The sequence below is a fragment of the Clostridium sp. OS1-26 genome (genome assembly GCF_030915445.1).
GTDB lineage: Bacteria > Bacillota > Clostridia > Clostridiales > Clostridiaceae > Clostridium_AM.
The window spans coordinates 2,709,863-2,767,533 of the sequence record NZ_CP133264.1; the positions used below are offsets into that span (position 1 = coordinate 2,709,863).

At 30.1% G+C, this 57,671-nt stretch carries 51 protein-coding genes and 7 pseudogenes (2 of these 58 running past the window's edge); 47 read left to right on the forward strand and 11 right to left on the reverse strand.

Annotation, left to right across the window (positions count from 1 at the left end):
* The 5 genes from RCG18_RS13200 to RCG18_RS13220 all read left to right on the forward strand — a co-directional run.
* On the forward strand, nt 1-454 hold the 3' portion of the coding sequence (locus tag RCG18_RS13200) for a GNAT family N-acetyltransferase (RefSeq protein ID WP_308041723.1). Its footprint begins 53 nt before the window's first position; the window shows 454 of its 507 coding nt (coding positions 54-507); its start codon lies beyond the left edge, outside the window; it ends in the stop codon at nt 452-454.
* Nucleotides 455-496: 42 nt separating this feature from the next.
* Nucleotides 497-1,417: an AEC family transporter gene (locus RCG18_RS13205; RefSeq protein WP_308041724.1), complete on the forward strand. Its 921-nt coding sequence runs from the start codon at nt 497-499 to the stop codon at nt 1,415-1,417.
* Nucleotides 1,418-1,543: 126 nt separating this feature from the next.
* The gene (locus tag RCG18_RS13210) at nt 1,544-3,874 is read left to right on the forward strand and encodes a xanthine dehydrogenase family protein molybdopterin-binding subunit (RefSeq protein ID WP_308041725.1); all 2,331 of its coding nucleotides are present in this window, start codon (nt 1,544-1,546) and stop codon (nt 3,872-3,874) included.
* Complete coding sequence (locus tag RCG18_RS13215; RefSeq protein WP_308041726.1) at nt 3,874-4,713, forward strand: FAD binding domain-containing protein; 840 nt, start codon at nt 3,874-3,876, stop codon at nt 4,711-4,713. The genes RCG18_RS13210 and RCG18_RS13215 overlap by 1 nt, the downstream gene beginning before the upstream one ends.
* Complete coding sequence (locus RCG18_RS13220; RefSeq protein ID WP_308041727.1) at nt 4,710-5,183, forward strand: 2Fe-2S iron-sulfur cluster-binding protein; 474 nt, start codon at nt 4,710-4,712, stop codon at nt 5,181-5,183. Before RCG18_RS13215 ends, RCG18_RS13220 begins: the two co-directional genes overlap by 4 nt.
* A 55-nt stretch (nt 5,184-5,238) precedes the next feature.
* Here RCG18_RS13220 and RCG18_RS13225 read toward each other — a convergent pair whose 3' ends face one another.
* Nucleotides 5,239-5,694, reverse strand: a complete 456-nt coding sequence (locus tag RCG18_RS13225; RefSeq protein WP_308041728.1) for a CBS domain-containing protein — start codon at nt 5,692-5,694, stop codon at nt 5,239-5,241.
* A 240-nt stretch (nt 5,695-5,934) separates the two neighbouring features.
* Here RCG18_RS13225 and RCG18_RS13230 point away from each other — a divergent pair, with 240 nt between their 5' ends.
* From RCG18_RS13230 to RCG18_RS13260, 7 genes and pseudogenes are all read left to right on the forward strand, one after another.
* Entirely contained in the window at nt 5,935-6,372 is a 438-nt protein-coding gene (locus tag RCG18_RS13230) for a MarR family transcriptional regulator (RefSeq protein ID WP_308041729.1), read from the forward strand.
* Between the two features lie 294 nt (nt 6,373-6,666).
* Nucleotides 6,667-7,391: pseudogene (locus RCG18_RS13235) on the forward strand (AraC family transcriptional regulator).
* A 147-nt stretch (nt 7,392-7,538) separates the two neighbouring features.
* Nucleotides 7,539-7,868, forward strand: a complete 330-nt coding sequence (locus tag RCG18_RS13240; protein WP_308041730.1) for a tRNA-binding protein — start codon at nt 7,539-7,541, stop codon at nt 7,866-7,868.
* A gap of 197 nt (nt 7,869-8,065) precedes the next feature.
* Nucleotides 8,066-9,205: an aldo/keto reductase gene (locus RCG18_RS13245; RefSeq protein ID WP_308041731.1), complete on the forward strand. Its 1,140-nt coding sequence runs from the start codon at nt 8,066-8,068 to the stop codon at nt 9,203-9,205.
* A gap of 318 nt (nt 9,206-9,523) precedes the next feature.
* The gene (locus RCG18_RS13250; protein WP_308041732.1) at nt 9,524-10,393 is read left to right on the forward strand and encodes a methionyl aminopeptidase; all 870 of its coding nucleotides are present in this window, start codon (nt 9,524-9,526) and stop codon (nt 10,391-10,393) included.
* A gap of 198 nt (nt 10,394-10,591) precedes the next feature.
* On the forward strand, nt 10,592-11,773 hold the full coding sequence (locus tag RCG18_RS13255) for an MFS transporter (protein WP_308041733.1): 1,182 nt from the start codon (nt 10,592-10,594) through the stop codon (nt 11,771-11,773).
* Between the two features lie 27 nt (nt 11,774-11,800).
* A complete protein-coding gene (locus tag RCG18_RS13260; protein WP_308041734.1) occupies nt 11,801-12,349 on the forward strand; it encodes a TetR/AcrR family transcriptional regulator in 549 nt (182 codons plus the stop codon).
* A 24-nt stretch (nt 12,350-12,373) separates the two neighbouring features.
* On the opposite strand, the gene RCG18_RS13265 is transcribed toward RCG18_RS13260, so the two are convergent.
* Complete coding sequence (locus RCG18_RS13265; protein WP_308041735.1) at nt 12,374-12,976, reverse strand: putative glycolipid-binding domain-containing protein; 603 nt, start codon at nt 12,974-12,976, stop codon at nt 12,374-12,376.
* A 101-nt stretch (nt 12,977-13,077) separates the two neighbouring features.
* Between RCG18_RS13265 and RCG18_RS13270 the strand changes: the two are divergent.
* The 4 genes and pseudogenes from RCG18_RS13270 to RCG18_RS13285 all read left to right on the forward strand — a co-directional run.
* Nucleotides 13,078-13,209: pseudogene (locus RCG18_RS13270) on the forward strand (lactate utilization protein); the annotation flags it as partial.
* A 186-nt stretch (nt 13,210-13,395) separates the two neighbouring features.
* Nucleotides 13,396-13,941, forward strand: a complete 546-nt coding sequence (locus RCG18_RS13275) for a glutathione peroxidase (protein WP_308041736.1) — start codon at nt 13,396-13,398, stop codon at nt 13,939-13,941.
* A 14-nt stretch (nt 13,942-13,955) separates the two neighbouring features.
* Nucleotides 13,956-14,384: a MarR family transcriptional regulator gene (locus RCG18_RS13280; protein ID WP_308041737.1), complete on the forward strand. Its 429-nt coding sequence runs from the start codon at nt 13,956-13,958 to the stop codon at nt 14,382-14,384.
* 215 nt (nt 14,385-14,599) lie between these two features.
* The gene (locus RCG18_RS13285) at nt 14,600-14,881 is read left to right on the forward strand and encodes a hypothetical protein (RefSeq protein ID WP_308041738.1); all 282 of its coding nucleotides are present in this window, start codon (nt 14,600-14,602) and stop codon (nt 14,879-14,881) included.
* Nucleotides 14,882-14,972: 91 nt separating this feature from the next.
* On the opposite strand, the gene RCG18_RS13290 is transcribed toward RCG18_RS13285, so the two are convergent.
* Nucleotides 14,973-16,061: a DUF3658 domain-containing protein gene (locus RCG18_RS13290; RefSeq protein WP_308041739.1), complete on the reverse strand. Its 1,089-nt coding sequence runs from the start codon at nt 16,059-16,061 to the stop codon at nt 14,973-14,975.
* Between the two features lie 254 nt (nt 16,062-16,315).
* Here RCG18_RS13290 and RCG18_RS13295 point away from each other — a divergent pair, with 254 nt between their 5' ends.
* From RCG18_RS13295 to RCG18_RS13335, 9 genes and pseudogenes are all read left to right on the forward strand, one after another.
* Nucleotides 16,316-16,714 carry a GtrA family protein gene (locus RCG18_RS13295; protein ID WP_308041740.1) on the forward strand — a complete coding sequence of 133 codons (399 nt, stop codon included), beginning with the start codon at nt 16,316-16,318 and terminating at the stop codon, nt 16,712-16,714.
* Nucleotides 16,715-16,717: 3 nt separating this feature from the next.
* Nucleotides 16,718-17,074 (forward strand): 6-carboxytetrahydropterin synthase, encoded by a 357-nt coding sequence (locus tag RCG18_RS13300; RefSeq protein WP_308041741.1) that lies wholly within the window; start codon nt 16,718-16,720, stop codon nt 17,072-17,074.
* A 151-nt stretch (nt 17,075-17,225) separates the two neighbouring features.
* A pseudogene (locus tag RCG18_RS13305) lies at nt 17,226-19,156 on the forward strand (6-pyruvoyl-tetrahydropterin synthase-related protein); the annotation flags it as partial.
* A gap of 39 nt (nt 19,157-19,195) precedes the next feature.
* Complete coding sequence (locus tag RCG18_RS13310; RefSeq protein WP_308042138.1) at nt 19,196-19,633, forward strand: hypothetical protein; 438 nt, start codon at nt 19,196-19,198, stop codon at nt 19,631-19,633.
* Nucleotides 19,634-19,725: 92 nt separating this feature from the next.
* On the forward strand, nt 19,726-20,310 hold the full coding sequence (xrtG, locus tag RCG18_RS13315) for an exosortase family protein XrtG (protein ID WP_308041742.1): 585 nt from the start codon (nt 19,726-19,728) through the stop codon (nt 20,308-20,310).
* Complete coding sequence (locus RCG18_RS13320; protein WP_308041743.1) at nt 20,307-21,644, forward strand: TIGR03111 family XrtG-associated glycosyltransferase; 1,338 nt, start codon at nt 20,307-20,309, stop codon at nt 21,642-21,644. Before xrtG ends, RCG18_RS13320 begins: the two co-directional genes overlap by 4 nt.
* Nucleotides 21,637-22,383 carry a glycosyltransferase gene (locus tag RCG18_RS13325; protein WP_308041744.1) on the forward strand — a complete coding sequence of 249 codons (747 nt, stop codon included), beginning with the start codon at nt 21,637-21,639 and terminating at the stop codon, nt 22,381-22,383. The genes RCG18_RS13320 and RCG18_RS13325 overlap by 8 nt, the downstream gene beginning before the upstream one ends.
* Before the next feature lie 290 nt (nt 22,384-22,673).
* Nucleotides 22,674-23,360 carry a hypothetical protein gene (locus RCG18_RS13330; protein WP_308041745.1) on the forward strand — a complete coding sequence of 229 codons (687 nt, stop codon included), beginning with the start codon at nt 22,674-22,676 and terminating at the stop codon, nt 23,358-23,360.
* Nucleotides 23,361-23,526: 166 nt separating this feature from the next.
* On the forward strand, nt 23,527-23,769 hold the full coding sequence (locus RCG18_RS13335) for a hypothetical protein (protein WP_308041746.1): 243 nt from the start codon (nt 23,527-23,529) through the stop codon (nt 23,767-23,769).
* A gap of 157 nt (nt 23,770-23,926) precedes the next feature.
* Here RCG18_RS13335 and RCG18_RS13340 read toward each other — a convergent pair whose 3' ends face one another.
* The gene (locus RCG18_RS13340; protein WP_308041747.1) at nt 23,927-24,532 is read right to left on the reverse strand and encodes a DUF975 family protein; all 606 of its coding nucleotides are present in this window, start codon (nt 24,530-24,532) and stop codon (nt 23,927-23,929) included.
* Between the two features lie 203 nt (nt 24,533-24,735).
* On the opposite strand from RCG18_RS13340, the gene RCG18_RS13345 reads away from it, so the two are divergent.
* The 3 genes and pseudogenes from RCG18_RS13345 to RCG18_RS13355 all read left to right on the forward strand — a co-directional run.
* On the forward strand, nt 24,736-26,982 hold the full coding sequence (locus RCG18_RS13345) for an MASE3 domain-containing protein (protein ID WP_308041748.1): 2,247 nt from the start codon (nt 24,736-24,738) through the stop codon (nt 26,980-26,982).
* Between the two features lie 521 nt (nt 26,983-27,503).
* Nucleotides 27,504-27,713: a hypothetical protein gene (locus tag RCG18_RS13350; RefSeq protein WP_308041749.1), complete on the forward strand. Its 210-nt coding sequence runs from the start codon at nt 27,504-27,506 to the stop codon at nt 27,711-27,713.
* A gap of 80 nt (nt 27,714-27,793) precedes the next feature.
* A pseudogene (locus RCG18_RS13355) lies at nt 27,794-28,063 on the forward strand (ABC transporter permease); the annotation flags it as partial.
* A 97-nt stretch (nt 28,064-28,160) separates the two neighbouring features.
* On the opposite strand, the gene RCG18_RS13360 reads toward RCG18_RS13355, so the two are convergent.
* Nucleotides 28,161-28,796 carry a hypothetical protein gene (locus RCG18_RS13360; RefSeq protein ID WP_308041750.1) on the reverse strand — a complete coding sequence of 212 codons (636 nt, stop codon included), beginning with the start codon at nt 28,794-28,796 and terminating at the stop codon, nt 28,161-28,163.
* Nucleotides 28,797-29,026: 230 nt separating this feature from the next.
* On the opposite strand from RCG18_RS13360, the gene RCG18_RS13365 reads away from it, so the two are divergent.
* Nucleotides 29,027-30,091 carry an HD-GYP domain-containing protein gene (locus RCG18_RS13365; protein ID WP_308041751.1) on the forward strand — a complete coding sequence of 355 codons (1,065 nt, stop codon included), beginning with the start codon at nt 29,027-29,029 and terminating at the stop codon, nt 30,089-30,091.
* 70 nt (nt 30,092-30,161) lie between these two features.
* On the opposite strand, the gene RCG18_RS13370 is transcribed toward RCG18_RS13365, so the two are convergent.
* Entirely contained in the window at nt 30,162-31,139 is a 978-nt protein-coding gene (locus RCG18_RS13370) for an alpha/beta hydrolase (protein WP_308041752.1), read from the reverse strand.
* 27 nt (nt 31,140-31,166) lie between these two features.
* Entirely contained in the window at nt 31,167-32,483 is a 1,317-nt protein-coding gene (locus tag RCG18_RS13375; protein WP_308041753.1) for an extracellular solute-binding protein, read from the reverse strand.
* 450 nt (nt 32,484-32,933) lie between these two features.
* Here RCG18_RS13375 and RCG18_RS29045 point away from each other — a divergent pair.
* From RCG18_RS29045 to RCG18_RS13425, 11 genes and pseudogenes are all read left to right on the forward strand, one after another.
* Nucleotides 32,934-33,389, forward strand: a pseudogene (locus RCG18_RS29045) (DUF2278 family protein); the annotation flags it as partial.
* A gap of 68 nt (nt 33,390-33,457) precedes the next feature.
* Nucleotides 33,458-33,529, forward strand: coding sequence for a hypothetical protein (locus RCG18_RS29050; RefSeq protein WP_374119140.1), 72 nt, complete (start codon nt 33,458-33,460; stop codon nt 33,527-33,529).
* Nucleotides 33,530-33,645: 116 nt separating this feature from the next.
* Nucleotides 33,646-34,758, forward strand: a complete 1,113-nt coding sequence (gene rodA / locus RCG18_RS13385; protein WP_308041755.1) for a rod shape-determining protein RodA — start codon at nt 33,646-33,648, stop codon at nt 34,756-34,758.
* Between the two features lie 90 nt (nt 34,759-34,848).
* Nucleotides 34,849-35,541 carry a response regulator transcription factor gene (locus RCG18_RS13390; RefSeq protein ID WP_308041756.1) on the forward strand — a complete coding sequence of 231 codons (693 nt, stop codon included), beginning with the start codon at nt 34,849-34,851 and terminating at the stop codon, nt 35,539-35,541.
* Nucleotides 35,531-36,910: an ATP-binding protein gene (locus RCG18_RS13395; protein WP_308041757.1), complete on the forward strand. Its 1,380-nt coding sequence runs from the start codon at nt 35,531-35,533 to the stop codon at nt 36,908-36,910. The genes RCG18_RS13390 and RCG18_RS13395 overlap by 11 nt, the downstream gene beginning before the upstream one ends.
* A 113-nt stretch (nt 36,911-37,023) precedes the next feature.
* Nucleotides 37,024-37,599: a phosphatase PAP2 family protein gene (locus RCG18_RS13400; protein ID WP_308041758.1), complete on the forward strand. Its 576-nt coding sequence runs from the start codon at nt 37,024-37,026 to the stop codon at nt 37,597-37,599.
* A gap of 169 nt (nt 37,600-37,768) precedes the next feature.
* The gene (locus tag RCG18_RS13405; protein WP_308041759.1) at nt 37,769-38,773 is read left to right on the forward strand and encodes a Gfo/Idh/MocA family oxidoreductase; all 1,005 of its coding nucleotides are present in this window, start codon (nt 37,769-37,771) and stop codon (nt 38,771-38,773) included.
* A gap of 102 nt (nt 38,774-38,875) precedes the next feature.
* The gene (locus RCG18_RS13410; protein ID WP_308041760.1) at nt 38,876-40,210 is read left to right on the forward strand and encodes a VTT domain-containing protein; all 1,335 of its coding nucleotides are present in this window, start codon (nt 38,876-38,878) and stop codon (nt 40,208-40,210) included.
* 155 nt (nt 40,211-40,365) lie between these two features.
* A pseudogene (locus RCG18_RS13415) lies at nt 40,366-40,578 on the forward strand (GntR family transcriptional regulator); the annotation flags it as partial.
* A gap of 168 nt (nt 40,579-40,746) precedes the next feature.
* Nucleotides 40,747-41,645 (forward strand): annotated as a pseudogene (locus tag RCG18_RS13420) (ABC transporter ATP-binding protein).
* Nucleotides 41,620-43,638, forward strand: coding sequence for a DUF6449 domain-containing protein (locus RCG18_RS13425; RefSeq protein WP_308041761.1), 2,019 nt, complete (start codon nt 41,620-41,622; stop codon nt 43,636-43,638). The pseudogene RCG18_RS13420 and the gene RCG18_RS13425 overlap by 26 nt, the downstream one beginning before the upstream one ends.
* A gap of 72 nt (nt 43,639-43,710) precedes the next feature.
* Here RCG18_RS13425 and RCG18_RS13430 read toward each other — a convergent pair whose 3' ends face one another.
* The gene (locus tag RCG18_RS13430) at nt 43,711-43,950 is read right to left on the reverse strand and encodes a hypothetical protein (RefSeq protein ID WP_308041762.1); all 240 of its coding nucleotides are present in this window, start codon (nt 43,948-43,950) and stop codon (nt 43,711-43,713) included.
* Between the two features lie 318 nt (nt 43,951-44,268).
* On the opposite strand from RCG18_RS13430, the gene RCG18_RS13435 reads away from it, so the two are divergent.
* Together RCG18_RS13435 and RCG18_RS13440 are read left to right on the forward strand one after the other, a co-directional pair.
* Nucleotides 44,269-47,373 carry a PAS domain S-box protein gene (locus RCG18_RS13435; RefSeq protein WP_308041763.1) on the forward strand — a complete coding sequence of 1,035 codons (3,105 nt, stop codon included), beginning with the start codon at nt 44,269-44,271 and terminating at the stop codon, nt 47,371-47,373.
* Entirely contained in the window at nt 47,373-48,329 is a 957-nt protein-coding gene (locus tag RCG18_RS13440; protein ID WP_308041764.1) for a diguanylate cyclase, read from the forward strand. The genes RCG18_RS13435 and RCG18_RS13440 overlap by 1 nt, the downstream gene beginning before the upstream one ends.
* Before the next feature lie 16 nt (nt 48,330-48,345).
* On the opposite strand, the gene RCG18_RS13445 is transcribed toward RCG18_RS13440, so the two are convergent.
* Nucleotides 48,346-49,539 carry a DEAD/DEAH box helicase gene (locus RCG18_RS13445; RefSeq protein ID WP_308041765.1) on the reverse strand — a complete coding sequence of 398 codons (1,194 nt, stop codon included), beginning with the start codon at nt 49,537-49,539 and terminating at the stop codon, nt 48,346-48,348.
* Between the two features lie 206 nt (nt 49,540-49,745).
* A complete protein-coding gene (locus RCG18_RS13450; protein WP_308041766.1) occupies nt 49,746-50,234 on the reverse strand; it encodes a ferritin family protein in 489 nt (162 codons plus the stop codon).
* Nucleotides 50,235-50,511: 277 nt separating this feature from the next.
* Here RCG18_RS13450 and RCG18_RS13455 point away from each other — a divergent pair, with 277 nt between their 5' ends.
* A complete protein-coding gene (locus RCG18_RS13455; protein WP_308041767.1) occupies nt 50,512-52,209 on the forward strand; it encodes a methyl-accepting chemotaxis protein in 1,698 nt (565 codons plus the stop codon).
* Nucleotides 52,210-52,635: 426 nt separating this feature from the next.
* On the opposite strand, the gene RCG18_RS13460 is transcribed toward RCG18_RS13455, so the two are convergent.
* A complete protein-coding gene (locus RCG18_RS13460) occupies nt 52,636-53,130 on the reverse strand; it encodes a hypothetical protein (protein WP_308041768.1) in 495 nt (164 codons plus the stop codon).
* Nucleotides 53,131-53,467: 337 nt separating this feature from the next.
* Between RCG18_RS13460 and RCG18_RS13465 the strand changes: the two genes are divergently transcribed.
* From RCG18_RS13465 to RCG18_RS13480, 4 genes are all read left to right on the forward strand, one after another.
* Nucleotides 53,468-54,649 carry a peptidase S41 gene (locus tag RCG18_RS13465; protein WP_308041769.1) on the forward strand — a complete coding sequence of 394 codons (1,182 nt, stop codon included), beginning with the start codon at nt 53,468-53,470 and terminating at the stop codon, nt 54,647-54,649.
* 114 nt (nt 54,650-54,763) lie between these two features.
* A complete protein-coding gene (locus RCG18_RS13470; protein ID WP_308041770.1) occupies nt 54,764-55,858 on the forward strand; it encodes a GerAB/ArcD/ProY family transporter in 1,095 nt (364 codons plus the stop codon).
* Complete coding sequence (locus tag RCG18_RS13475; RefSeq protein WP_308041771.1) at nt 55,839-56,981, forward strand: Ger(x)C family spore germination protein; 1,143 nt, start codon at nt 55,839-55,841, stop codon at nt 56,979-56,981. The genes RCG18_RS13470 and RCG18_RS13475 overlap by 20 nt, the downstream gene beginning before the upstream one ends.
* A 12-nt stretch (nt 56,982-56,993) precedes the next feature.
* Nucleotides 56,994-57,671: the 5' end (the start) of a spore germination protein gene (locus RCG18_RS13480; protein ID WP_308041772.1), read on the forward strand. It continues 753 nt past the right edge of the window; 678 of the gene's 1,431 nt are visible here — the first part of the coding sequence; it begins with the start codon at nt 56,994-56,996; its stop codon lies beyond the right edge, outside the window.

The following is a 57,671-nucleotide window of genomic DNA, read 5'->3' on the forward strand; positions in this document are numbered from 1 at the left end:
GGAAACTATTGTTGAGATGCATTCTTACGGAAACTATCAGTGGGATGAAAACTACCCTCAAGAAAAAGACTTTCTAAATGACATTCAGAAAGGCGATCTATTTGTGACAGAAAGAGAAGGCGAACTAGTAGGGTTTGTATGTATTAATAAAGTAGAGCCAGTTGAATATAATGGATTAAATTGGTCATTAAATGATGATGCTATGGTTGTTCATAGAATGGCTGTCAACCCAGCTTATAGAAAAAATGGAGTTGGTACAGAACTTATGAAATTTGCTGATGAATTAGCTTTAAAAAATAATATAAAATACTTAAAAACAGACACCTATTCATTAAATTCAAAAATGAACAGACTATTTCAAAAATGTGGGTACAAACTTGTTGGAGAAATGAGTTTTTTAGGAAAAGAAAAACCATTCTATTGTTACGAAAAAGTATTAAATGAATCTAAATAGCTTATAGCTTAATAAGTTTATATTTTGAAAGGCGCTCATAAATTGAATAGTTATTTTAGTGTTATAAATCAAGTTGGAATTTTATCATTGATAATGGGGGTTGGTCTTTTAGCAAAACGAAAGAACTTAATTAATGATGAACTAAGTAGAGGATTATCAGCAATATTGGTTAATATTGCACTACCATCGTTAGTTATAGGAGCTTTTATCGTAAATTTTTCCTATGAGCTATTGGACAATATGATAAGAATTTTTACTATATCTATCCTGTTTCATATTGTTATCATATTATTTAGCAAGATTATCTTAAAAAAATATAGCATGGATAAGCAAAAAATATTGAAATTTATGTTTATATTTCCTAATAGCGGAGCAATGGGAATGCCTCTAGTATACAGCTTGTATGGAAAAATAGGAGTTCTTTATTTATCAATTTTTTTAATCCCTTATCAAATACTCTTTTGGACCTATGGTGAAGGCCTCTTCTCCAATGAAAAAGAAAATATTAATATAAGAAAGTATTTAAATAATCCCAATATAATTGCTGTAGCAATCGGTCTATTTATATTTATCTTTTCTATAAAGATTCCTTTTATAGCGAAAGAAGCACTTGGAGACATAGGCGCCATTACTATGCCTTTATCTATGATGATAATTGGGGAAAAAATCGGTTCTTTAGAGTTTAAAGAAATTATAATGGATAAGGATGTTTATTTCTGTTCATTTATTAGGCTTATAGTTGCTCCAATTTTAATGTTTATCATAATAAGCTTTTTTAATGGAATACCTTTAATCAAAAATATCTGTATAGCAGCAGAGGTAATTCCAACAGCTACAGTTTCAGTGTTATTTTGTGAAAAGTATAATGGAAATGCTAATTTAGCATCAAAGTGTATTTTGGCTACTCATATTCTATCAATAATTACTATACCAGTGATGCTTATGTTTCTTCGATTTAGCTAAACACTAATGTAAATGCTCTCTATAGGAGGGCATTTATTTTTTTATAAGAACAAGGTTAAATTCATAATAACTCATAATAATAAATATATTATAAAAGTAAATAAATATTATTCCAAGGAGTAGTCCATGCATAATTTAAATGTGATTGGAAAAAGTGTGCCAAGGAAAGAGTCCTTAGATAAAGTAACAGGTGCTGCAAGATATACTGATGATTATGATATTCCAGGACTTTTACATGCTAGGATGGTAACAAGTCCTTATGCTCATGCAAAAATAAAGTCTATTGAATATGTAAATGCACTAAAAGCTTCTGGAGTTAGGGCAGTGTTGACGGGTCAATATTTTCCTCAGCTTATAGGATCTACTATTGTTGATAGACCTCCTATTGCTATAGATAAAGTGAGATATAATGGTGAACCTGTGGCGGTAGTGGTAGCTGATAATGAAGCAGAAGCTGAAAAAGCAGCTCAATTGATAAAAGTAGAATACGAAGCTTTACCAGTGGTGAACTCTCCCCGCGAGGCGATCAGAAAAGATGCGCCCTTGGTTCACGAAAAACTTGGTCAATATATGATTATAGATGAAGCTTTTCCAGAGGCCAATACAAACATTGCCAGTCGAACTAAGATAAGAAAAGGTGATATTAAAAAGGGCTGGGCTAAAAGTGAAGTAACAGTTGAGGCAAGCTTTTCTTTTCCACCTTCTGATCATGCTGCTATGGAAACAAGGTCTGTAAGAGCAGAAATATTACCAGATGGGAAAGTTATCATATATTCTGCGTCTCAAGCACCCTTTGTCATAAAAAAGCTCATAAGTTATTTCTTTAAAGTTGATCCTGGCAAGGTTATTGTTAATGTGCCTTTAGTAGGTGGAGCTTATGGAGGTAAAACAGCTGTACAGCTAGAGTTTATTGCCTATTTATGCTCAAAGGCTGCTGGAGGGAGACAAGTTAAACTTACTAATACTAGAGAAGAAGATCTGATTACATCTCCAGTTCATATAGGTCTTGATGCAAAAATTAAGCTGGGATGCACAAAAGCTGGTAAACTCACTGCAGCAGAAATAACCTATTTATTTGATGGAGGTGCATACTCGGATAGAGCAGTAATTATAAGCAGGGCAGCAGGTGTAGACTGTACAGGACCTTACAGTATCGAAAATGTATGGTGCGATTCCTTGTGCTTATATACAAATCATCCCTATGCTTCAGCTTTTAGAGGCTTTGGACATCCAGAGCTCACCTTTCCAATAGAAAGAACAATGGATATACTAGCTAATAAGCTTGGAATGGATCCTTTAGAATTAAGGTTAAGAAATGCAATTATACCAGGAGATACTAGCCCTACTCAAACTTTATTAAATAAGAGTAATCTAGGGAATCTACTAAAGTGTATACAAAGGCTGACTGAACTAATACATTGGGAAGAAGGAAAACTAGTTGAAACTAAGGATGGTAAAGTGAGAGCTAAAGGTATAAGCTGCTTCTGGAAAAATTCAAATACAGCCTTAAATGCAGGAGGAGGAGCTATTCTTACATTTAATCCGGATGGAAGCATTAATCTTATTTGTGGTGCAGTTGAACTAGGGCAGGGAACTAAAACAGCTTTAGCACAGATACTAGCAGAAAAAATGAAAATGGATGTAGATCAAATCCATGTAGTGATGGAAGTTAATACTCAGACAGCCCCAGACCACTGGAAGACAGCTGCAAGCAGGAGTATTTTGCTGGTTGGTAGGGCTGTTTTGAGAGCGGCTGAGGATGCCATTAATCAACTATCTAGAATTGGATCTATTGCTTTAAGATGTTCGCCAGATGAATTAGAGGTTGGTGGAGGAAGAGTATTTTTAAGAGATAATCCTGAAATGGGAATAGAAATAAATAAAATCGCATTTGGTTATACCTATCCTAACGGGAATTCAGTTGGAGGTCAGGTTATTGGAAGAGGAAGCTACGTTTTAAAGCATTTAACAACTTTAGATCCTGAAACTGGCAAATGTAATCCTGGCCCAGAATGGACTGTTGGTGCAGCGGCTGTAGAAGTAGAGTTCGATAAAAAAGAATATACCTACAAAATTATAAAGGCAGCTTGCGTCGTGGATGCAGGTAAAGTTATTAATGCTGAAGCCGCAAAAGGACAGATTTCTGGTGGTATGAACCTAGGATTGAGTTTTGCTAGTAGAGAATCATTTTTATTTACAGATAAAGGTATTATTCAAAATAAGCAGTTAAGAACATATAAAATATTGAGGTTTGGAGAAAATCCGGAGTATCTTGTAGATTTTATAGAAACTCCACAAATAGATGCACCCTATGGTGCAAGAGGAATTGGAGAATATGGTGTAATTGGAATGCCAGCAGCGCTTGCAAATAGCCTATCTAATGCGGCGCAAACACCTCTTAATCAACTGCCGTTAATTCCTGAGTTCATATGGAAAACTAAAGAGGGGGGCAAATAATGATTCCAATTAATTTTGAATATTATAAACCTGATTCATTAGATGAGGCTGTGAAGCTATATGGAAAGCTCAGTGAGAGTAATAAGAACCCTTTATATTATTCAGGTGGTACGGAAATAATCACTATGGCAAGAAGAAATGATATATCTACAAAGGCAGTGATAGACATTAAAGGAATACCTGAGTGTAATGTATTTGAAACAAGAAATAATCAGATGGTAATAGGAGCTGCAGTTACACTTACTCGTATTTCTGAGAATAAATCAATTCCAGTTCTAAGCAAGACAGCAAATTTTCCGGCAGATCATACAGCACGTAATACGATAACTGTAGGCGGAAATATTTGTGGAAGAATTATATACAAGGAGGCAATTTTAGGTCATTTAATTGCAGATAGCAATGTAATTATTTATGGAGAAAAAGGCAAAAGAATAGTTTCAATAAATAAGGCTTTTAATCAGAGGCTTCAACTAGAAAAAGGAGAATTTCTTTTTCAATTGACAACAGACATGAGATATGCCAAATTGCCTTATATATCTGTGAAGAGGACTAAAATGGAAAAAATAGATTATCCTTTAATTAGTATGGCTGCACTTAAAAAAAATAATAATATACAAATGGCATTTAGCGGAGTTTGCGCTTTTCCATTTAGATCTATTAAGATGGAGGAGGATATAAATAATAAAAATATTTCAAGGGAGAAAAGAATAGAACAGGCAATAAGCCATGTACCTGCACCTATATTTGGCAATATTCAGGGGTCTTCTGAATATAAAAAGTTCGTACTCAGAAATTTACTAAATTATACTCTGGAAAAGTTGGAAGGTGAATGGCGATGATATCATATATTGAAGCGGCAAGAATAGAGCTTGACATTAATGGCGAAAAGAGAAGTTTGATTGTAAGGCCAGCAGATACTTTACTTAGAGTGCTTAGAGAACAGTTAGGATTAACTGGAGCAAAAGCTGGATGTGAAAATGGTGATTGTGGTACATGCACTGTGCTTTTAGACGGATTACCTGTTAAATCATGTATTATGCTAGCTGTTGAAGCTGTCGGACATAAAGTAACTACCATTGAAGGCTTAAAGGAAGATCCTATTCAAAAAGCTTTTATAAATAAATGGGGATTCCAGTGTGGGTATTGTACTCCAGGTTTTATAATGAACTGTTACGGACTAATAACCACTCATCCCAATGCAGATGATGAAACTATTGAAGAATGGCTTCAATCAAATATTTGCAGATGTACTGGATATGAAGAGATTAGAGAAGCTGTAAAATCAGTATTGTTATTAAGCAAAAAATGAGAGTTATGCATAATTTAAGTTAATGCCCTTTATAATAGGGCATTTATTTTTTATATTAAAGTATAGATTTAAAGCAATGCCTAATGACATCTCCACGGCTGATTATTCCAATTAATACTCCGTTATGTTCAACTGGCAGCTTTTTTATATGTCTTTTGGCTAAAATAGCAGCAATACTTTCAATATCTTCATCTTGAGAAACTTTAATAACTTTCTTTTGTGCGATGCTAAGAATATTTAAATCTAAAATTTTTTGTACTCTATCCTCAAATTCTTCATCATCACCTTTTATAACGGCAACATAATAGAAAAAATCAGCTACCAAATTTTCATGTTTGCCAATATATCGCATGATATCTCCATCGCTTACATAAGCAATGATTTCATTTTTTTCATTTACCACAGGAAGTCCACTAATGCGGTGATTAATAAATTTTTTAATGACAGCTCGCACTGTGTCACTTTCCCTCACTGTATAGACTTGAGTGATCATAATTTCATGAGCTTTCATAATTATTCTCCTATCAAACATAATTAAAAATAAGATAATGTTATAAGAAATCAATTTGTTTTTGATTCTTTATAACAAGTTGTATAATACAACTATATAGTTTTATTATACAACTTATCATAATAATGTCAATAATATTCTAAATTATCAAACTATTTACGTTGAAGCTATAAATTTTAAAATGCTTATTCTTGTGTTAAAATAAGTGCTATAAGATATATAAAGTGAGGTAATAAAGACATGGATGAACAGTCTTTGGAAACCATTGAAATTGAATTAGCAGTGCTACTTCGCCACCTATCGCTAATTGCAACCTATAAAAAAATCGGTAATCTTGATAGATCTGCCTATCTCTTGTTACATCAAATAATATCTAATGGAGCTACTGGAGTCAAGACTCTAGCTGATGAACTACATTTGGATACTTCTACAATAAGCAGACAAGCGACAGTTTTAGAACAAAAAGGATATGTATATAGGATACCTGATACAGTAGATAGAAGAGCTTACTCACTTCAAATAACGGATTTCGGTGTAAAGGAATTTAACGAATACAAGCAGTTACGATTGGAAAAGGTGGCAGAGCTTTTAAGGAATTGGTCTGATAAAGAATGTAAAGTATTTGCGAAACTTTTAAAGAAATATAATCATTCTCTTATTGATATATTGGATAATTGATCTAAATATAAATTAAGTTGAAGTAGTATAGTAATTTAAATTAAAATCTATTATTATATTAGGCGAGGAAGTGAATAATGTGAAAATATTCGTAATGCATGGAAGTCAAAGGAATGGCAACATAGAAAAAACTATATATTCCATTGAAAACAAAAGCATTGTTTAGCATATTTAGAAACCTTATGAATAGCTATACAGATGATCATAAAGATAAAGAATATTGGAGATATAAAGGTTGGTTACAAGGGAAAAAGCCCTGGCAAGATTGTGAGATTAAGTAAGGTGGTGATTTAATTGAAAGGCATTGATTGTGAACGTAGAACATATAAAGATATATCTACTACTCATGCCCATGTATATGCGCAGCTAATATTACCACTTCATGGAGTTCTTAATATTCAAACTGACTGCCGAGCTTTTGAATTAGATGAACAACACTTGTTCCTTGTTCCTGCAGAATGTATGCATACGTTTAGATCTAAACAAAGTAATGAGTTTTTAGTTTTAGATATATCTAACTATATGTTTAATGATAAACATTTTAATATATCTCAAGAAGGCGTTGAGTGTTTTTTGGATGAAAAGTGGAAAGCTATAAGATTCTTAATACTAAGCGAATTAAATAGCAATGAAAACAAAAATCAAGCGTTAACCAGGTTGTTTCATTATTTTTATCCAATGCTTTTAAAAGAGAAAACACCTTCTTCTATCAAGTATATACATGAACATTTTAATGAAAATATAAATTTAAATACATTAGCAAGTATAGAACACTATAATATTAGTTACTATATAGTGAATGGTTTAAAAAAAACAAAGGAATTTCCCCAATTGAATATATACAAAAACTGAGAATGCAAAGAGCAAAAGAACTTCTTTTAAATACAGATTTAAATATTATAAGTATTGCACATGAAGTAGGATACAATCATCATTCTTCTTTTACAAGAATCTTTAAGACATGCGAAAAAATGTCACCAGCAATATACAGAACAAAAAACCAAAAAACAGATAAATAATAACTTGATTTATGAAAAGTAATTTTTAAAAATATTAGGTAAAATAAAGACATAAAATAAATGAACTTATGATATAGATATCCCAATTCGGTGATTAGCTTATTAATTGAGATATGATATCTATAGATAGTGTGGAGGAGTGATAAAATGCCTAGTATTGATGACTTTAATAAATTAGATATAAGGGTAGGGGAAATTATTAAGGTAGAAGTTTTCGAGAATGCGAGAAAACCTGCATATAAACTTTGGTTAGACTTTGGGCCAGAGATAGGAATTAAGAAGTCTAGCGCACAAATTACTAAATGCTATGAAGTTAATGAACTAATTGGTAAACAGGTTCTAGGAGTTGTTAACTTTCCGCCAAGACAGATTGCAGACTTTATGTCAGAGGTTTTAGTTTTAGGGGTATATGCTGAACAAGGAGTTGTACTGGTTCAGCCAAATCAAAAAGTAAATAAAGGAGATAAATTAGGATAAAATTATAAAAATAATTAAAAGGATGTAAGCTAATTGTTAGGCCTACATCTTTTTTTATTTTTTTGAGGCTTATTAAAAAAGTTCTTGACTTTGTATATACTTAAAGGTGTAATATTATGAATATATTGGAAAATAAAACAATATTAATACTATGAGCTATAAACAGAGTTCACTATTTATCTAATGGAGGGGTTATTATGTTATATAGAAAATTTGGAAAAACTAATGAGATGGTTTCAATCTTGGGATTTGGATGTATGAGACTACCCATTCTTCCAGGAGGAGATCCATCTAAAATTGATAAGGAAAAAGCGATAAAGCTAGTTCGCAGCGCAATTGATGAAGGAGTAAACTATATAGATACTGCTTATCCTTATCATGGGACAGGCATGGATAAAGCCGGAGAAAGTGAGCCTTTTGTAGCAAAAGTATTGAAGGATGGCTATAGAGAAAAAGTGAAAATAGCTACAAAACTTCCTAGTTGGTTGATAAAGTCAAAGGAAGATATGAATAAATACTTAAATGAGCAACTAAAGAGACTTGAAACAGATTCAATAGATTTTTATTTAGTTCATGCTCTTAACAGTAAAGTGTGGGATACATTAAAAGAAGCTGGTATTGACAAGTTTTTAGATGAAGCTATAAAGGACGGGAGAATAAAACATGCAGGTTTTTCTTTCCATGATAAGCTAGAAGTGTTTAAAGAAATAGTGGATTATTATGATTGGTCATTTTGTCAAATACAATATAATTATTTAGATGATAATTATCAAGCTGGAAGTGAAGGGTTAAAGTATGCTGCAGGAAAAGGATTAGGAGTTGCAATTATGGAGCCTCTCAGAGGAGGAAAGCTTGTTAATAATCTTCCAGAGGAAGCTAAAGTAGCTTTCAAAGAAGAGAATCAAAAAAGATCAGCAGCAGAATGGGCTTTAAAATGGGTATGGAATCACCCAGAAGTATCTGTTGTTCTAAGTGGTATGAATACAATGGAACAAGTTATAGAAAATATAAAAGCAGCAAGTGAAACGAAAGCAAATTCGTTGACCAAGAAGGAATTAGATACGATTGATCAGGTTAAGAATATTATTAAAGGAAAGATGAAAGTTAATTGTACAGCTTGTGAATACTGTATGCCATGCTCAGCAGGTGTAAATATCCCTATGTGCTTCGAAATTTATAATAATTACTACATGTTTGGTAAAAAAGAATTTTACAACTGGCTTGAACCTAAGGAAAAAGCATCAAGCTGCGTAGAGTGTGGTAAATGTGAAAGTCATTGTCCTCAAAGTATTTCAATTCGAAAAGAATTAAAAAATGTTAAAGAATTGTTTGAATAGAATCAAAAACTAGTTCTTATAAAGAACTGTTTTGAACGTTACATCAAGAATAATTTTTTATGAATAAGAAAAAGCTAGTAATCAATATAACAGGCAAAGTGGTATCAGTAATGGTATCACTTTTACTTTTTATAAGTATAATGATAGAATGTAAGGTAAAGATAAAAGGTATTATTTGTTAAAACCTAAATTATAAAAGATATCTTATTAGTTAATTGTATTGAAATGGGAAACAAAAATGAATAGCTTGAATATTGATATTAAAGAGCACTTTATCGAAAGAGGTTTATAAATAAATTAGATTAAGGAGAATATAAAATGAATTTAAATAGAAATGATGAATGTTGGTGTGGAAGTGGACTAAAATATAAAAAGTGCCATTTGGATTTTGACGAAAAGCTAGAGAAATTAAAACGACAGGGATATAAAGTACCATCAAGAGATATTATTAAAAATAAGAAGCAAATCGAAGGAATAAGAAAAAGCGCTGAAATTAATAACGGTGTTCTAGATTTAATTAGTAACAATATTAGAGAGGGTATGAGTACAGAGGAAATTAATGAGTTAGCTCACAATTACACAGTGGCTAGAGGGGGAATACCAGCTACCCTTAATTATAATGGTTTTCCAAAGAGCATTTGTACATCAATTAACGATGAAGTGTGCCATGGTATACCAAGTGAGAATGTAATTCTTAAGAGTGGAGATATCATAAATATTGATGCATCTACTATATTTAATGGATACTACTCAGATGCATCTAGAATGTTTACAATTGGCAATGTAAGTGAAGATGCTAGAAAACTAGTCGAGGTAACTAAAGAATGTCTATACAAGGGAATAGAAGCAGTTAGACCTTGGGGATTTCTAGGTGATATAGGAGCGGCTATACAAGAACATGCAGAAACTAATGGATATTCAGTAGTTAGGGATTTTGGAGGACATGGAACTGGACTCAAGTTTCAGGAAGAGCCTTTTGTTTATCACTATGGCAATAGAGGAAAGGGAATGATACTAGTACCAGGCATGGTGATTACTATTGAACCTATGATAAATGCAGGCAGTCATAAAGTATTTATAGATGCTGATGATGACTGGACAGTATTTACAGAAGATGGGTCACTTTCAGCACAATGGGAACATACAATTTTAGTAACTGAAGATGGTATAGAAATAATATCAAAGTAATATAGAGGTACTAGATTGAAAGTTAACTTATCTCTCTATATAAGTTAACTTTCTAGTTAGTTTCTCTATAGGTATATATATGAGCTTAGACATAATAAATTTGTCAGTATGAAAAAAGTTGACAATGTAAAGTACACGATATATACTTATCTATGGAAACTGGAAACACCATAATGGTTTCCGTGGTGAGGTGGTAAGATGAAAAAGAATATATTTTCACGAAAAGAACTATTATTTTTAATTACAATAAGTTTAGCTTTAGGAATTAGACAAATGGCGATGACTATGGTTATGCCATTCATTTCTACTTATAGTAAGACTTTAAGTTATAGTACTCCAACTTTGGCTGGAACGGCATTAGGTATATTTGGATTGACACAAGCTATTTTTCAAATTCCTTTTGGTATATGGAGTGATAAAATAGGAAATAAATCAGTTCTTTTAGTTGGAATTATGCAGGTAATAATAGGTTTAGTAATTGCATTTTTAGCTACAAATATATATATGCTTATATTTTCAAGGGCTTTGCAAGGAAGCGGGGCTGTTATTGCAGTTGGATACTCCTGGATTACCGGCAGTGTAGACAATAAGAAAAGAGCAAGGGCTTTAAGTATTGTAGGAATAGTCATTGGTTTTGCAGCAGCAGCTTCTTTCGCTTTAGGGCCTTTAATTCATAAATATTTATCAGTACGACAAATGTTTTTAGTATGTGCAATCTTAATTTTTTTAGTATGGATTATCATATTATTTTTTCTAAAGGAGACTAATGATTCAGACTCTTGTATGATATCGAAACAAGAACTTAGTATAAAAGATAGTATCAGAATACTGTTAAAAAACAGAGTGTTTTTAGGACTTAATCTAGCAGGATTCTTTAATAATTTTATAATGGTATCAGTATTCTATGCAGTACCCCAATATCTTGAGAAAATTACAGGTATTAATAGTATGTGGAAAATATTTATGCCAGCAGTTATTATTGCTATAATATGTATGAGAAAAGCAGTTAAATTTGTAGAAGCAGGATATAGCTCAAAATTGATTGCAGTATCATTTATTATAAATGCTATAGGCATATGCTTTTACTTTAATAAAAATTCATTTTATTTTATATTGGTAGGTAGTATATTATTTATGATAGGATATATTTCTTTATCGACAATAATACCATCTGTAGCCAATGATATTGCAGAAGATAGTTATAGGGGTACTGCAAATGGGATAATAAACAGTTTTCAATATATAGGTTCTTTTATTGGAGCAGTTATAACTGGCGCCTTATGGAATAACTATGAAAATATCGCGTTGTTTTTGATAATATTAATATCCATTATGGGAATATTTACTGTAAAAAATAAAACTAATAGTCAAAATGAATAAAATAAAGCTTAAGTTGAGGGTAGGAAAATGAGAGATATAATAATGAAAGTTGCTGCAGAAAAAATACAGAAATATGGTTTAAGAAAGTTTACTATGGATGAAATTGCTGGAGAACTTAAGGTAAGTAAAAAAACTATATATAAGTATTTTAAAAGTAAAGATGATATAATAAGTGAATATTTTAAAGAAATAATAGAAAGTGATAAAAACAGTGCTCTTGAATGTATAAAAAAAGACTGTTCTCTAGTGGATAAGTTAAACTCTATAGTCTATTCCTATCATAAATATAAGCTTCCGGTTAACGTATTAGATGAAGCATATAAATTTTATTATGACGAATGGAGTAAAATTCAAGAGTTAAGAGATTTTAAATTAAAGCTTATAGAAGCAGTACTAAAGGAAGGAATAGAAAAGGGGAATGTAAGAGATGATATTCAACTGCATATCATGAGTTTGCTATTGGAAAGTACTAGTAATAAATTTCTAGATTATAAATTTTTAAGCAAAAATGATATGACAATGCAGGAGTGCATGAATGAAGTAATGACAATATTGTTATATGGAATTTTAAAATAAATTAGTTTTATGGCAGAATTAATTTTAGATTTCAATATTATATATTCTTTTAAACAAATCAGGATAATCTATAACAAATCCTTCTGTATCTACCCAAAACTCTGCCATAAACCCGCTATCTATATTTTCATATCTATATTTATAACCATCTATTTTTGCTTCCAAGCAAGTATAACGCTGGCTTACAGGTCTTAAGCTGAAATTATAAACATCAACATAAACTACTTTTATTTCTTTTGATTCTCCTGTTTTTAAGGATAAACGCTTAATAGGAATCGTATTAGTGAAAGGTGTAGCTGAGATATCAATATCTATACAGCCTTTAAGCTCTTCTACGGATTCACCTGTGCTAGTTTCCCAATTTCCTTTGCAATCGGATACTAATATAATATTTTTATAGTTATCATCAAACATATGAATGTCAAATTTGTTAACTTTCCAGTCTAAATCACAATATACTTTATACCAAACACGAACCGGAGCATTTTCTCTCATTGTTAGAATAATTGAATTTGCTGTAATACAATGATTATCTTTCATCAAAAATAGGTGTTCTAATCCTGTCTCATTGCAGTTCTTCCACATCAAATCAATCTTAGCTTTGTTTCCTGTTGTTATTATTTCCATATTACCACTCCTTATACGAACGTTTGTTCTATTAAAGAATACCAAACATAAGTTTGAATGTCAATATAAAAACATAGCAAACATTTCCATGTTATTTGTCCTGTGTTTCTTTAGGTTATTGTGTCAACTATAAAAGCCCTCAACGAATATGTAATGACTTTGTAGTTATTACAGGCCAATTCATAAAAGATAGAATAAAAGTGATTATTGTTGGAGAGCAATTGGGATACTAAAAATTAAGGTCACACAGATATGAATCATCTGGTGTGGCTTTATTTTATTGTCTAAAGTTGAATTTATAAATAATTATTTGGGGAAAATAATTATTGACAAAGTTTTAGATACATGATAAATTAAGAACATAGATTAGTTTTATGCAATTTAATTTTATAAAATTAAATTTAAAGGAGGAATACAATATGTCAATTTATGATTTTAAATTAAAAGGAATAGATGGTGAAGAAATATCTCTTGAGAAATATAAAGGAAAAGTATTAATAATTGCAAACACTGCAAGCAAGTGCGGATTTACACCTCAATATGAAGATTTAGAAAAGATATATGAAAAGTATAACAGTAAAGGCCTTGAAATATTAGGATTCCCTTGCAACCAATTTGCAGAACAAGAGCCTGGGAATAATAATGAAGTTAAGAAGTTTTGTGAAATAAATTATGGAGTAACATTCCCTCTATTTGAAAAAATAGATGTAAGAGGTGCTTCGGCACACCCACTATTTAAATATTTAAGCGAAGCAGTTCCTTTTAAAGGACTAGATTTAAATCATCCAAGTGGAAAAATATTAAATAGCTTCTTAGAAGAAAAGTTTCCTGAATACTTAATAGGTAACTCTATAAAATGGAACTTTACTAAGTTTTTAATTGATAGAGAAGGTAATATAGTTGGTAGATTTGAGCCTACAACAGAACCATTAGATATGATTCCTGAAATAGAAAAGTTATTATAAGGTGATTTTAAATTATGAATTATGAATCACTAAAACTAGATAACCAATTATGTTTTGCCTTATATGCTTGTGCTAAAGAAGTGACTAAAATTTACAAGCCTTTCTTAGATAAGTTTGGCATAACCTATACTCAATATATTACTCTCTTAGCACTTTGGGAAGAGGACAATATAACTGTAAAAGAACTTGGGAAAAAACTTCATTTGGATTCCGGTACTCTTACTCCTTTACTAAAAAAACTTGAGCATATGGAAATACTTAAGAGGATAAGAGATACAGAAGACGAAAGAAATGTGTATGTAAAGCTATCTGAAAAAGGAATGAAGATGAAGGATAAGGCTCTAGAAATACCAGGTAAAGTATTTTGTAGCACTGGAATGTCTATGGAAGAAGTTTTAGATTTGAGGGAAAAACTTAAACTCTTATTGAATAATTTACAATAGTAGATGAGACTATCTCAAAATTGTATTTGAGGTAGTCTATTATTACTTGATTTTTTAACACTTTCGAGCTCTTTGAGTTAAAAAATGTTCCTATATGCATGTACATAACTATAGGTTTATTTTATAAGTATTTGATACTACAATTTTTATTTAAATATTATGGATACTTATAGTATACTTAGTGCTGGAAATATAATAAAAATGGAGGAACAGTAATGGTTAAGAATAAGGAACTAGGATCTATATATCTATTTGTCATTATTTTTGCTTTTATTGCTAATTATTTTTTTACTAACATAACTATAAGTATAGTAACGTCCATTTTGTTACTTATGATATCATTAGTAGGAATAAAAGTTTACGTAAATAATAAAGTAAATAACAGTGTAAAAACTAATAAGTTTCTTTTGACAATAAGCATTATAATGTTAGGCTTAAGCATTGTATGGATAATTTTAAATATATTTATATTTGGATTTCTATATTTAGGTTTTTAATTGTAGATGGCAACACGATAGCTTATTAGAAGTGCACCCCTGGGTTTAATGTATACCTCAGGGGTGCAGTCCTATGGTTTTCTTACAGTCTCTAAAAATAGTTTTTCTTTAAAGCCGCCATTAATATTCTTTTTTGTAATCTTATCTTTTCAAATTCCGTTATATCTATATTTGTATGCTCTAAAATAGCATAAATAACCTCTATTATATCAACCAATTCCTCTGTGCTGTTATTAAAAAAATACTCCATTACCTCTTCCTGAAGTTTTTCATTTAATGCCTCTAGATATTCCTCATTTTCTAGTTTTCTAAATTTCAGTTCTTTTCCATCAGCCTTAATTATTTCTGGTATATTATCTCTTACAAGTTTGTTATAATTTCTAATATATATTCCTTCTGCTTGTTTTATTTCCATCTCTCTCATAATTCCAAAGTTTCCTTTGTAATCTATTTTGCCAAGTCGAATCATTTCAAGTATTCTCCAGAATATAAAGGTATCACTTACATAGATCTCGCTGTGTCCAAGAGATTCTCCAACAACTCTAGCGGATTTTCTGAATTTATCGTTAGTGTATCCTAATATAAATTCATCAAGATAGTATTCAGAAACACTAATAACTCTCCCATTTTCGCAAATTCTGAAAAGTGTATTTTCTTCTTTTAATTTATCCCAAAGCTCTTTTATATTGTTAAAAGTTTCTTCATCAATTTTAGTCTTAAATTTTATAAAGTCTATAAGTTTTTTATGCGCAATTTCTCCCGAGCATCTTGGTTTATATTCGTTTTTAAGACCTTTATTGTATGTAATATTTGATACATTAATAGTGTATAAGTTTTTTATGTTACGCTCTAGAAATGAAATAGAATACATTAATCCGCAAAGCTCACAAGCATTATCACCATACCACATATAAATAGTTTCGTCCTTTATTTCCGAAATCTGCTTAAAAAAGTCCTCGTAATATTGCTTTAAATCTTCGATATACTCAAATTCATCTTTAGGTAATAACTTATTCCACCATATGACTCTATTATGCATTTTTATATCAGTTATAGGTCCATGTGATAAATCATCACAAAAGCTTATAACCTTACTTCCTTCAAGTAAATTTTTTGACAAGGCATATTTAATAGATCCTGCTGTACTCTCTGAAAAACAGATATGAATTATTTTGTTCATTGGTGCTCCCCCTATAAAGTGAAATTTTATCCATGTTAATTATAAGTATATCAATAGCCTGTATATCTTGCCATAACTAAAAGAAAAGGATTAATTAAGTGCATAACAAAAATTGACATATTTTTAAGGCGAAATTTTAGTGACACTAAATATACAGTATGGTATTATAATAAAATAAAAGATATTTACAGAATTTTGTTGTTTGTAAAGAGTGTTTATTGTCATAAAATGTAGTTAGTGATGGGGCTGATATATTGATAAAAAAGCTATTAAAATTAAATATAGGAAAGTATTTTATTATTTCCTGTTTGGCAAGTGTTATAGATTTTGCTATATCTTATTTGCTGTATGATGTGACTAACCTGAACTATCTTCTTGCTTGTAATGTGGGAATAGTATCAGGTTTTATATTTCAGTGTGTAACCTGTATGAAGTATATTTTCGATAGTAAGAATCTGTCGAGTTCACTATTGATTTATGTAGCTACATTTGCTTTAGGTATTGCGATGGCAGATGCGACTATGTGGTTAAGCTTTGATATGTATCGTTTCTCTTTTCTTATATCAAAGTTTTTTTCTATGGCAGTTCCATTTTTTGCAACATACATTATAAGAAGAAAACTTCTTGGAGTGAAAAATAATAAGGAGAAATAAGTTATGAAAACTTACTATAAATTTAAGTTTTATCTCAATGCAAAGCATTCTGTAATTTTTAATGGAAAATCTTCAAATATTCATCCACATACCTGGGAGATTGTGGTTTTATTTGGATCTCAGGAGAGTGATACAGTAAACTTCACTAATTTTGAAAATGAGCTTGAAAATTATTTCTTAAATTATGAAAATAAGTATTTAAATGAACATCAGTTTTTTAAAGAGATTAACCCCACTATGGAGAATATAGGAAAGGTGCTTTATGTAGATATAAAGAGCCTTATAAATGATAAAAATCTGTATTTTAGAAGAATGGAGATTAGTGAAAATCCAACAAGAACATATATAATCGAGGAATAAAAGCTTTATATAGAAGAGAGGTGGGGATGCAGTGCAGGTCGATAAAGAAAAACTCAGTAATGTGGAGCTTGCAGAACAGTTAGTAGAAATGAGGAATCAATTCAATAAACTTAATAAAAAGTTTGATAAATTAGTATTTTTAAGAAATCTTATGATATTAAGCATTGCATCTCTATTTGTATTGGTTTTAATAAATAGAACAGGACATTACCCCTGGGGGTCAGATACCTTTGGCCATCTGTTTAAGGGGAATATTTTATATGATAGTTTTAAAAAGGGTAACTTTTTATTGAACTACAATGAGAGTTGGTATAATGGAGTACAACCTTACAGGTATTGGGCCCCTCTACCTTATTACATTTTGGCAATTATTAATTTACTTACTAATAATATTATTACTACCTTTAATGTTTTTGTAGCTTTTGTGTTTATACTGGGAGGGCTTGGATGGCTATGCTTTGGATATTACACGAAGAGGCAGAACCTTGCATTGGTACTTGCTATCCTTTGGTTCTTTGTGCCTTATAATTTAAGAATTATTTTTTCTGAAGGGAACATACCTTATGTTATTGTTAATTCGTTAATTCCCTTCGTATTTTTTTTCTATTATAAAGCATTGAAAGAGAATAAAATCAAAGACTACCTAGCATTGGCATTTCTCATGGGCATAATAACTTTAGCACATGCGATGCTAGCGGCAATGACGGGAATATCTTTGCTTATACTTGCAGCAGTGGATTCAATTATAAATAAAAGAATATTTACAAATATAGTAGTGCTTACTTATGCTTTCTTCGGAATAATGTTATCCTCCTTTTGGTTGTATCCAGCTTTAAAGGGAGGAATAATGGCCATAGATAAAGGGGCTAATTCAGAAGTGATGAGGTCACTTAGTTATCCACTTACTATTTCTCTTAATCCATTTTTGAGATTTTCTGATATTGAAACCTATTATTTTGGATTAGCATTTGCCATTGTGGCAGTTTTTGGACTTCTAATGTCTACGAAAAATGAAAGGGCCTCCTTCATTGCATCACTGATTATACTTATTGGAACTACAAAAGCTGTACTACCAATTTTGGAAAAGATTCCTATGAATCAGCTCTTGTGGATGAGGAGATTTACCGCTATTTCCATGGCAATGATCCTTATGGGAATTATATTCTGGAAAAGTTTAAGGAAAAGTGTTTTAGTAATGCTTATTTCCATATTAGTAATAGATTCGGCCTGCTCCTTTTACACATTAGGCTTTAATAGACAGTTTCCATTAGATATAGCAAAAACTATGGATGCTGCATCAAAAATAGCTTCTCAAAGAGTAGGGGTCTTGGACAACTCAACTTATGGTTCTTTTCCAAGCTACTATATTGGATATAACAGTGTTCAAGGGGTAAGAGATCAGGTGTATGGATGGGCATGGCAAGGAGCAACAACTTCTAAAAATATTGTTATGTTAAACACTGCCCTTGAAAATGGCTACTATGGATTAATGTTTGACAGATCATTAGAACTGGGAGCTGATACTCTTGTTGTAAAGAAAAGCTTAATAACCGATTTTAATAAGCTTCAAAATGATGCGGATGCTGTAGGGTATAAAAAGTATGAAGAAGATAGTGGAAATATTATTTATAAATATCCTGTGATGAGCAGGTTTGGTACAACTGTAAATTATGATGGAATAGCAATTGGCTCATATGCCTCTAATATAGCGTACATTTTTCCAAAGTTTCAGATAGGAGATAAAGAATTTTTAGATGACTACAGCTTCGATGAGCTAAAAAGCAAAAGGCTATATTTTTATCAGGCTTTAAGTATAAGGATAAAAAAACAGCAGAGAATTTAGTTTTAAAACTATCGAGAAGTGGAATAAAGGTAGTAATTGATGCTACAGGGCTTGAAGAAAGTTTTTTAGGGGTAAATGGAGAACCAATTACGATTAAGAATAACTATGGTGAAATTTATTATAAAAAAGAAAGCCTTAAAACGAAAAACTTTCCTGAGGAATATAGCGAGTGGAAAACTTATTTTCTAAAAGGAATAGAAAATAATGAAAGTTATGAGGTTTTAAATTCAAGGCTGTTCAACTATGTTGGGAAAAAGGATAACGATAATTTAACTTTTATGGGACTTAATATACCTTATTACAGTTTTTTAACTAAAGATGGAGGCACAGTGAAAATTTTAGAAGATGCCTTGAATTTAAAAGCAGATGAACTTCCTAAAAGAGAAGTTCACAAAATAGATGTTAAAAGAGAAAACAATGTATTAAGTATAGTGAGTGATATTCCTAATGTGATTGTTCCGATAGCAGCTCTAGATAGCTTTGCAAAATTAAATGGGAGCTATGAAGTTTTGGACAATCTAATTTACTTAAAGACACCAAAACTTGAAATGAAGATAATATATCCTTATTTAAATACTGGTATAACCTTATCTATAGTATCTTTAACTTTGATAGCAGCCTTATCAATACTTATTAAGATTGATAGGGATAGAAATATGAAAAGAAAAATGCGTAGAAGAGAAAGAAGAAAAGTTGCAGCGGAAAGTACAGAATGATTATCTTTAAAAGCTTTAGAAGCATTAAAAAAACCATGTTTTACAAATATTGGCGTGAAAAAGGATTTGAAGGATAACTGTAGGGAGGGATTATGCAGAAAGTTAGTTTATTATTGATAGTAGTTTTACTATGGATTTTAGCTTTAATTTTGTTTAAAAATACAAAAATGAATTTCTTTAAGTTTTTAGCTGGAAGCATAGGAGCATTTACAATTAGTATGGTATTTTTCCTTCCATACCTAGAAAAAAACTTAAACATTTTAATATCAAATACATTGAACATCATAGGAAGCAGTACAAAGTATTTTCAAGTTTTTAAAGAAAATTCAATAGTTTCTATGGATACAAAAAGTGGAATAGTATCTATGCTAATAAATTATGAATGTTCAGGTGTAATTGAGATGCTTGTATTCACTTCTTTAGCATTGTTTTTTCCTTTTGGGGGGAATATTAGAAAGCTTTTATTAACTATTGTAGGTAATGCGTATATATTTATTGCAAATATAATAAGAGTATTATTTATTGTTTTGATAACAAAAGTCTTTGGAGCTTCAGCATTTTACATGGCTCATACGTTGTTTGCAAGGCTCCTATTCTTTGGACTTATGATTATACTTTACTATTTTGTATTTACATCTACGCAGCTTAAGTATCAAAAGGTTGGGGATATAAGGTGAAAAATAATTTAATAAGAGAATTTGTATTTTGGGGAATATGGCTTGTAATTCCTTTAGTTGTAGATATAATATCCGGTCTTATAAGTGGTTTTGTTGTTTTTGTCGGTTATTTTAAAAGAAAAAAAGAGGATATAGAATATCTTCCTCATGTAACTTTATTAATACCTTTGTATAATTCAGAAAAAACTCTAGCAAGCTGCCTTAAATCAATTGTAGAGCAGAATTATCCGCTTAAAAATATAATGGTTTTGCTCATAAATAATGGACAAAAGGATAAGGCATATGAAGTCTTTTGTTCCTTTCAAGAACAAAATCCCGGATTAAGATTATGGTGGATAGACTCATCACAGGGAAAGGCAAAGGCATTAAATAAAGGGCTTTATATGGCAGAAGGTAAGTATATTATAAATATAGATTCTGATGGAACTTTAGACAAAAATGCCATAAAAAGGGTTGTAGAAAAGTTTGAAAATAATACTGAGATATATGCAATGACAGGAGTTGTGCTAATAGACAATAATTTGATTGAAAAAACAAAAAAACTTTCACTTAGACTTGTTCAACGTTGTGAGCTTTTTGAATATACGGAAGCTTTTTTAGTGGGAAGAGGATTTCAATCCTACAGTAATACCATGTTTACGTTAGCAGGTGCTTTTTCTTGCTATAGAAAGGATGTTGTTTTAAAAACTCAGCTTTATAACAATGAAACCCTTGGAGAAGACACTCACATGACATCTCAAATAAGAGAATTTTTAAAAGGAAAGATTGCATTATGTGAAGATGCTTTCTTTTATGTTGACCCAATTGATAACTTAGACAAGCTGTATATACAAAGACAAAGATGGCAGAGGGGGCAGGTGGAGGTTTCTTCTCTTTTTAAGGATATTAGTAGTAATAGAGGTTTTAGAAATGTTTTGAAATACACAATGATTAAGGATCATACCTTTGTATTTCCAAGATTCATATGGATATTTGCCATGATATATCTGATATTCCTTGATTATCCACTAAAGCTTATTGTAGGCGCAAATATAATAATGTATATGGTTTATGTTTTTAACTCCTTTATATATTTTCTAGTTACTAAGCTATATTTAAATGAACTAAAGCAGGTCATAAATTACATGAATAAACATTGGTATACTATATTCCTATTACCTATGTACAGGTTTATAGTGTTCTTTATGAGAGTAGCTGGAATAATTAACTCTGTTGAAAAATACGCTGCATGGAATAGTAGAACATTTACAGAGGAGAAGAAAGTTGTGACAGAAAAACTAGGCAAAAGATTAAAACTATATTATAAAATAAAGGATTGGATAAATAATGAATAAAGATACGCTGTATGTAGTTTTGCCTTGTTATAATGAAGAAGATAATATAGAAAAATTAATTAAAGCATGGAATATGGAAGAAAGAAAACTGTGTGAAAAGGAACTCTTATTAAAATTTGTAGTTGTTGATGATGGAAGTAGTGATGACACTTTAAATATCGTTGAAAGATTAAAGAAGTCCTATGATAATATTACCATACTAAAACATAAAGAAAATAGAGGTTTAGGAGAAGCAATAAATACTGGAATAAGTTATGCTGTATCACAAGAGGAAAAAGGATATCTTTGTATTATGGATAGTGATATGACCCATGAACCCTATTATATTTTTTCTATGGTAGACAAGCTAAAAAAGGAAAAACTTCATTGCGTAATAGCCTCAAGATATAGAAAGGGTTCAAAAATTGAAGGATTATCATTTTATAGAAAACTTTTATCCTGTGGAGCGAGGATAATTTATACATTAACGCTGAGAATACTTAATGTTAGAGACTATACCTGCGGATATAGGCTGTATACTTTAGAGTCACTTAGGACTTTGTCAGAGAAGCATAGAGGAAAACTTGTGGCTGAAAAGGGCTTTGCATGTATGATAGAACTTCTTGTAAAGATTAACAATGAAGGTTTTGAAATAGCAGAAGTACCTTTTGTATTGAAATATCAGCTAAAAGGTGGAGCAAGTAAAATGAATGTTTGGAGAACTGTATGCAGAAGTTTAATTCTGCTTGCAAGACTATAGGGTTACTTGACCGAAAGTTAACTTATACGCCGGTATATGTTTCCAAGCTTCAGCACGTTAAAAACTTTTAGCCATTCTAAAGCTTGTGTTTCAAGACAACCTAAGAACTTTCGAGAACTCGCTGCGCTCAAACAACTCTAAAGTTCTAAGATTCTCTTAAAACCCTTCACTAAGACTGGCACAAAGTTTTTAAATCTATCTTTAGCTTTGGAAACATATCCCTCTGTATAAGTTAACTTTCTAGTTAGGAACCCTATAGTAAGCAGAAATCTTTAGGAGGTGCGGTTTTATTGAAAAATATAGTTAGAATTGTATTTGTACTGCTGTTAGTTATGTTTACGCTATCTGCGAGGGTGCTAGCGGCTGATTCTACTAATATTGTAATTGATGGTAACTTTCAGGATTGGATCGGTAAGCCTTATGTAGAAGATTCTAAACATGATATAAAAAGTCCCTGGTTAGATTTTTTAGGGGTAGGGTATTATGCGGATGACAAATATCTATATTTGCATGTTATAAGGCAATCAGCAAAGAAATCAGAACCTTGGCATTTTAATGTAGTTATGCTGAATGGAACAAAAGGGCCAACACAGCCGCAGTATCCTTTTGGTTCAACGAAGCCTGTATATGCACCTCAGTTTGATATAACCACCTACTATACAAGTAATAGCAGCCACAATGGCATTGTGGTAAAAGTAAGTTTTAATGGACAACAATTAGAAAGCACTTTTTCTTCGGATAATAGTGCTAAGGAAATAGAATTTAGAGTTCCTCTAGCTTCTGTAGGACTTGATGGAGTAAATAAGGAAGTGAAGTTTGTTCTTAAGTCTGATGAAAAAGGTGTGGTTGACTGGGCGCCAGAAAGTCCTATAACTATAACAACAGGTCCAACTTTATGGCAGATATCATCTGTGTTCTTTTTTGTAATAGTTTCTGTTGCTGCTTATAGAGTTTATAAAAATAAAGTTTCTGTATAAGAGAGAATGTCTACAATGTAGGCATTCTTTTAACTTACTCTTTAATTATCAGATTTAACGACAATAATGACAATAAACATATATTAATGTTATAATTTCGTAGAGAAAATTTATTAAATGAAAAATAACATTTAATTTTGCTTAATATAGAGAAGAGAGTGATAAAATGGATATTAATGAAGCTAAAAAAATACTTAGTGAAAAATCAATAGACCCATTATTACTAGTGATAGCAAATAAGGGTTACAAATGGATTGTAGCAGACAACTTTACTGAAGAAGATGCTGCTAAATTTGAACAATATATATTAAACAACACCACTGCTGAGGAACTTGAAGAAATTAGAAGTAAAAAGAAGTCCTTAAAGGACTTTATTATATGGAAATATGTAAATCATCTAGACAGATAATATATAGGGTTACAAGGCCGAAAGTTAATTTATAGATAAAAAACTTTGATGCTTGACTTAACCATAGGTATTCATAAAGGTACATCTGATAGAATAGAAGAGGTACCCCTATAATAACGCTAATAAGTCAAGCATCCAGGGTGTATATCTATAATACTTAAAATGAACCATGTGCATTTTTAAGATTGTCGTAAAAATTAGCAAAGGATATATTCATATAAGGAACCAGCCATAAAAAGCCTATTCCTAAAGTCAATATACACAATATTCCCCAGCCTAAAAAGCTCAATTGAAGCATGAAGAACTTTCCTCTATACCCTTTCATCATTTCTTTGCTGCGGTTTAGTGCTTCTGTTGCGGTGAGCCCAGGATTATCGTTTAGGATATAAAAAGCTTGGGAATACCCCAGATATGCTATAATTCCTGGAATAATCAATAGTAATGACCATAAAAATACAAATAGTGATATAAGAATTTGTAGTACAAAGGCTGCGCTAAAACGCTTGAAACCGTCAAATATATTTTCTATGAAAACCTGTTCTCCACGTTTAAATTTTATTGAATAAATAGCTTGACCAAGCGCAAAAGGACCTGCTATTAGTAGACTGATTACCCAACCTATATCAGGTATTGCTCCAGGTAAACTTACAATTATAGTAATTATAAAGTAGGCTAAAATTGCAGGGCCCCATCTTTCTACCAATTGTTTTCGAGCTGATTCTCTTATTTCAGCATTGCTTTTAATTATACTTAGTTGATCCATTATGCTAACCTCCATTTTTAACGTTACAGAATATTATATTAATCACAGCTATAATTGATGAATGTTTTATTATATAGATTTTAAAAGACATTTACTTAATATTTGATTGTATTTCCTTAATAAGAAAAGTGTGCTATGATTTTTATAGGAATAATTTGTAATTTTACGAGGCTTAGTGCATTAAGGAGGGGAAATGGGGTAAAATGATTAATACAAATACTAAAGATAACCACCAAATGATTTCTAAGTACATTTTTATATTGCTGACGAGCTTAGCTGCATCATTTATAGCTTCGCAGACGCTATGGAAAAGAGATATGTATTTATTCCACACTATACTTGAATTGACATGTGTATTTATATCGCTAGCAACATTTTTGCTTATTTGGAATACTTATGAAAAGACTTTAAACTTAAATCATTTTATAGGATTTGGCTTTCTTTCAGTTGCAATTTTTAATTTGTTTCATACCTACTATTTCTTGAATGCTCAAACACCTAATCAAGTTTGCTCTGATTTAACTGCAAGATATTGGATGATAGGAAGATTGGTTGAAGCAATTGTCCTAGCAACAGTATCATTAAAAATTAAAATAACTAAGATTGATAAATGGATTGGGTTTATATTCACTGTTTTGCTTTCTTTTGGTACATCTATAATCATAATGTATTTTCCAGGTGTTTTACCTGTTATGATGTCAAAGGAAGGGGCAACTCCTAGCAAAATTGCACTCGAATATGTTATAATTGTTTTAACAATTGTTAGCGTTTACAATTTAAAAGATAATCTAAGCAATAAGAACATTATTTCATATAGAAATATATTCATGGCACTTCTTATAATCATTCCTTCTGAATTAGTTTTTGCATCATTTAAAGTAATGACAGCATTCTATAGCACCTATGGGCACGTTTTAAAAATATTATTTTATTATTATTTTTATAGGGCAGTTTTTGTCAGTACTATAACATATCCTTATGAGAGATTGGAAGAGAATAAGAATAAGCTAAAACATTTAAGCGAAAATTTAAGTGATTTGCTTGATGCATTGCCCATAGCTATACTAATGTATGATGATACTGGTAGGCTTGAGTATGTAAATAAAAAATTTGAGGAGATTTTTGTTTGTAACAGAGATAAATTATATGGCTGTTTTTCAGAAGAAATTCAAAGTATGTTTTCAAATAAAAAACATTATGGAAAGACAGTTTATGAAAAGACATTAGAAAATCAAAAGGGTATAAATAGAATTATAAAAACCTACAAAATTTCAAATGGTGATCATATTAAGCTCGCGGTTACTTCACATAAGACACATAATGGAGTTTTAGTACTACTTAATGATATAAAAAAAGAACAGGAGCTTGAAAACTTACAATTTCAAACCCAAACAATATTAAATTCCATAGAAAAGTTAATAATGATGGTAGATAGAGATAATAAAATAATTATGTGTAATAAAGAATATGAAAAGGTAGTTGGATTACCTGCAAAGAATATAATCGGCATGGATGTTAATGAGCATATATCAACGCTTAAAATACATATAGATAAAGAATACGGACAAGAAGATATTAACAATATAAAATATAAAAATTATGAAATAGAAATTACTACTACTAATAAGGTGAAAAAACGATTACTTTATAATTTATCTAAAATATATAATATAGATGGCGAATTAATAGGTTTAATAGTAGTTGCTTCTGACATAACAGAATTAAAAGAACAACAGGAAAAGATGATGCAGCAGGAAAAACTCGCACTTTTAGGGCAAATGGGGGCAGGAATTGTACATGAAACTAGAAATTATTTGACAACCATAAAAGGAAGTTGTCAAATAATAGATACATTAACAGAAGAAGATAAAATAAAGAAATATACTAAAAAAATGAATAAAGGAATTGATGAAGTAAATAGAATAATTGGTGAGTTTTTATCCTTATCAAAACCAAGAGAGACTGAATTGGAAGAAGTGTCAATGTATGATATAGTTTATTCTATAAAAAGCTTAATTATTACATCCTCTCTTATAAGCGGTATAAATATAGATTTTAAACTATCGAAAGAAGAAAGATATCTTCTTTGTGATGAAGCACAAGTAAAGCAGGTCGTACTAAATATTTGCAAAAATGCAGTTGAAGCAATGGCTGAAGTTAAAGATGCTGAACTAAAAATTGAAGCTGGATATAATGAAAAGACAAATGAAATGTTTATTAAAATAACTGATAATGGACATGGTATGTCTAAAGAAACCTTAGAGAAAATAGGCACACCTTTCTATACAACTAAAAGTAATGGCACAGGTTTAGGATTAAATTTTTGTTATAAAATTATTAAGGAGCATAGAGGCAGAATAGAAGTAGAAAGTGAATTAGAAAAAGGAACAAAATTTACAGTTGTACTGCCTTGCATAGAAGATGATGAGGAGTGTGATAAGGTAATATAAAATAAATTAAATATTCTGAATATATATTGAATTTTAGAAAAATAAGTGATATAATATACTCAAGAAGAAGGATAACCCTACTTCTAGTAGATTCTAATTCATCAAAAAGTAGTAACTCAGGTATTTAGTAGTCTTTATGTAGATTGTACAAAGCGTCTAGTAGTATCAGACTATAGGACGTACGTAGTACAAATAGGAAGTATTTGGCTAATGTAATCTATACGATGATACTCATGCGATAGCGTTGTATAATGAGTTTGTTGTACAGGCATCTAAAGACATCGATATAGAATATGTTTAGTACAAATAAGAATTAGCTTTATAATAATATGTTAAAAATCAGTTAATATCTAAAGGTTGTAATACCCTCGACATATAGTTATTAGTCGGGAACTCTAAAGAGAAAGGGTGATGAAAATTCAAATAGAACCAAATAGTTTTTCCGATGAGTTAGGATCTACTTAACCACCAGTTAGTGTCATTTAACTAATTGGTGGTTTTTACTTTTTGTTATTTCGTATATGGTGGTTTATATCGAAGAATATGATGAAGCAGCAGCGGACTTGCAAAATATCGAAAAACTAAGAGAAAAGACTGAAAGTGCAATTCAAGACTTAAGCAATTTAAAGGCGCAGGTATCTCTTGGAAAATATGATGCAGATAAAGTGAAGGTAGGCCAAGAGGCAGTGATAAAAGCCCCAGGTAAATCTTCAAAAAGCTTCTCAAAGTGATTACATAGATTTAAATGATGTAAGGCAGGTTAAGGAAAGAATTCCATCGGTAAAATATTCATCGCCTGTTATGCAAAAGCAAGGCGATAGGTGCTGCTACGCTAAATATACTTCTTCAATTTTTAACGGAATCCGTTATTATATCTGTTATTGGCGGAATAATCGGAATGGTTTTAGGTATTTTAGGGGCTTACTTAATAGGACTCTTTGCAGGTATAACTCCAGTAGTTTCACCATTAGTAATAGTAGGCGTTATAATGTTTTCATCAGCAGTAGGCATATTTTTCGGAATATACCCTGCCAAAAAAGCAGCAGATCTTGATCCTATAGATGCTTTAAGATACGAATAGCTAAGGTGCAGGCAATTTTTGCTTGCACCTTAGCTACATTTCTTCAATAATTCTTTTAGTACATAAAAGAATTATTAGCTTCAGGGAAAGTTATCCTTTATTTTACAAGCTCTATATTTAAAGCGGCAGTGTGAGGTGGAAGACTCATTGTCATTACTGGTCCATAAACTACTCTAACTTTAACACCTTTCTTCAAATCTAAAAGGCTGCCATTATTGAAAGTTGTTTTATCGCTTATATTAAATATTATTTTATCAAAATTAGAGCTCTTACTGTCAGATACCACAGATATTGATTTACCATATTTATTATCTATTACTTCGTCTATTTGTCCTTCATATATACAATCCTCTTTTAACAGGTTTATAGCAATTGCAGTAGCTTGACCAGGTATACTTCTTGTAACAGCACCAGAAAAAAATACGTTTACTCTGTCTCCTATTTTTAAAGTTTCCTTCTCTACATTAAGTTTTGTATCATTATTTATATGAAAAATTAATGAGTTAAGGGGAGAATTACTCTCTCCAAGCTTTGATATCATTACATCTAATCCATCCTTTGTTTTCTTTACATCGGTTATTTTACCATTATACATGGATGCATCTGCCACTGTAATATAGCTTAAATCACCTCCTGTAGTTTTTCTGTTTTCAGTGTTTGTCCCAGAATAAACTGTATTGGATGTCATTACAGAAGTTACTATAACCCCTGCTAATATTAAATCTTTTAGCATTTTTATTGCCTCCTTTATCGTCTTTTCATTATATTAGACGATAAATAAAGAAAGTTGTTCCATAATGAATATAAAAAATTATATAATCTTTTTAAAATTTTAGAGGAAATTAATGTATTTTGTAGAATTAATGATTAAAGATGAATTTTTTATGAATTTATATTAATAGTTCTTAATATTTACTAAAATGTATAATAAATTAACTTCAGTGTATGAGAGGTATACAAAATATGAAATTAAAAAAGGTTTCTATGAGAATTCATGAACTGAAATCTGGAATGATAGTAGCGGAAGAAATAAAGTCTGGAAATATAGTGCTAGTTTCCGAAGGAGTGGAACTCACTGATGATTTAATAAAGAGATTAAAAGATAGATATTTTGAATATAAAATAATGGTTTATAGTGAAGATGATTATGAAGATGAGAATATTACAATAAATAGAATTAAAACTGTAGAAGAAGTTAAAAGAAGTTTTGACGAATTCTCAAATAATGTAGAAGAAATATTTGAGAGCATGGATGGAAGAATAAAAGTTGATATAACTGAAATTAGGAATTTCACAAACAAGGTCGAGGAAGAATTAAATTCACCTAGTGCTGTAATAAAGAATATAGTGCTTTATGGAAGCGATAATGATTGCATATTCAAACATTCTGTTAACGTAGCGGCTCTAAGCTCTATACTTGGTAAGTGGATAGGCTTTGATGAAAAAGAAATAAAATTTTTAACCTATGCAGCCATTTTACATGATTTTGGGAAGACAAAAATTGATAAGAATATATTGTATAAGCCGGGATTTTTAACAACAAAAGAAAAAGCCATTATAAGAGAGCATCCTGTCATTAGTTATAATTTTGTAAAAGAAATACCATACTTACATAATTCAGTAGCTTATGGCATACTTATGCACCATGAAAGATTGGACGGTTCTGGTTATCCTTTAGGGGTAAAAGGAGATAAAATACATTCCTTTGCTAAAATAATTGCCATCGCAGATACTTTTGATGCAGTTAACTCAAATAGGGTATATAAAAAGAGAGAAGATCCTTTTGCAGCTCTAGAAACAATTCAAAAAGAGAGCTTAGGAAGATTGGATTATGAATATTGTAAGATATTTATAGAACATATAATAAACTATTATGTAGGGGAAAATGTACTATTAGATACAGATAAAGTGTGCAAAATAATACAAATACATGTAAATGACTTATCAAGACCACTTCTATTAGATGAAGGAGAATTTATAGACTTGAGAAAAGAAAAAGATTTGCATATAAAAAATTTGGTTTTATAGGGATTAAAGGTTGAAAGTTAACGTATCCCTTTGTATAAGTTAACTTTCGGCCTAGTACCTTTATAAGAAACTAAGAAATAATTTTATTTTGAATAAGAAATTGCTTTACTTTTGCAGTATACTCAGCTTTATTGGTGAAGTAGGACATAGCATGTTCAGCATCTGGTGAAATATATATAGTCTTAGGGCCTGTTTTTTCTAGATATAATTCTAAGGACATTGATGCTGGTATAAAGGTGTCATTGCTACCATGAATAAACATTACAGGGGTTTTGATGTTTTTTATTGCTTTTATAGGAGACACTGCGTATAATGAAAATCCAGATTTATTAAGTGCCACAATGTTTGCATAGAAAAGGATAAATCCAGAAGCAAGTTCCAAATGAGGTTTTTCATCTCCAGCCAGTTTCATACTTAATAGTTCCGAAATATCAGAGTATGGACAATCTACTACGTAGAAGCTTACATTTTTTTTCGCCTGATCTAAGTTTGCCTGCAGCAATGCAGTAACGGCACCAAGAGACTCACCATGTACACCTAATATAGCATTAGGGGTTACCCATCTTACCCAGTTAACTATGTTATCAAGGTCAGTTTTTTCAAAGAAACCTAAAGATATATCATTACCTCCACTTTTGCCATGATATCTTGAATCATATACAACTACATTAAAGCCCATATCAAGGTACATGTCAGCATATTTCATCGACTCCCAGCGACTTGCAGTAATTCCATGAACTATAATAACAGTGTTATTCGTAGGCTTAGAATTAAATATATATGTGCCAGAAAGCTTATATCCAAAACTGGATTTTATAGATATATCATAAGATTCAAGGGTTTCAAACCGTTTAAAGTTAAAGCTATTTTTGTAGTACCCAATATCTGTATTGGCTCTATTAATAGATATCCTACATATTTTTTGATAATACATATTACCCAAATAAAAGCCTATTACATTAACAATAAGTAATAGTACTATTGATACTAATAATATTAATTTATACTTCTTTTGGGGGGTGGGTATTTTTACTTCTAAGTTGTTCACTAAAACCATCTCCAGAAAATAACTATGTTATTTTAACTTTAATCCATTATCAAGTTCTCTAGTATAGCTATCTACAGAAAGAAGACCGGTCATAAATACCGATGAATCTTCAATTACGGCCTTTGATGCATTAACATTTATATTATTTTGAAGTAAGCCAATAGTAATATTTTTATTAATAGATAAATCTTCCGTAAATTGCTGTAAGGATACAGGAGTATTACTAGGTAGTTTCCAGTTTTGCTTGCTAGGAATATAAATGACGGAAGGATTACCTTGCTTTTCATATAAATACTTATTATAATACTTGGACATTTCTATTGCTAACTTCACTGCTTCTTTTGGATGCTCTGAGGTTGACGAAATAAACAAACCTGAATTCTTTCGTAATCCACCTACTAGATTATTAGAGACAATTGACTTTGATTTTCCTATATAAGGATAATAAAGTAATCTGCACTTTCCATTAAGTTTTTGATTAGATATCTTAAAATCTGAGGAACTTGTACAATACATAGCAGCCTTGCCTGAATAAAAAAGGTTAGCAGCATCTGCATCTGTAAGGGATTTAGGATTGTCTCCAAAGGCTCCCATGTTTATTAAGTCCTTTACACTGGAGGCAGCTTCTTTAAAAGACTCATCAGAAAACTTTTCTTTACCATTTATAATCTTTTGAGTAACTTGCGGATCAATGGTGCAGGCAAAACCTTCAATCACATTATATACAGTTCTTCCATCTTTCCCACCAAGGGCTATAGGCATAAGTCCTTTAGCTTTAAATGTAGAGACTGCAATTTTAAATTCCTCAAAATTAGTGGGAGGTTTAATATTGTTTTGCTCAAATAAAGCAGTGTTTATTTCAATCACTTGATAGTATACTTCCTCGAAGGGTACTGCATATATATGACCGTCGGAACCATCGGCCTTTGCTGAAGGAATAACCATATTCCAAAATTTTAATTCATCTAAGTATTTATCTACAGGTTGCACTACATTTGCAGATAAAAGTTCATTAGAAAACCCATCTCCATTTGAGAAAAAAACATCAGGTTTATCATTTGAGGATAAAAGTACTTTAATTTTTGTTTGATAGCTCTGTATATCACCTTTTATGAAACTAAAACTTACATCATAGTCTGGAAATTGGGTTTTTATATCTGCCGCAAAAGTTTTAAATACTTCTAACTTGGCGTTATCTTCCGAGGACATTGCACATCTAAGTTTTATTTTTTCTTCGTCCTTGGGTAAATTCACTTGTGGCGAGGGTTTAGCACAGGCTATGAGCATAGAAAGAAATAGAAATATGGTAATCAGCAGGGAATATTTAAAATTTACCGTTTTCATTAACGTTAACACCTCCAAGTTATTATAGAATTTAAACTCTATAATCTGGATTTAGGCATCTTCCCAAAAATAACAAGATCAATATAATACTGACTGGTTATTTTTAGGAAAATGCCTTAGCTCATAAACAAAATTATAAATCTAATTTATGGAAATGTAAATTGTTCCTTTTGCCTTAAAAATGTAACAATATTAGAAAATATCGTATAATAATATACATAACTGGAGAGAAAATTAATAAGATAACATATGAAATGATATGGGGGTGTATACGTGGCTGTTCCTATATACGTTGTGTGTAAAGCAAAAGCGAAAACTATTACGAGCATTGGTTGTGAGATTCCGAAAAAAGAGGGAAGACTGAGGTTAGAAGGAGATGTTCAATGTCGTTATGAAAAATTAGGAGGGGTATTTCATTATTATTTTAAGATGCATGCTGAAACATTATATATGGAAAAGGAGAAATTTTCTTTCAATAGTGGTAATATTGAGGTTCAGGTTAATGTTAGATCTCATGAAGGAAGAAAAACCCCAAAATTAGAATACTTGTTTAAAGAAGATATAAAAGTGAAGGATGAGAAAAAGTTCTCATTAAAAGAACTATCAAGATTAGACTACGGAATAAAGATATTTAATTATGACCAGGAAGAAAATAAAGAAAATACAATAGCCTTAGATTATATAAGAAGTAACTTATTTAATATGGATGAATTCAAAGCTGTCCCTACTACTATTGATTTGAACCACGAACTGCATGAACATATTACTCAAGCTAAAAGGAAGGATGCAGATGTTTATATTTTTGGAGATTTATATTCATTCGAAACAAAAGAAGGAGAAACAAGAGAAGAACGATTTATGAATTTAAAGAAAAGGGGTCCAAGAGGCATTCATGATGTGCATATGAATCAGGGAAGTTCTCAAAAAAAGAATGGATATCTAATAACGGTGAATATCAAGATGGAGGAGTCCTTATTCATTTTAAATCAAGAGAAGAAGATAGATGGGTAGGTATTTTCTTGAGATTTGAAGGTCAGTATAAATAGGGTAAAATAAGCAGATTAAATTTAGATTAAAAATTCCAATAATCATTGATTAAGATTATATAGTAATGCATAATTATTTTAAATAAAGTTTTCGACTTTTTACGGGGGATTTTTACATGAATAAATTTTTAATTAATAAGAAACTTTTAAAACAATTAGATTTTACTATGCTTATTACTGGTGCCTTAATTACTATATTTGGAATTATAAATATATATAGTGTAACCCATTTAAAACAAGGTTTCTATTATGGTAAACTTCAAATTATGTGGTTACTTCTTGGAATAATTGTTGTGTACTTGATATTAATTCCTGATTATAATCTTATAGGAATATATTCAAAGCCCATCTTTTGGGCTGGTGAAATAGTGCTGCTATTTAACGACGTAACAAGTAGAGCAGTAAAAGGAGCTGCATCCTGGATAAGAATAGGAAACAGAGCAATTGAGCCAGGAGAATTTGTAAAATTTGGACTAATTTTATTGCTTGCAAAAAGCTTGGATGAAATGGATGGAGATATTAACAATCCTAAGAATTTTTTTAAGCTATCCATATATGCATTAGTTCCAATGATATTAATAATTATTCAACCTAATATAGGCATGACACTGATTTGTTTTTTTATTACCCTAGGTATATTTTTTATTTCTGGTCTAAATTTAAAAGTTATTATAGGTGGATTTCTAAGCTTAATTCCATTTAGTTTACTTGTATGGTTCGGAGGATTTTTAAAGACATATCAAAAAGAAAGAATACTTGTTTTTTTAAATCCAGAAGCATATCAGCTAGATGCAGGGTTCCAAATAACGCAGTCTATAATAGGTATTGGAGCTGGAGGGGTACTTGGAGCTGGCTTTTTAAAAGGAATTCAGGTAGCAGGAGGGTTTATTCCAGAAGCTCATACAGATTTTATCTTTGCTGTAGTAGGAGAAGAATGGGGACTAATAGGTGCAATTTTACTTTTGGTTTTATATGGTATATTAATTTATAGAATGATTAAACTAGCTAAAGAGTCTAAAGACATTATGGGACGACTTATATGTGTAGGCACAGCATCTTCATTTTTATTTTCAATCTTACAAAACATAGGAATGACAATTGGTATCATGCCAGTAGCTGGTATTACATTGCCTTTCATGAGTTATGGAGGTAGCTCTATACTAGCTAATTTTATGGCACTAGGATTGGTGTTGAATGTATCTATGAGAAAAAATAAAATTAATTTCTAGACAAGTTTACCTATAGGTAATATATATTAGGCAAATGATTAAATTTTGCAACTCAACAATATATCTATAGGAGACTTAAAGGGAGGGCATATGAACAACTATAAAATTTTAGTAATTGAGGATGAGGAAAGTATTTCTAGCTTTATTCAATTAGAATTAAACCATGAGGGTTATATAGCCGATGTTGCATTTGATGGTATAGAGGGGTTGAATAAAGTTAAGAAAAATACCTACGACTTAATAGTGCTAGATATTATGCTTCCAGGGATAAATGGTATTGAAGTTTGCAGGAAAGTTAGACAGTTCTCAGATATACCAATTATTATGCTTACTGCAAAAGACGATTTATCAGATAAGATAACAGGACTTGATATGGGTGCAGATGATTATATGACTAAACCTTTTATAATAGATGAACTATTTGCCAGAATTAGAGCAAATTTAAGAAGAAAAAATGATGAGAACAGTAAATCTATATTAAAAGCAAAAGATTTAATTATGGATTTAGATAAGCATCAAGTTACAAGAAGCGGTAGACATATAGAACTTCGAAAAAAAGAATATGACTTGCTGGAATATCTTCTAATAAACAAAGAAATTGTAATAAACAGAGATCAAATATTGGAAAAGGTATGGGGATATGAGTATTTTGGTGATACAAATGTTGTTGATGTAAACATTAGATATTTACGAAGTAAAGTTGATGACCCTTTTGAAGATAAGCTAATCCAAACTGTAAGAGGAGTTGGTTATACAATAAGGGAGCATAGTAATGAAAAATAAAATTTTAAGATTAAAAAAAATATCATTAAAAATAACCTTAGTATATGCAGTAGTATTTTCTATAGTGCTTATAGCACTTAATGGGTCTGTTTTATATGGAGTCAAGTATTTTCTTGTTAAACAGTCTATTAGACAAGTTAACGATACCAGCAATGGGGTTATTGATAAAATTGAAGAGTTAGAAAAGAATAGCCTAGACTTACAAGGTAAAGATTTGTTACAAGGGATAAGCCCTAAAGAAAACACATACGTAAAGATAATTGATGATAAAGGAAATACAGTTAACGTATCGCCTGGATGGAATATAAGTATGCCAAAGCAAAATTCCTCGGGAAAGGCATTAAAATTAGAAAAAGGCGAAAGACATTTGGTTTATAAAAATAATTCTATAGATACAAAAAATAGGGGAACAGTTCAACTACTAGTTGTCAAAGATATGGAGCATGAATACCATTTTTTGAAACTTCTTTTTATTATGATGGCTATATCAGATGCCATCGGTATAGTTGTAGCATTGTTTTCAGGAATGTTTGTAAGTAAAAGAATATTAAGGCCTATAGATAAAATTACAAAAACAGCTCAGAGTATAAGCATACAGGGATTAAATAAAAGAATTGAGGTTAACACTGCCGAAGATGAGTTAGCGAGACTTGCAAAAACCTTTAATGAAATGATTGAAAGGCTTGAGCAGTCTTTTGAAAGTCAGAATAATTTTGTATCTGACGCCTCTCATGAACTTAGGACACCTATTTCGGTAATACAAGGGTATATTAATTTATTAGATAGATGGGGAAAAGAAGATAAGGAAGTTCTTCAAAAAGCGATTGATATTATAAAAAATGAAACAGCAAATATGACAAACCTTATTGAAAAATTGCTTTTTCTGGCCAGAGGAGATAATAATTCTGTAAAGCTTGAAAAAGAGGAGTTTGACTTAAAAAACCTGATTGATGAACTAGTTAAAGAAAGCAACATTATTGCTCAAAATCACAATATATTAGGTGAGAAAAATGATTCAGTAACAATTTGTGCTGACTTTAGATTAATAAAACAAGCGTTGAGAGCAGTAATTGATAATAGTATAAAGTATACACAGGAAGATGGAAAAATAATAATAAATTCTAGTGCAAAAGCAGATAGCGTTAAAATCACTATTGAAGATTCTGGAATAGGTATACCAGAAGAAGAAATACCTAATCTATTTAATAGATTTTATAGAGTAGATAAAGCTCGTTCTAAAAAAACAGGGGGAAGTGGTCTAGGTTTAGCTATTGTGAAACAGATAATAGATATACATAACGGAACTATATCTATTAACAGTAAATTGGGAAAGGGAACAAAAATAACTATTACTCTGCCTCTAAAATAATCTAATTTAATTTTAATTTACGTTTAATCTAGTTTTAATGTTACATTGAGAAAATATATCTGTTGAATGAACTAGATTAGAAAATTACTTGAGATAAGAAGAGGTGGAACAGAATGAACATGTATATATTTAATCTTATAAATGGATTAGCTTACAAAAATATAGTCTTAGATAAAATTATGATTATATTTTCAAAATATGTCCCTATAGCTTTTATGGCAGTGCTAGCAGGAGTGTATATAATGGGAATAATAAAAAAAGATATAAGAATCAGATGTATTGCAGTAGATATCTTTGCACTAACAGCAATAAATCTTCTGATAAGCTTTTCTATAGGGCTTCTATACTATGTAAATAGACCATTTGTTCATACTAAAGTAAACTTATTATATTCACATGTGGCAGATGCATCTTTTCCAAGTGATCATGCAATAGGCACTATGAGTATAGCACTAGGTATAAACAATTGGTTTAAAGTATATGGACGTATTTTAATTGCTTTATCATGTATGGTAAGTTTTTCTAGAGTTTATGTGGGACATCATTTTCCTATAGATGTAGTTGGAGGTATTGCAATTTCTGCGTTTGTAAATTATTTTTACAAAATACTTATTAAAGATAAAATTGCTATACTTTACGGAACAATAGAAGGAAAATTACTTAAGCTTTTATATCCTAATATGGCTTAAGAAATATAGGTTTAAAAAGGTATCTCAAGTGTAGGTGAGATACCTTTTTATATTTGACTATTGCTTTAAAGTTTTATTTTGGTAGAAAAATAACTGTTACATTGCAGTAAATTAGGTCTGGTGGTAAAATAATAGAAATGTTGAGAAGGCATAGAAAGGATGAATATAGATGGAAAAGAGAGCGATAAGATTTGGAGTCATAGGCACAAATAATATTACAGATTTATTTTTAAAAGGTGCAGCAAATGTTAAGGATTTTGTATTAAATGCAGTTTATTCAAGAACTGAAGAAAAAGCAAAAGTTTTTGCCGAAAAGTATGGTGTACAGCATACTTTTACAAGTTTAAAAGAAATGGCAAAAAGCGATTTAATCGATGCTGTTTATATTGCATCGCCTAATGCTTTTCATAGAGAGTATACTCTATTATTTTTAAATCACAAAAAGCATGTATTATGTGAAAAAGCTTTTGCATCAAATTCAAGAGAAACTTTTGAGATGATAGAAACAGCTAGAAAGAATAATGTGGTTTTGATGGAAGCTATAAAAACAATATATCTTCCTAATTTTAAGGTGGTTAAGGACAATTTACATAGAATAGGCAAGGTAAGAAGATATTTTGCAAATTTTTGTCAATACTCATCAAGATATGATAAATATAAAGAGGGGATAGTGCTAAATGCTTTTAAACCTGAACTGTCTAATGGAGCTTTAATGGATATAGGAGTTTATTGTATACATCCTATGGTAAATCTATTTGGTAAACCAAAAGAAATAAAAGCAAACGCTGTAATGCTAGGGTCTGGTGTTGATGGAGAAGGAAGTATACTGTTTAAATATGATGATATGGATTCGGTAGTATTTTACTCGAAAATTAATAATTCATATTTACCATCAGAAATTCAAGGGGAAGATGGCAGTATAATAATTGAAGGTATAAATAACTTTCAAAGAGTAAAAATAGTACTTAGGAACGGAGAGGAAGAGGACTTAACAGAGCTTCATATTGAGGAAGATATGTGCTATGAAACACAGGAGTTTATAAATTTAATACATCGAGGAAACATAGACGCTACTATTAATTATCTTCAAGCTTCACAATCAGTGATGGAAATAATGTATGAAGCAAGAAGGCAGATAGGATTAATTTTTCCAGCAGATAAACAGGATTCTTAGCTTAAGCTTTATTAAACTTGAGCATAATATCATTAGTCACATGAATTTATTTAGAATTGCTGCAATTTGCTAAAGATAAATCATATCTTAGGAGGGTCTAAATTGCATAACATAAGTTTATTATTTGACCAGTATGGTTATATAGTGCTATTTGCTGCTTTAATGTTAGAGCTTATTGCTTTTCCATTGCCTGGAGAAATTTTAATGAGTTATTGCGGTTTTCTTATTTTTCAAGGAAAGTTAAATTGGGGTTTAAGTATAATAATAGCCTCTGCTGGAGCTATATTAGGTATAACTATATCATATTTTGTTGGAGAAACACTAGGAATTAGGTTTTTTCGTAAATATGGAAGATACGTGCACTTAGGACCAGAAAAGTTAGATAAGACATCAATATGGTTTGAACAATATGGAAACAGGTTATTAGTTGTTGCTTATTTTATACCTGGAGTAAGACATATAACGGGTTACTTTTCTGGCATAACTAAAATTTCTTTCTCAAGATTTGCAATAAGTGCATATAGTGGAGCCTTCCTTTGGACTAGTACATTTATTTCCTTAGGTAAAGTTTTAGGTGCAAATTGGAGAACTTTCCATGGAACTGTCAAAAAATATTCAATTATAGGTGGTATAATTTTAGTTGTTATTATTGCCAGTATATATCTATATAAGAATTACAGATCTAGAATTATAAATTATATTGTTGAAATGCTTAACTATACTGTAAAAGTATTTCATTCACTAGGTAGAATTAAGATTTTTGTAGCTAGCATAGCTGTAGTATTTTTAGTGCTTAACTTTCTTGTTATTGGATTAATTCAAGATTTTTTAGCTAATGAATTTAAAGATTTTGATGCTATAGCTACACTTTTAGTTAAATCAATCTTTGGAAAAGAATGGTATAAAATAATGAAAACACTTTCTTTAGTTTCATCTTCTATAGTAATTATTTTATTGAGTTTATTGATTTTTTCATGGATTTTAATAAAAGGCAAGAATAAGCTTCTGGAATGTAAGTTTCTTATTAGTGTAGTTTTAGGTGGAGAGATTATTGAAGAGATTCTAAGACGTATTTTTCATCGTGTAGGACCGATAGAAGGTACTTTAATGGGAAAAATCAATTATACTTTTCCAAGCGAGCATGCTTTCCTAGCTATAGTAATATATGGCTTTGCAGTATATATGATTGCTAGGCATATGAAATCTAATTGGATTAAACAAATTATTGTAATTATAGCTTTGATTGCTTGTTCCTTTGTAGGCATAAGCTCAATATTTCTTAAGATTCAATATCCTAGTGATGTTGTAGCCGGCTATGTTTTTGGGGGAGTATGGCTGGCATTAAATATTATACTATTAGAAGTATTTCGTATTTTACCTAAAGTAAAAATAAATGCTGAGTCTGCTTTAAGTGATACAGATAGCTCGAAAAAATGAAAATATTAAGCTGAATAGATGAAGGTAAGTTAGTTGTAATTTGAAAGAGCGAATAAGTAGCGCTCTTTTTATTTGTATTTACAAAATATATAGTTTAGTGTACACTATAACTGTATTAATATTATTAATACAGTTATAACGGAAGGAGGGAGCACATGTTTGAACTAGATATAAGAAGTAGACTACCCATATATGAGCAGTTGGTGGAAAAATTTAAAGAACTTATAATAAGCGAGGTATTAAAAACAGATGAGCAGCTTCCCTCAGTGAGGGCTCTTTCAAATGAAATTACTATAAATCCTAATACTATTCAAAAGGCGTATAGAGAGTTGGAAAGACAGGGATACATTTATTCTATACCAGGAAAAGGAAGCTTTGTAGCACCTATGATGCCAAATAAAAATGATGAAAAAATAGCTAAATTAAAAGAAGAATTAATAAAAATTTTATCGGAAGCTATGTATTTGGGGATGAAAAAAGAAGAGGTTATGAGGATAGTTTCTGAGATTGATGACATGATTAGGGGGGAGAAAATAATGATTGAAGCAAAAAACGTAAGTAAGCATTTTGAGTATTTAGATGCTCTAAGAAATGTAGACATTCATGTAAATAAAGGCTCTATTTACGGGTTAGTGGGCTCAAATGGAGCTGGAAAAACAACTCTTATTAAAACTTTAGTTGGTGTATATAGGCAAGACAAAGGGGAAGTACTTATTGATGGAAAAGAAGTGTTTGAAAATACGGAGTTAAAATCAAGGATTGTATTTATACCAGATGCTCTATACTTCTTTTCCCAATATAGCATAAAAAATATGGCCAAATTTTATAAAAGGATATATGAAAGCTGGAATAATGAAAGATATGAAAAGTTAAAAGAGGCTTTTAATATTGATGAAAATAAGAAAGTTCACAGGCTTTCTAAAGGAATGCAAAGACAGGTTGCCTTTTGGCTTGCACTATCAGCTATGCCGGACGTACTTATTTTAGATGAGCCTTTGGATGGATTAGACCCTGTTATGAGACAAAAGGTAAAAAATTTAATAATACAAGATGTAGCAGAAAGACAGATGACGGTGCTTATATCCTCTCATAATCTAAGAGAGCTGGAAGATTTATGTGATCATATTGGAATACTGCATAAAGGTTCTTTAATACTTGAAAAAGAATTAGATGACTTAAAATCAGATATTCATAAGATTCAGGTGGCCTTTAAAGGAGAGGTATCAGATGAAATACTGCAGAATGTTAGTGTACTTTATGAGGAGCAAAGAGGCAGTATAAGGCTTATTATTGTTAGGGGCAAAAAGAAAAGATATTAAATCAGATCAACAAATATAACCCTGTAATTTTAGACATCTTGCCTTTAACATTAGAGGAAATTTTCATCTATGAAATGGGGGACGTAGGATATGAAATCAAAAACATCATTTTTTAGTAAGGGAATATTTTTGGATGATTTAAGAAAAGTTGGATGGATTGGTGCTGCATATTTACTAGTCTTATTTTTTGTTGTACCTCTTCAAATACTAATGGTGTATAGTACAGATAAACTACATAAAGATTTATTTGAATATTTATTTCATTTTAAAAGCCCAGAAATTCAAGGGCTACTTATAGTAACAGTTCCAGTTTTTCTTGCTATTTTTCTATTTAGGTATATTCAAGTGAAAGAATCCTCAGATATGATTCATAGTCTGCCAATAAAAAGAAGTACTTTGTATATAAGCCATGTAATCATGGGAGCTATGTTATTAATAGTACCTGTACTAATTATTGCAGTAATATGTATAATTATGAAAAGTACGCTAAACTTAGGTCAATATTATAGAATCTATGATGTTATACAGTGGTGTGGGGTCACCATTTTAATGGATATGGTATTTTTCTTCAGTTGTGTATTTGTAGGAATGATTGTAGGAATTTCTGTAATGCAGGGAGCATTAACTTATATTTTTTTATTTTTACCAGTGGGATTAATGGTTTTATTGACCTTTAGTCTTAATGTTTTCATATATGGATTTATGTATAACTTAGATAATGGGATGAACAAGCTTTCACCTATAGTAAGGGTTCTTGATGGATTTAATGAGATTAACAAAGCTATGAGTGCAGCAGAGATAACAGTTTACATTCTTATATGTATTATTCTGATTTTTTCTGCTATGTTTGTATACAACAAAAGAAAGTTAGAAGCTGCAACACAACCTATTGCTTTTAAAACTTTGCAATATGTTTTTAAATATGGAGTAACATTTTGCATGATGCTAGCTGGAAGATTATATTTTCTAGAAACGCAAAAAAATTTAAGTTGGATTTATTTCGGGTTTTTTGTTGGCTCCTTAATAGGTTATTTTGCAGCAGAAATGATATTAAAAAAATCTATATGGGTATTTAAAAATATAAAAGGTTATATTATTTATGCTATTGCTATGGTAATTATAATAGCTGGAATTAATTTTGATATTGTTGGCTATGAAAAAAAGCTTCCAGTTTTAAATAATGTTAACAAAATATATTTTAGCGAAGGCTATTATAATGAGAAATTTCAAAAATACGATATGGATACCTATTATGATAAAAACAATTTGAAGTATATTTATGATTTTCACAAAAAGCTTATAGAAGATAAAAATAGAAATAAGTATAAAGATGATAAAGACTTGAGAAGCATTTTTTTTATGTACGAATTAAAGGATGGAAGCAAAATTCAAAGAGGTTACAAAATAGATTATGATGAGTATAAAAAGTATTTGAAACCTATATATCAATGCTCAGAATCTAAGAAAAATAGATATGATATTTTAAAGGCTGATGATTCTGACATAGAAAAAATCACCATTCATCCTTCTTTTAGTGTTAACAAGCAGTCGGTAATAGTAAAACCAGAAGATATAAAAGAGGCATTAGATGTATTAAAGCAGGATATTAATAATGAGACTTATGAAGATATGTATAATAAAAAAGCAGCGTGGGCAGATATAAGCTTTATGGTTGCATCAGATAAACTAGATAAGTATCCAAAATTAAAAGATAAAGAGCTTCATGGAGATGATAAACAAATTCACACTACATGGAAAAAATCCTATAAATTATTTGAAGAATGGTTGAAAAAGAAAGGTTATATTGAAAATGCAAGAGTTCTACCAGCGGATATACAGTATGCTGTAGTAGAAAGGATTATCAGCACTCAACAGTTAGAAGAAAAACGTAAAAATGGTCAATATATAAATAACAACAATGTAAAAAGACTAGAAATTAAAGACAAAAACCAAATAGAAGCTTGTTTAAGAAATTATGATTATCCTCACAATAATAGTAATGCAAAATATGTTATAGGATTTTATAACAATGAAAAGAAAAATGTAGAGTATGGAAGTTTTGATGAAAATACTACTCCAGACTTTGTAAAAGATTATTTCAATAAATAAGGAAATCAGCTTACACCTTGGGCAGATTGCTATCCCTATGTGTAAGCTGATTTTTTACTGTATTTGTGTATATTACTTATTGACTTTTTTGTCATAAACTTTCTCGAGCAAAGTTGTAACTCCAACAAATATAATAATGCATAATCCTAAATCCATCATAACATCTGGATTAAAAACTCCATTTTTAAAAGAATAACTAAAATTAGTAAGCCTGTAGATTATACGAGTAATTAATAAAGTTAAAACAACTCCTGCTGCATTAATCTTTAGTGCCTTAGCTTTCATTTCATCACCTCTAAATTTTATGTACATATCATTATAATCCTGTAATGATTAAAGAAGCAAGAAAATTACAAGAAAGTTATCAAAAAATTTAAGATTTTAAATTGAAACTTGAATTATTGTAAACATATATCTGTCATTATAGTCAAAAGTTTAAAAATAATTATTTTAATATCTAATAGATAGGTATACTATAATATTTTTTAATAACAAATATTCATATATATAATAAAATTGTTGATTTATATCAAAATTGGAGTTATTGTTTAATATATATAGATAATTTGTGATATTAGAATTATTTAAAACTTGCAAGAACCTATTGGAAGATATCGATGAGGTGATAATATGAAAAAAAGCGATATTTTTAATGAACAAGGTAAACGTAAGTGTGAATGTACTTTCGGTAAGATATTTAGATTAAATCCCAATCTAATAGCTATCTCTGCATATGAAGATGGAAGAATTTTAGAGTGCAATGAGGCATTTTTAGATAGCTTTGGATATAAAAAAACAGATATTATAGGGAGAACAGCCTTAGAATTAGGCATATGGATTAACAAAGAAGATAGATTAAGATATATTGATGCTCTTAGAGAAAGCGAAAGTATAAAAGATTTAGAAATAAATATTAGAGTTAAATCAGGTGAAATAAGAAGTTATTCGGTTGTATCACAAATTATTGAGACAGATGGAGTGAAGTGCATACTCGATTTTTTTAAAGATATTACAGAAAAAAATGCTGCTGAAAAGGAGCTTTTAAAAAGTGAAAGAGAGTTTAGAGGGATATTTGAACAAGCAGCTGTTGGTATTTGCTACTTATCATTAGAAGGCAGGTTTATCAAAACCAACAATAAGTTTTGCCAGATAGTAGGATATACAAAAGAAGAACTCACAGATATGAACTTTAAACAAATTACTCATCCAGAGGATTTAGAAAAGGACTTAAAACTTTATTACAAAACATTAAATAACGAGTTGGATACTTATACTATAGAAAAAAGATATGTAAGAAAAGATTTTTCAATAGTGTGGGTAAGCTTAACGGTATCATTATCTCTTGATGAAAATTTAAAGCCTCAATATCGTATTGGAGCTGTTATAGATATTACAGAAAAAAAATTACAAGATGAAGCAATAAAAAAGCTGAATGAGGAATTGGAAAAGAGAGTAGAAGAAAGAACAAAAGAGCTTCAAAATACTCTTGATAAATTACAGAAAAGAGATACACAAAGAAGGATTGCGGAAAACCATCTTAGAGAGGCGTATACATTTAACAGAAAAGTTATCGAATGTTCTCCTATAGGTATAATGACTTATAACTCAGAAGGACAATGTGTGTCAGTAAATGATGAAGTTGTAAGAATATCCGGCGGTACCAGGGAGGAACTGCTTAAACAAAATTTTAAGTATAATGAGACTTGGAAAAAATATAATCTTTATGATGCTGCTATGAAAGCCTTAAGTACTGGAAAAGAAGAAAGAATAACTGTTAATATGGTCACTACCTTTGGAAATAAAGTATGGCTTGAATGTAGCTTTGTTCAATTTAGTATGAAAGAAGAACCTCATTTGCTATTTTTATCTAATGATATAAGCAATCAAAAGATTATGGAAAATGAAATTGCATTATTTTTCGATACAGCATTAGATATGCTATGTATATATGATTTTGACGGATATTTTAGGAGGATCAGCCCTACATGGAGCAAAACTCTAGGATGGAGTGAAGAAGAGCTATATTCAAAACCATTTATAGAATTTGTTCATAAAGAAGATAAGACTAAAACAATTGATGTTTTGAAAGAGTTAAATGCTGGAGGACAAGTAGTAAGATTTGAAAATCGATATCTGTGTAAGGATGGAACGTATAAGTGGCTTGCTTGGAATTCTTATGGATACTTAGAAAGAAGAATTATAATAGCAACAGCAAGAGATATTACAGAAAGCAAGCATACAGAAGAGATACTTAGAAACGCAAAAGAAATAGCAGAAAAAGCGGATAAGGCAAAAAGTGAATTTTTAGCAAATATGAGTCATGAAATTAGAACACCATTAAATGCTATTATTGGTTTTAGTGAAATCCTTTATTCAGAAGAAAATGATGAAAAACATAAAAATTATCTGGAATCCATAAACATTGCTGGAAATAGCCTATTGAACATTATAAATGATATTTTAGATCTATCTAAAATTGAAGCTGGAATGATGAAGCTTCAGTTGATTCCTATTAATCCAAGGAGAATACTTGAGGAAATTGAGAGGATATTTCGTATGAAGATCTCTCAAAAGGAACTACAGTTTTGCATTGAGATTGATAGTAAAATTCCAGACTCACTTCTTCTTGATGAAACAAGAATAAGGCAGGTACTTTTAAATTTAGTTGGAAATGCTGTTAAGTTTACCGAGAAAGGATATATTCGGTTATCTATGAAAAAGCATTTTTCTAGTCCAGTTTATCAGGACAAAATTAATTTAGCTATTTCTGTCGAAGATACTGGCATAGGAATACAAGAAAGTGATTTAGAAAGTATATTTGAGTCCTTTAAGCAACAACATGGACAAAATAACAGGAAATATGGAGGCACAGGACTTGGCCTTTCAATAAGTAAAAGATTAGCAGAAATGATGAATGGAAGATTAATGGTTGAAAGTGTTGTTGGCAAAGGAAGTATATTTACAATAATAATTCAGGATGTAAATGTATCAAATCTAAAGCCTATCAGTGAAAATAACAATGAAAGTCAAATTACAAAAATATTGTTTGAAAATAAAAAAGTTCTTATTGTCGATGATGTAGATTCAAATAGAATTCTTCTAAAAGAAATACTTGAAAAAGTGGGATTACAAGGTGTAATGGCACAAAATGGATTTGAGGCTTTAGATATATTATCTAAGGAAAAACCAGATTTAATTATTATGGATATTATGATGCCTGAGATGGATGGTATAGAAACCACAAAAAAAATTAAAAGTTCAAAAGATACTGCATCTATACCGATTATTGGATTAACTGCTACTGTAAAGTTTGAGGATGATAGAAGTATCGATAGTGTACAGTTTGATGGTGCTATATATAAACCAGTTACTATTTCAAGGTTACTAGAGGAAATTAAAAAATTTATTCCAAGCATTAAAGAAAAAAGTACAGACAGTGAACAATTGGTTATTAAAAATGAGAGCACACTGACTCCGTTATTAGCAAAACAATTAATGGATAGTATTTATCCATATGTTTCAAAGCTTAAAATAGCAGTAAGAGGAACTGTTGCAGAAGAGCTTTCTGAGCTACTAATTACATTGGGAGAAAAGCATAGTATAAAGTATTTATATGAAAAAGGTGTAGAATTAAGGAAGGCTGTTGAATACTTTGATATAATAAAAATTAATGAATGTGTTGTACACCTTGGATACTGGATGAATAAATTAATATATGCTGGAGGTGATATGTAATGGAAAGTCTAGATAATGCACTTGTAATGATTATAGATGATAATCCTGAAAATCTTAAATATCTTGCAAGCATAGTTAAAAAGAGTGGTTACGAATATGTAATGTCTTTAAACGGAAAGCAAGCCTTTGAATTTTTAAAAAGTGAAAAACCAGATATCATATTATTAGATATAATGATGCCGGAGATGGATGGATACGAGGTATGTCAAAAGCTAAAGAGTGATGAAAACACAAAAGATATACCAGTTATTTTTGTAACTGCAAAGACAGAAATAGATGAAATTGTTAAAGGCTTTGAGGTAGGTGGAGTTGATTATGTAACAAAACCCTTTAATTCCATTATTTTAGAATCCAGAATACGGACACATATTGAACTTAAACGATCAAAGGATAAATTAAAGAAATATATTGCTAAACTTGAAGAGACTAATACAATACTGGAAGAAGAAAAGGAACGCTCAGACTATCTTGCCAATAGAGATTATCTTACTGGAATTTTTAACAGACGCTATATGGTTGAGAGAATGAAGGAAGAACATGCTAGATTTTTAAGATATAAAGAAATATTTGCTATAGGAATATTTGATATAGATAATTTCAAGAAAATCAATGATACTTATGGACACGAATGTGGTGATTTTATACTAGTGTCCTTAACAAAGTCAATAAGTGAATCTATAAGAAAAATGGACTGCTTTGCAAGGTGGGGAGGAGAAGAATTTATTGTTATGCTTCCTAAAACCGATTTAGCAGGTGCAACAGTTTTATTTGAAAAGATTAGAGAAAAGGTGGAGAACACGACATACAGTTATAATGATTTTAATTTAAATATAACTTTTACCTGTGGAATTGCAGAAATTTCTGATGAAGAAACTATAGATAACTGTATAGTTCGTGCAGATAAGGCATTGTATAAAGGGAAAATTAGCGGAAAGAATCAAATAGTAAAGGGATAGGTATATAATTATATACCTATCTTTTTCTGCTAAAGTTGGAGCTCTTATTTGATCTAAAGGATGGGTTACTTGCTTTTGGGTCCATAATTATTCCTCTATGTATCTCTTTTGGTTCAATTGTTATCTTAAAGTTATTTTCATATTTTTTAATTATTGATTTTTCTCTCACCGTAACTAATGAAATGGCAGTTCCTGTTTTTCCTGCTCTTCCAGTTCTTCCTACTCTATGGAGATATTCTTTGGAGTCTTCAGGTAAATCTAAATTAAATATATGAGTTACATCTTTTACATCTAATCCTCTTGCTGCTAGGTCTGAAGCTACAAGAATTTGAATTTTTCCATTTCTAAAGCCTTCTAAAGCTTTCTTTCTTTCTTCTTTTGAGGCATTACCAAATATTCCATAGGCTTTAATATGGTGGTGTTGAAGTTTTAACGTAGTGAGCTGAGTTTCTTCGTTTTTGTTTATAAATACAATAGCCCTTTCAGGATTTGTAGAAGCTATAAGTTTTCTCAATAACTCAATTTTATCTCTTTGCTCTACAGTAAAATACATGTGATAAATATTTGGGTTAACTAAAGACTCTTCTTCAATTTTTATAACTTTAGGTTCTTTCATTAAATCTTTTGCTATTTTAAGTGTTTCATCATTTATAGTTGCCGAAAATATCATAAGTTGTCTGTCTCTCATTGTAGTTTTAATAACATCTTTTACTGAAGCTAAACTGTTTTGAGATAGCAGTCTGTCACCTTCATCAATAACAATAGTTTTTATAGTATGAGCACTTATTTTTCTCATTTTAATAAGCTCAAGTATTCTCCCTGTGGAACCTACAATTATGTGGGGTTTTTCTTTTAATTTTTCCACTTGTCTCTTTATGTTAACTTCTCCTATTATAGCAACAGAAGTTACCGGAACATTGGAGTTCTCAGATAATAACTTTATTTGGTTATTTATCTGCATAACTAATTCATGTGTCGGAGCCAATATAATAGCTTGCATTTCTCTTTTTGTATTATCTATCTTTTCAAATATAGGCAACAGATAAGCAAGAGTTTTTCCACTTCCAGTCTGCGATTGACCTATTACATCAATATTTTCAAGTGCATCAGGTATTATTTTTTCTTGTATGTCAGTAGGTTCAGTTATTCCTTCTTTTTTTAGTCCTTCTATCAAATTTTCATTTAATCCTAATTTATCAAAAGAGGTCATGCTATTTATCTCCTTCAGATTTAAATTTTGCCTTGTTAAAAACTCCTATAATTTTATACTTACTATCCTTGTTTGTCAAATGAATTTAAGTTGGTCAGATGAGGTTTGAAACCCCATCTGATTCAAGTTTTTACTTCATCTAAGGTTCTTAGATATTAAAAAACAAGGTTCTAATGCTAAATTCAGAGCACTAGAACCTTATATAATTAACCGTTATCTATTTCATTAAGTAATTTTGTGAAATATTCTATATGAGCTTTTTCTTCATCTATTAATTTAAATAATACTTCTTTAACTTCACCTTCTGCAATTCCTTGATACATTTTTGTATAAACTTCTACAGTAAGCTTTTCAGACTTAACGGCGTATTCTATAGCAGATTTTAAATCTTTGAAAGCATCTTCAGAAGGTTCTTTTTTATCAAATACCTTGTCTTCTATTAAAGCTCTTAGATAAGATGTTACCTCAGCATCAAAGAGATAATCATAATCTACATCTTTTTTGCTTGATAAATCATTATACAGCTTTGTAAATTGCTCTTTGTGAAGGAATTCTTGTCCTGCAGCTGCTAGTAAAAAATCCCTTATTTTTCCAGTTGTGTATTTAGCTCCGTTGGTATAGAAGCTTCTTCCTTCTTCCTCCATTAGTATAGCAATTTTTAATATTTCTAAACCATTAAAAGTATTTGATGACATTATACCCCATCCCTTCTTATAAATATGTAATCTTCAAGAATATTATAAATATTAAGTGTATGATGTAAATAATATAACATACAAGCTTTAGATAATACAAGTATAAATTTAGAGCTTATTTAAAAATATTAATTATTATTTAATAAAATGTATTTAACTCTATAGTAAGTTATGGTAAAATGTAATAAATATTAATAAATATTTGATTTAGCAATTAAGCCTTTAAGTGATAATAATTAATTTAATACAAAAGTAAGAATTTAGGAGGAAAGTATTGGTGATTAGTAGGATTAAGAATTTGAAAATAGTAAAAAGTGTATTTATGATGGCAGTTTTAGCAGTGATTTTTACATCTCTTATAGGAATAGCTGGATATATGAGCATCAATAAAATGGATAATATTACACAGTCTATGTATGATGAACGCGTTCAGCCTCTAGGAATTGGTGCAGGTATAAGAGGCGAGTTTGCTAATATGAGAATAGAGGTGCACAAAGCAATTATTAAATATGATGTAAAATATAATGAATCAATTGCAAAACATAACGATAAAATACAAAAGTATTTAGAAGACTATTCTAAAATAAATTTAGACGAAAAGGATAAGAAGCTTTTAGGTGAATTCAAAAGTAACTATGAAATATATCTAAGTGTTTGGAAAAAGTCTAATGAATATATGAGCACGGGAACAAAGATGCGAGATGAGGATTATACTCAAATGGCAAATGCAGCAGCTAAAGGTGAAAATGCACTTTTAGAGCTGAAAGAATACTACATACAGCAATCAAGTGAATTAAATATTTTAAGCAATAATATACATAAATCAACAACTAGAATATTTGTAGTATTGTTATTAGTATCAATAGTAATTTTTAGCCTTATATCCTACATTGTTATTAGAATAATTCAAAATTCAGCAAAGGAAATGAATGAAAGTATTAAAACTTTAGCAACGGGAGATTTTACTGTAAAACTAGAAACAGATAGTAAAAATGAGTTTGGGGTAATGAAAACAACATTATCAAAAATGGTTAAAGATGTATCTGAAATGATTAAAACCGTTAAAGACAATTCTAAAAGTATAAATTCTCAGGCAGAAGGATTATCCAGTATAGCTGTTGAAATGTCTGCATCCTCTGAAAATGTCACTAATGCTATACAAGATGTTGCTCAAGGAACAAATTCACAAAGTGAAGATTTAGTTGAGATGACAAATGTATTAAATAGTTTTGGAGAGCAAATTAATGAAATAGTTAACTCTATAGAAGAGGTTGGGGCCACTTCAAGCAGTATTGGTGAGATGGCTAAATATAGTAATAATGATATGAAGAGTTTAATGCAATCAATAACAAGTGTAAGTAATTCTTTTAAAGATTTAATAAACAAGGTTAATAATCTAGGAAATAATATAGAAAAGATAAATGAAATAACAAATTTAATAAACAATATTGCTGGACAAACCAATTTATTAGCTTTAAATGCTTCAATAGAAGCAGCAAGAGCAGGAGAGCAGGGAAGGGGCTTTGCAGTGGTAGCTGATGAAATTAGAAAACTTGCTGAACAAAGTAAAGCATCTTCTCAAAAAATATATATGTTGATTAATAATACTAAAAAGGATAAAGAAGCCATGGTGGAAACTACTGAAATAATGAACAGTGAGTTAAATAATCAGATGAATGTAATAGATAACACAATAAATTCTTTTAAGAAAATAGTAAATACCTTAAATGAGGTTAATCCTAGAATCAAAGCCATCAACACGTTTGCATTAGATATAAATTCAGAGAAGAATTCAATATTGCAAAAGATAGAACAAGCATCTGCTGTTTCAGAGGAAGTTTCTGCATCTTCTGAACAAATAGTGGCTTCGGCACAAGAACTAAACGCTTCTACAGAAGAGGTTGCATCAACTTCCGAAAGATTGAGTAATATGACAAAGAAAATGACAGAACAAGTTAGCAAATTTAAATTGTAACCAATAAAAAAGCTATCAATGGTTTTAGACATTGATAGCTTTTAATTAGATATTATTAATCTAGACATTCGATTAGACACTCTTCAATAACATCTTCTGTAATTATAAACATTTCTAAAAAGTTCATTTTAATACCTCCTAATAATACGACTTAATAGAATTGTCGCAATAAATACTATAATGGTAGTATTATTAGTACGAAAACCAACGAAATTTTAAAAATTAGGGACTAAATTAGAAGATGGAGTTTGAAGATTCTCAGAATTGCCAGCCAAGATATTCGATCATTTTTCTAATTTTATATAACTCTAATATTTGAAACAAATTTGATTTTGCAAATGTACCTTGCAACTATTCTATAAAACAAATTAATTTTACCGTAGATATATAATTATAACATATTCTAAAAAAAATACAAGTCAATTACTAATTTCTTTCGCGGGAAATCATTTCCTTTATGATATTTAGATATGATTCAGACACATCAGGAAATACTGTCAGCATAGTATCTATAACGTAATCGATATTGCTATCATCTACTTTTTTAGCTCTGTTATCATTGTCTAAAATCATACCTTCGCTATCTAGGTTGCCATATATAACAGCTACAATTGGAGATTGCATAACCGTATCATTTTCTATACACCTCTCTGAGTAGTATAATGCTCCATCCATAACTATAAGTTGTCCATACACATATTCTTTTTGGGACGTACTGTTATTATGGTCATTATCAAAAGCATATTGTGTATGCTCTACGTGCTTAATATCAAGTCTATAACTATCTTCTTTTCTTGTTAAAACACACCTTACTTCTAGCTCAAGCAGTCTTTTTTTCATATGTTTAGAGAAGTTTTCGCCAAATTCATTAATAAACATCTTCATTGATATTGTTTTTTTCATTTTATAATTTTTTTTCATTATAAATAATCTCCTTTGTAATGTGATATTTTAAAAACTACAAATATTACCGTTGAATAAAAAGCCACCTTTGGAAAGGTGGCAGAACGATTACTGCTTATATATTAAAGTTTAATATATTACATTATGTAATAATTATGTTTTATAAACAATTCTTATATTATATCATTAAATTTTGCGAAAATCAAGAAAATTATTACGATTCCCTTGATAAAGCTTCGAAAACAATTAATATTTAGTTTACAACTATAAAGCCTATATGAAATAATCTTATATCTAGAGTTATTTTATGTTAATATTAGAATAAATATTAACTATAATAGCGAGGGAAAAGCACATGGTTTTAAGTAGAAATGACAAATGGATAGAAGATATTGATTTGCTAGCTTTAGAACTTCCTAATAGGCATAAAAATTTATTTTTCAATAAATCAAAGGAAGAGTTTTTAAAAGAAATAAAAGAATTAAAGAAAAAAATTAAAAATTTAGATGAGTACGAAATCAGAGTGAATTTAGCTAAAATAGTTGCGGATATAAATGATGCTCATACCGGCATTATGCTACCTGTTAATTTTCTTTGCCCTATAGAACTATATTGGTTTAAAGATGGAATATATACAATATCAACCATTGAAAAATATAAACATATAGAAAATTGTAAGATAGTTAAAGTTAATGGTATGGACATAAAAGAAGTTATCAAAGTTTTAAGTTCTATTGTTTCCTATGAAAATGAGGCATTGTGTAAAGCTCAACTTCCTAAATATTTTCCTGCTATTGAGCTTTTATATGGATTAGAAATTATTGATACAGTTGATAGCTTGGAGTTGACTATTGAGGATAGAAATAAAAAAATAAAAAACATAGAAATTGAGTCCTTACCAATAAGAGAAGTAAGTAAGACGATTAAAGAAAGCAAAAAGTCTATGTTAAAGGATAATAGCTTACCTCTTTATAGAAAGAACTTTGATAAATATTATTGGTATGAATACATGGAAGAGTTTAAGGTTGTTTATTTTAAATATAATGCCTGCAAAGAGATGGAAGATAAAAGTGTTTTTAATTTTGGTAAAGAGCTAATAAAATTTATTAATGAAAATCAAGTTGATAAACTTGTTATAGACTTACGTAACAATTCTGGAGGTAACTCTACCTTACTAGAGCCATTTATTGAGGATCTAAAAGCTTGCGATAAAATAAATAAAAAGGGTAATCTCTTTGTAATAGTAGGCCGTGAAACTTTTTCTTCCGCTTTATTAAATGTATTCTCACTACAGGAATATACTAATGCTATATTTTTAGGAGAGGCTACAGGGGGCAAACCTAATTGCTATGGAGAGGTAGAGAGATTTACACTAAAAAATTCTGGCTTAACAGTGTGCTATTCTACTAAATACTATAAGATTATTGAAGACGATAATTTACCAAGCTTTTATCCAGAGGTAAGTTTAGATTTAACTATAGAAGATTATATTAAGAATGAAGATCCTTTCTTAGATTATGTTTTAAAGTTCAAATAAAAAGGCAAGGAAAGTGGACGTTATACGTCTAGCTGACCTTGTCTAAAATTTTGTATAAATATAATGTAATTAAGTGGATATCATATTAGTATATAACCTGCAGGAGGAAAATACATGAATAAAAGCTTTACAAACAGGCAGATTTCTTTCATATTATACTGTACAATTGTTGGATATGGAGTTATTGACCTACCTAAGCTTGCAGCAGAGAACGGTGGAACAGGCAGTTGGTTTTCACTGCTTATTTTAACAATTTTCTTTATTATAATTACTTATATAATTACATATCTTCAATATATTTATGAAGGCAAAACAATTTATGAATATAGTCAGCAGCTGGTAGGTAAATTAATTACATATATATTTTCAATTATATACATAGTATATTTTTTTATAAACTTCTCTATGATAACAAGAATATATGCTGAAGCTATAAAACTGATTATTCTTAATAAGACCCCTGTAATGGTTATATGTTTTGTATTTTATATGGTTGTATTTTATGCCTTAAGAAAGGGAATCAATGTTATTGCAAGAGTTTGTGAGATATATGGAGTTTTAAATATACTTGGATTTATGGTTATCAATTCATTTTTGATTACAAATGGAAAGCTTGTTAATGTACGTCCACTATTTGTTATGCAAGATTTAATGATATATTTAAAGGGAATGTTCAAAATTATTTTTGTATTTTTAGGAATGGAGATGCTTATGCTTTTGCCTGTCAGCAGAACAGCTAATAAAAAGATATTTAAATATACTACACTAATCATAGCTATTACAGGAATTGTGTATATTTATATATTTGAATCTACAATATCGGTAGTGGGAGTAGATGCAGTTATACATTATAGGACAGCTTTACTTGATATTGTAAGAGGTGTTGACATATATTATCTTGAATTTTTTAGAAGACTTGATGGAATATATATAATTTATTGGTCAATGAACATATTTTGCGCTACATGCCTATGGGGATATGGAACAATTACTTTTACAAGTAAAATACTTAAAAATATAAAATATAACTATATTTTAGTAGGTATAACTCTTATAGCATTTATAGCAGCTCAAATACCAAAAACAAAGGAGGGGGTAGAAGAGATTATTAAATATAATGCTTATTTGGGATCTATAACAGCTATAATAATACCAATTATTTTATTTGTAATTACAAAGGTGAAAAAATATGATAAAAAGATACAATAAGGTAATAATTACATTACTGTTACCATTATATTTAACAGGATGTTGGGATTATAAGGACATTAATAAAAGGAGTATTGACCTTTCTATAGGAGTAGACAATGTAGAAGATCAAATAGAGTTTACTGGCGAAATTGCAAAGCTTACGTCTAGTAATACCCAAGGAAGGAGTATGTTACAGATTGTAGATGTATATAAGTATAGAACTCTAGGAAAGCACTTTGAAGAGTCAAACGCTGACTATAATATTAAAGTTCCTTTTCCAAATTTTTCAGGAGCAGCAAGGGTAATTGCCTTTAGTAAAAAGTATGTTGAAAAAAAAGGCATAGAATCTTATATAAATAGAGCTTATTTTACTATATGGCTTAGAAATTCTGTGCCCGTAGTAATATGCAAAGAGTCAGCAAATGAATTGTTTACAGGTAAAATTGAAAACGATATATCTATAGGCTATGGAATAGAAGATACAATTAGATATTTAAATGAAACTGGAGCAACGTTATATAAAACAGTACAAGACATACAAACAGATATTCAATTCGGAAACATAGGATTTTTACTTCCCTATATTACTAAGGAGGATAATAAAAATATTAAATATTTAGGTTTTGCAGCAATGAAAGATTCAAAGTTAATTGACATTATAGATTATAAAAAAAGTACAGGATTTTTATATCTAGTAGCAAAAAAAACAACTGTGGAACGTGTTATTCCGCATCCTAAAAATGAAAAGAATTTAGTTTCTGTTAAGTCTGTTCTTGGAAAAAGATCTATAAGAACAAAGTATGAAGATAACAAAATCAATATATATATAGATTTAAAATTAAATGCACAAATTCAATATGAATATAGCATAGAACCTTTAAGTAAAGTTGAAATAAACAAAATAGAAGACACAGTTTCCAATATGGCAAAAGAAGAGGTTATGTATGCAATCAATCGTTCACAAAATGAAATGCATTGCGACGTATTCGGATTTGCCAAATATTTTAGGGCTAAATATCCAATAGAATACAAAAGGATGAATTGGAAAGAGGAATATCAAAAAGCAAATTTTCATGTCAATGTAAAAACAACTATAAAAAATACAACTATATTAGATCCAAATGGCAAAAAACCAGACTAAAGGAAGGTTAATATGATTGAGCAAGGCAATTATAGCAATAAGATTGAAGAGTTAACGAAAAATATCACTGGATTAATTGCAAGAAAATTAGTTGTTAAAAGTAAAGAGATTTATATATTATATATTCCTCAGATAACAAACAGAGATGGCTTATCTGAAAATATTATAAAGCCATTATTACAATATGATGGGTCACAAACACTGACAGCAGAATTAATAATAAGCTCAATTATCTATATAGATAATGTTTTTTCAGAAGAGGATGAAAATAAAATAATAAATTATATTGTAGCAGGAAAGTCCATTATTCTTATATCTGGAGAATGTAGATATATAGTGGCAAATACATTAAAAATAGAAAAGAGAAATATTCAATCTCCAGAAATAGAATCAGGAATTAGATCACCTAAAGATGCCTTTAATGAGAATTTAGACTCAAATTTGTCCCTGATACGTTATAGAATAAAAGATCCATCCTTAAAAATAGATTATTACATTATTGGAAGAAGAACAAAAACTCCTGTTGCAGTAATTTATTTAGAGGATGTTGCAAATTCTGCATATGTTTCGGAAATTAAAAAAAGATTATCAGAAATAGATATTGACGGTGTTTTAGAGTCAGGATATATACAAAGGTTTTTATCAGATAAAAGTGGCTTGTTGTTTCCGCAAATAGGAATTAGTGAAAGA

Excerpts from the sequence above, each read along its gene's own strand:
- RCG18_RS13210 (WP_308041725.1), top strand. The coding sequence starts at position 1,544 with ATGCATAATTTAAATGTGATTGGAAAAAGTGTGCCAAGGAAAGAGTCC.
- RCG18_RS13215 (WP_308041726.1), top strand. The coding sequence starts at position 3,874 with ATGATTCCAATTAATTTTGAATATTATAAACCTGATTCATTAGATGAG.
- RCG18_RS13220 (WP_308041727.1), top strand. The coding sequence starts at position 4,710 with ATGATATCATATATTGAAGCGGCAAGAATAGAGCTTGACATTAATGGC.
- RCG18_RS13225 (WP_308041728.1), bottom strand. The coding sequence starts at position 5,694 with ATGAAAGCTCATGAAATTATGATCACTCAAGTCTATACAGTGAGGGAA.
- RCG18_RS13230 (WP_308041729.1), top strand. The coding sequence starts at position 5,935 with ATGGATGAACAGTCTTTGGAAACCATTGAAATTGAATTAGCAGTGCTA.
- RCG18_RS13240 (WP_308041730.1), top strand. The coding sequence starts at position 7,539 with ATGCCTAGTATTGATGACTTTAATAAATTAGATATAAGGGTAGGGGAA.
- RCG18_RS13245 (WP_308041731.1), top strand. The coding sequence starts at position 8,066 with ATGTTATATAGAAAATTTGGAAAAACTAATGAGATGGTTTCAATCTTG.
- RCG18_RS13250 (WP_308041732.1), top strand. The coding sequence starts at position 9,524 with ATGAATTTAAATAGAAATGATGAATGTTGGTGTGGAAGTGGACTAAAA.
- RCG18_RS13255 (WP_308041733.1), top strand. The coding sequence starts at position 10,592 with ATGAAAAAGAATATATTTTCACGAAAAGAACTATTATTTTTAATTACA.
- RCG18_RS13260 (WP_308041734.1), top strand. The coding sequence starts at position 11,801 with ATGAGAGATATAATAATGAAAGTTGCTGCAGAAAAAATACAGAAATAT.
- RCG18_RS13265 (WP_308041735.1), bottom strand. The coding sequence starts at position 12,976 with ATGGAAATAATAACAACAGGAAACAAAGCTAAGATTGATTTGATGTGG.
- RCG18_RS13275 (WP_308041736.1), top strand. The coding sequence starts at position 13,396 with ATGTCAATTTATGATTTTAAATTAAAAGGAATAGATGGTGAAGAAATA.
- RCG18_RS13280 (WP_308041737.1), top strand. The coding sequence starts at position 13,956 with ATGAATTATGAATCACTAAAACTAGATAACCAATTATGTTTTGCCTTA.
- RCG18_RS13285 (WP_308041738.1), top strand. The coding sequence starts at position 14,600 with ATGGTTAAGAATAAGGAACTAGGATCTATATATCTATTTGTCATTATT.
- RCG18_RS13290 (WP_308041739.1), bottom strand. The coding sequence starts at position 16,061 with ATGAACAAAATAATTCATATCTGTTTTTCAGAGAGTACAGCAGGATCT.
- RCG18_RS13300 (WP_308041741.1), top strand. The coding sequence starts at position 16,718 with ATGAAAACTTACTATAAATTTAAGTTTTATCTCAATGCAAAGCATTCT.
- RCG18_RS13310 (WP_308042138.1), top strand. The coding sequence starts at position 19,196 with ATGGGACTTAATATACCTTATTACAGTTTTTTAACTAAAGATGGAGGC.
- xrtG (WP_308041742.1), top strand. The coding sequence starts at position 19,726 with ATGCAGAAAGTTAGTTTATTATTGATAGTAGTTTTACTATGGATTTTA.
- RCG18_RS13325 (WP_308041744.1), top strand. The coding sequence starts at position 21,637 with ATGAATAAAGATACGCTGTATGTAGTTTTGCCTTGTTATAATGAAGAA.
- RCG18_RS13335 (WP_308041746.1), top strand. The coding sequence starts at position 23,527 with ATGGATATTAATGAAGCTAAAAAAATACTTAGTGAAAAATCAATAGAC.
- RCG18_RS13340 (WP_308041747.1), bottom strand. The coding sequence starts at position 24,532 with ATGGATCAACTAAGTATAATTAAAAGCAATGCTGAAATAAGAGAATCA.
- RCG18_RS13345 (WP_308041748.1), top strand. The coding sequence starts at position 24,736 with ATGATTAATACAAATACTAAAGATAACCACCAAATGATTTCTAAGTAC.
- RCG18_RS13350 (WP_308041749.1), top strand. The coding sequence starts at position 27,504 with ATGGTGGTTTATATCGAAGAATATGATGAAGCAGCAGCGGACTTGCAA.
- RCG18_RS13360 (WP_308041750.1), bottom strand. The coding sequence starts at position 28,796 with ATGCTAAAAGATTTAATATTAGCAGGGGTTATAGTAACTTCTGTAATG.
- RCG18_RS13365 (WP_308041751.1), top strand. The coding sequence starts at position 29,027 with ATGAAATTAAAAAAGGTTTCTATGAGAATTCATGAACTGAAATCTGGA.
- RCG18_RS13375 (WP_308041753.1), bottom strand. The coding sequence starts at position 32,483 with ATGAAAACGGTAAATTTTAAATATTCCCTGCTGATTACCATATTTCTA.
- rodA (WP_308041755.1), top strand. The coding sequence starts at position 33,646 with ATGAATAAATTTTTAATTAATAAGAAACTTTTAAAACAATTAGATTTT.
- RCG18_RS13390 (WP_308041756.1), top strand. The coding sequence starts at position 34,849 with ATGAACAACTATAAAATTTTAGTAATTGAGGATGAGGAAAGTATTTCT.
- RCG18_RS13395 (WP_308041757.1), top strand. The coding sequence starts at position 35,531 with ATGAAAAATAAAATTTTAAGATTAAAAAAAATATCATTAAAAATAACC.
- RCG18_RS13400 (WP_308041758.1), top strand. The coding sequence starts at position 37,024 with ATGAACATGTATATATTTAATCTTATAAATGGATTAGCTTACAAAAAT.
- RCG18_RS13405 (WP_308041759.1), top strand. The coding sequence starts at position 37,769 with ATGGAAAAGAGAGCGATAAGATTTGGAGTCATAGGCACAAATAATATT.
- RCG18_RS13425 (WP_308041761.1), top strand. The coding sequence starts at position 41,620 with ATGAAATCAAAAACATCATTTTTTAGTAAGGGAATATTTTTGGATGAT.
- RCG18_RS13430 (WP_308041762.1), bottom strand. The coding sequence starts at position 43,950 with ATGTACATAAAATTTAGAGGTGATGAAATGAAAGCTAAGGCACTAAAG.
- RCG18_RS13435 (WP_308041763.1), top strand. The coding sequence starts at position 44,269 with ATGAAAAAAAGCGATATTTTTAATGAACAAGGTAAACGTAAGTGTGAA.
- RCG18_RS13440 (WP_308041764.1), top strand. The coding sequence starts at position 47,373 with ATGGAAAGTCTAGATAATGCACTTGTAATGATTATAGATGATAATCCT.
- RCG18_RS13445 (WP_308041765.1), bottom strand. The coding sequence starts at position 49,539 with ATGACCTCTTTTGATAAATTAGGATTAAATGAAAATTTGATAGAAGGA.
- RCG18_RS13450 (WP_308041766.1), bottom strand. The coding sequence starts at position 50,234 with ATGTCATCAAATACTTTTAATGGTTTAGAAATATTAAAAATTGCTATA.
- RCG18_RS13460 (WP_308041768.1), bottom strand. The coding sequence starts at position 53,130 with ATGAAAAAAAATTATAAAATGAAAAAAACAATATCAATGAAGATGTTT.
- RCG18_RS13465 (WP_308041769.1), top strand. The coding sequence starts at position 53,468 with ATGGTTTTAAGTAGAAATGACAAATGGATAGAAGATATTGATTTGCTA.
- RCG18_RS13470 (WP_308041770.1), top strand. The coding sequence starts at position 54,764 with ATGAATAAAAGCTTTACAAACAGGCAGATTTCTTTCATATTATACTGT.
- RCG18_RS13475 (WP_308041771.1), top strand. The coding sequence starts at position 55,839 with ATGATAAAAAGATACAATAAGGTAATAATTACATTACTGTTACCATTA.